We start from the raw sequence: 57,671 nt of genomic DNA on the forward strand, positions 1-57,671 counted from the left end.
GATTATGTTATAGGTTCACGGTATATAAATGAAAAAAAACCATGGAGTTTGCGCATGATTGGTAGTCGTTTAATAGGTTTTTCTATTCGAGTTAAAACAGGGCAAAAAATTAACGATCCTACAAGTGGAATGAGAGCATTAGGGAAAGAGGTTCTTAAAGAATTTGCCTATGAAATGAATTTTGTTAATGAGTCTGATGCATTAACACATGTTTTAAGGAAAAAATTAAAAGTTTGTGAGATACAAGTGCCTATGGAACAAAGGGAAAGCGGTGTTAGCTATTTTGATAGTATTGTTAAGTCAGGGAAATTTATGATAAATGTCATAATAAGTATAATTTTCATTCAGTGAAAGGGGAGTTTAAATGTCTCAATATTTGCAAATAGCGTTATTTATTGCTTCATTATTAACTTTTATTTTTGTTATATCCTGTTCAAAAAAACATAAAATGAATATAAGATATGCAATTGTCTGGACTTTATGGTCGCTGGGGATTATTTTTATAAGTTTATATCCTCAAATCGTAGATTATATTTCTAATATTTTAAATATAGCAGTTCCTGTTAATACACTCTTTTTGATAATGATATTTTTATTATATTTATTAAGCTTTTATTTATTTCTTAAAATATCTTTGTTGAATGAACAAATAAAAAATATAGCATATGAGATAGCTTTGATAAAAAAAGAATTAGGTGAAAAAAATGAATGAGAAAAGAATGCTTGTTATACCAGGCGGATTTGTACCATTTAATGATACAGTAACATTATTAAGTTATAAACAACTGCGTAATCTCAAATGTACGATGGATGTTATTGCTTTAAAAGGGAAGACAGACACTGGAATCGAAAAGGAATTAAACAAGGATCCTAATTGGAAGAAGTTTAATATTGAGTATGTGTGTGATTATGATCAGGCGGTAGCTTCAGCTGAAAAGAAAAATGTTTTAGAAGGAATTTTCAATATTGCTAAATATTGTATTAAATGCTATAGAAAAAGCATACAAAATCCCTATGAGCTCATGTATTCTTCTTCGTTACCTGCTTTTACTCACTTAGCAGCTTTTTTTATTAAAAAAAAGAAAAAAAATAATATTAAATGGATTGCTTCGTTTTCGGATCCGCTCTATAAATCACCATATAAGTATGATGTAGAAAGTTTTAGAGAGTATTCGTTTATAAATAAAATAGGATTTTTAGTATATATTTTTATTTATATGAATGGGATTTATGAGAAAATCGCAATAAAAAACGCAGATAAATTAATTTTTATATGTGAAGAACAGCGCGATTTCATGCTTTTTCATTACAAGAATAAAGAAGCGTTAGAAAAAAAATCTATTATAATACCATTGAATTATATAGGTGGTTGGAGTATCTATGATGATTTAGTTAATGCTTCAAAAAAAGATGAAAAAAATAATAATCATCAGTTGAAATTTGCCCATTTTGGTAGGATATATGGTTTGAGAAAAATCGACAAATTTTTAATAGCTTTAGGTGAATTAAACAGAGAAATTGCTAATTTAGAAGATAAATTGCAGATTTATTTCTATGGTGAATTAATCAATAGATATAAAAAGCAAATTTTAAATTTAAACTTGACTGCCATAATTAAAGCGTATGATAAAATTCCTTATGCTGAGGCAATGAAAGAAATGATATCTTCAGATGTCTTATTGTTGTTTGATACTATATTAGAAAATGATTCTATACAACCATATTTACCCTCTAAAAGTTTGGAATATATTCTTTTAAGAAAACCATTATTTATTTTAGCTGAAAGAAAGAGCCCAACCTATAGAATTTTTTCAAATTTAAATTATACTTGTACAACTTATGAAGTTTCCCAAATAAAAGACCATCTTGTATCATTACTAAATAAAGATTATAAGAAGATAGATTATGATATAACTGATTTTGAAAACGAAAAAATTGTAAGAGCATTTACTGAATCAATAGATTCTCTATATTAATTTATTTATCGCTTATCTAGCCAGAACACTACAGAATAATCAATGTTTAAGGAATCAAGAACACGTCCCTGTGTATCAATGATGACTATTTTTAGTCCAGGTTCATTATTTGTTTCTTGTTTATTGTTTACAGTAATGTAGTTGTTGCTAAAACTAATATGTGTAGAATTCTCTACGTATTCTTTGTTTAGCTCATTTCCTTCTTCATAATATAAGATTTGATCATTTTTGGTTACCATAATGAAGTCTTTATTTTTATCCTTGATAAAATCAAATTGGATTCCAGCATCATTCAACATCGTATTTTCATATTCGTTGATTGAAGAATATCCCTCAGTACCCTGATAACTGACTGCGAAAATGAAATTTGATTTTTGAATATAATCGAAATAGTTATATATATCATCGATGCTCTGTAATAACTTTTCCATTGTATCATTATAAAGTTGATCTAATGCAGAATCATAAGCGTCTATCTTTGTTATGTTCTTAGTATTAAGATGATAATCTTGTTTAAGTACATCAATGAGCTTATTCATAACTTTGGTTGATCCACGAATGTTGGTATGCCAGATATCGCCATCTTGATCAAAGTGAAAGTTCAAATCTTCATACAAATCATTGAAATCAATGAATTGGATATCTTTGCTTTGGACATATTCTTTGATATATTGCAGAATATTATATTCTTTTTGAGTTACATAAAAAGGAGTTTTTACCGTTAAAAGAGGTAAATTCTTTTTTTTGCAGAGATCTATAATTTTATCTAAGTATGTCAAGTTTGTTTCATCAGGTTTAACAATTTCAGTTTGTTGATAAGTATCTCGTTCAATCTTCTTGTTTGATTCAGGATAGCCCATTGTCCAGCCAAAATAAGGATTGAAATGCTTTTCAAATGGGAATTTAAAATCGTCTAAGGTTAGATCATTCCAACGCGAGTGATACAAGCGTAGATCTAATAAATAATCTAATTTTAAAGCTGGGTCATGAATCTCTTTTAGAGACTGGATTCGATAAATTTCATCTCTAAGACCTTCAGAATTCTTTTTATAGATCCCGTCTGTCTGACAAGCTTTTGAACTGTCTAGAAGTCCAAATACATCTAGCACTATGACTTGTGGGGACTGTGTTTTTAACGCCTGTTTGAGATAATAATAAGTCTGTGAAAATGGCTGGCATTCACCTGCGAAAACATAACTGTAAGCCTCTGTTTGTTTCCAGAGAATTGCCGGATTAAACGTATAGTAAGCATGGCTTGAGCCTAGAAAGAGTACATCTAAAGAATTTTTTTCCAAAGCGTAAAAACCTTCCGTCTTATTTGTAACATCATCAGGGGCTTCAAAATATTTAGGACGAAATACTTTTGAAAAATAAACGATAATGAGGCAACCTATAATGATTAAGAGAATGCCCTTTAAAAATAGTTGAATGCTTTTTTTCATATTAATTCACTTCCTTATTAAAACTGGATATAAATAAACTGATTGGCATCATAGCCAGATCCATATACGCCGAGAATTAGAAAAACAGAGAATAAAATCAAATAAAGGGAAAAACGGAAAATAATATTTCTATTTCTAAACCATCTTACCATGTCTTGTTTACTTCTCAATAAATCTAAAATCATGATGATAACAACAAAGCCAAGGGCAAATAGTAATTCGTTAGAGGAAATTTGTAGCTGATCTAAATTAAGCTTGAATGAAGGAAAAAATAGTGCTTTTCCCAAGATTGAAAAAGCTTGGCGAGCATCTGGAATTTTAAAGAATACCCAGGTGATTGTAACTAAGAGGAAATTCAACAGGATCTTGAAGCATCGAACGATCGGGTTTATTGCTTTTTTAGATAAGTGAAGAAGTTGTTCAATGACTTGCAGAATCCCATGCAAGAAACCCCATAGAACAAAGCTCCAGGAAGCCCCATGCCACAGACCGCTTACTAAAAACACAATCATCAAGTTTCCAAATTTTTTCGAAGTGCCTGCGCGATTTCCACCGAGTGGAATATAAACATAGTCGCGAAACCAAGAACTTAAGGAAATATGCCATCTTCTCCAGAATTCAGAAATACTTTCTGATAAATAAGGTGTGCGGAAATTTTCTTCTATTCTAAAACCAAAACAACGGGAAACACCGATCGCAATATTGGAATAAGCATCAAAATCTAAGTAAATTTGAAATGAATAAAGAATCATGGCGATCCACAATAAACCTCCTGAGGCCTCTTGCCATTGAAGGTAGATCGAATCAATTAGAATTAATAGGTTGTCTGCAATTACTATTTTTTCAAAACAACCAAGCGCTGCTCGGATCATGCCCAATTCGATACGCAGAGGTTTCCACGGACGACGTTTTTTTAATTGAGAAAAAAATGTTTGAGGACGATTAATGGGACCGGCAGTAAATACAGGAAAAAAGGAACAATAGAGCCAAATATTTAAATAGCTTGTTTCTGCAGCCATTTTATTCTTTGCGATTTCAACACAATAGCTGATAGCTTTAAATGTATAAAATGAAATGCCAATCGGAGCAAGCCAAGATAATTGAAGGAAAGGAAGGAATAAACGTGTATATTTGAAAATGGCTAAACCTAGTATAAGCAAGAAAATGGCTGTAAATAAAGCTGAGGACCTTCTCTTTTTTCTTTCTCTTTGAATTCTTAATCCAAAGAAGGTAATAAACAAAGTTAATAATATCAGATAAATTAAGCTCAGACTGCCGAAAGAGCTGACATAGACTAAGTTTACAATAGCTAGCCAATATCGCTGCCACCGTCCAGGCATACAGTAATAGATTAAAAGACTGATCAGAAAGAAAGCGATAAAGCTTAGGGATGTAGGCTGCATAAGTTTCTCCTTTCATTAATGGAAGAGGGCATAGAGTTGAGTATAAAGGTGAGGATTAGTTAACATTATATTATCGGCATCTGGAAGAAAGTAGAGTGATAAGTTATAGAGGATACCTAATACAAGGAAGAAGATCATCAAATGTATTAATACGATGCGAAGTTCTTGACTATAAATATCAGTGATTAAGCTAAAAGTAATGAGGAGGGCACTTATGAACAGGAAGAAGGCAAAATCAGAAAAATAGCGTTGTAATAATCCTGCTCCTTGAATATCAATGAACATGATTGCTAAGCCAATCAATAATGCAAGCAAAGCAAACATCAACATCTTACTTTTGTGTTTTTTAATTAATAGAGGTGTTAGCAGAGTAAACATTAGGATTGGATTGCAAACAAGTAATCCACCTGCAGTATATTCACGTGTAATTTCTCCAATGTAATCAGTTTCAAATGAGACATAACGAATAAACGGAAAGCCCGGCTGCAGATTAGGAAGTTGGAATAAGTAAGTATGTATCCCTGAGAAGAACCGATCAATAACAAAACCACGACGTGTCATATCATTGGTAGTGAGGTTATAGCTGGAGCCAAAATCGAATGGAGAACCAAAGCGAATTTGATTATAAAACATAAGACCTGCAGCTACTATGATAAATGGAACAAGAGCAAGCATCAGATACTTTTGATTCTTTTTTTGAGATAAATTTTTTAATTCAGGTAGAAAGAAGAAAAAAGCTAAAAAAGAGCCAAGAATTAACTGGGGACGACAGGCTGCAACTAAAGCCATGCAGCATGAGCCGGAAATCAAACAAGATCGCTTTAAAGATTGATCAGCTTGTCTTGAATGCAGCCATAAATACCAACCCCATACGGTTAAGGCTAATCCCATTACTATTGGAACTGAGTAAATATCTGGACGTCTCGCAATAAAAAATGCGCCGCTGCCAAAAATGATTGCTGAGCTGAATAAGAGGCTAATTCCCAAAGGTATTTTCAATCGATAATATCGTTGAACTATTTCTTCAATAAACAGGAAAACACCAAGAATGAAGAAAAGCTCACAGATTAAGATTGGGACGGGATTTGGAAGGTGAGATCCTGTAATTAAATAGTAGGGAAGGTAGAAAGCCAAGGCTGGGGCAATTCCAAAATAGACATAATATTTTTCGTTATAATAAGCAAAATCCCAGAAATAATACACATTCTCACGATAACGCAGCGAGTTGTCATAGGGATTTGTTAACTGCTTTAATTCCTCTGAAGGCTCGACTAATAAAGAAACCTGACCTTGAGCTAAAGCTTCAGCTAAGTAATGATATTCTTGGGGATGTGGATAAGCTGTTTTCTGCCAAAAAAATGGATTGGAAAACAATACGGAGACAAACAATAAAATGTGCAGCAATGCAGCTGAGAGCACAATTCTTTTTCGTTTTGTGTAACTGCCAGAATAAACAGAAGTAAAGAAATCGCGATGATGATAAACAGTATAAACGATCACACTAAAGATAAACAGAATGAATAAGCGCAGAGGCTGAAATATAAGCGGCCGAATAGCGTTCATCTCTGTGCTGAGAAGAGTATAGCGGGCATCCTCAGGATTTGTGAAGGTTATATGTAAGTCTTTCACGTCGCCATAAGCATGAATTCGTATGTACTGAGTTTGTTTTAGGTTCTGAATATAAGTATGCTCTCCTTTATAACTCATTTGTGAGTGTCCGTCATCACTAAAACTAATTTGTAATGGAAGTGAAGCGGCGCATCCGTTTCCTTCGCAAAGAAGCTCGATTTTAATATTTTGAAGATTTTGATTTAAATTCTTAAATCGGATAATCTGCACTTCCTGATCAGGAAACTCGGGATTATCAGGCATGAGATTTCCAGCAATAGAAACTTGATAGCCGGGTTTGACATGAGGAAAAGAGAGCGATTCCCAAAATCGCCAATTGCAGAAGAAAACTTCAATTCCAATTGCAATCAATAAGAAAATGAAATAAGGATAATATTTCTTCTTCATTTTTCTCTCCCCTATTTAGATATTCCCCAAAGTAATACTAAAAAAATAATACACAATTTAACTGGAAAATTCTATAGTTCACACGCACTTGTAAAAAAAATGTAACTTTGTAGTGAGTAGAAAGCAAACTCTGAATCTGATATACTATAAACTAAAAGGAGTCTTTGTTATGTTTAAAGATATAAGTTTAACTCTTTTTAATAATCAAGAATTGATCAGCTTACTTGTCTTGGAGTCTGGTGTTTTGCTATTTTCCTATATGCTCTATCAATATCTAAAGAAGAAAGGAAAATTTCAGACATCAGCAGATCAGCAAACCGTCCATAAAAATCGATGGACGTTGATGGATACCTTGATCAGTGCGACGATCACAATTATGTTTCTTGTCATTGCCCTATGGAAGCTTGGAGCAGCAGCGATGCCGCAAACGCGCTGGCAGCCAACTCAAGCAAATGAATCGTTTATCTTGGAAATTGAAGATGGCAGCAGTGCCTTTGATCGTCTTTATCTGCTTTCTGGAGAAGGGGATAATAATGCTTTGGACAGTGGATATCAATTGGGGCTGAAGAATATCGTCATTGAGGGCTCCAATGATCTTTCCAAATGGGAACAGATTACCCATATTGGAGACAGCAGCTATTTGCAATGGGAAGTGATTGATGGACAATGGAATTATCGTTATCTTCGAATTACGGCAGGTGAACTTCGCAATGTTATCAATGAAATCGGCATCAAGCGCGCAGGTTTTGATGAATTTCTGCCGCTAAGAGTTTATTCTAAGGATCCAACAGGAAAGTATGATCCACAATTGGTGATTGATGAGCAAGCAAAACTGACAATTGATCCGCTGTATTTGAATGAAACCTATTTTGATGAAATTTATCATGTTCGCAATGCTCAGGAAATTGCGGAAGGTCAAGTTATGTATGCTTTTGTCCATCCTTTGTTAGGGACGCAAATCATCGCCGCGTTTATCAATCTATTAGGCAATAATCCTTTCGCGTGGCGGATTGGGGGTGTTCTATTCAGTGCGGCGATGATACCGCTGCTTTATGATCTGAGCAAGAGGTTATTTAAAAAAACTTTCTATGCTTCATTAGGAGCCATTTTCTTAGCATGCGATTTCATGCATTTAACGACGGCTAGAATTGCTACACTAGAACCCTTTTCCGTTTTCTTTATTATCCTAATGACTTATTTTATGATTCGTTATCTACAGATGAATTTCTATAAGGATGATTTTAAAAAGACGTTAGGACTATTGGCTCTTTCCGGAATCAGCATGGGGATTGGCGTATCTGTCAAATGGACAGGAGCTTATGCTGGTATAGGATTGGCGGTTTTATTTTTTGCAAGTTTATTTGCTCGATATTCTGAATATCGAAGAGCTAAAAAACAAACTGATCCTTCTTTTGAAGAGAAGCATATCGTGGAGGTTTTTCCAAAGTATTGTTTTATAACGTTGCTTTGGTGCTGTTTATGGTTTGTTCTTATTCCTCTAACAATTTATGCTCTTTCGTATTTACCTTGTATTATTAATCGAAATGAAGGGTGGAGTTTAAGCGGAGTTATAAAACAGACGATTGGGATGTACAATTATCATGCAAATTTGGAAGCTACGCATCCTTTTCAATCCGTATGGTGGCAATGGATTGTGGATGCTCGTCCGATCTGGTATTATCATCACGTTAGCGATTCGGTCGTTTATACGATATCTGCTTTTGGAAATCCATTGATATGGTGGTCAGGCCTGCTTGCTGTTTTGTTTTGTATTGTTGATTTTGTCAAAAATAAAGCCAAAACAGCCGGGATTATTGTAGTAAGTTATTTTGCACAACTGATTCCATGGATGCTGGTTACGCGATGTGTGTTCATTTATCACTATTATCCAGCTGTACCATTTTTGATTTTAGCATTGGTTTATGCTTTGAAGCGATTGATTGAAAAAGATCCGCGATACCAGAAGCGAGTCATTGTATTTATGGTTCTTTGTGTCATCTTGTTTGTCTTATTTTTGCCGGCAACAGCGGGATTTGGTACGACGAAAAGTTATATCGATGGTTTCATGAGGTGGTTTCCAAGCTGGTATTTTGGTTAAGTAGGGGGGAAGAATATGCAAAAAAAACAGAAGTATTTGTTTTTTGTGTTCTGTCTAATTATTGCTGTTTTTTCCTTGGCTCCGTATTTGACAGGTGGAGTAAATTTAGAACATGATACTTGTTTTCATCTGAGTCGGATCGAGGGCTTGGCTCGAAGCTTTAAGGATGGAATTTATATGCCAAGAATTTATCCTTATAAGAATAATAACTTTGGTTATGCGAGCCCTTTGTTTTACAGTGACTTCTTCTTAGTTGTTCCTGCTTTGCTTTATAATGCAGGGGTGAGTTTAGCTCGTAGCTATCAATTACTGCTGCTGGGCTGCAGTTTCTTTTCTGCATGGTTTATGGGCAAATTAACGATGCGTTTGAATCAAAAACCTCAAGCTGCTTACTTAGCCTCATTTCTCTATGTCTTTTCATTATATCGATTGACCGATGTATATGTACGAGGGGCTTTGGGGGAAGTTCTGGCTTTTGTGTTTATGCCAGTTGCTTTAATTGGCATTTATGAAGTATTCTGGGGCAATGAAAATCAATGGCCATGGCTCATGGCGGGGTATGCAGGTTTAGTTCTATCTCACAATATTACTTTTTATCTCATGGTTATTATTTTAATTGTATTTCTTGTCCTTCGTTTTAAAAAATGGAGTGTAGAAAAGACTCGGTTTTATGTAATCATAAAAGCGGCATTATGGGCAGCAGGACTATGCTTTTTTTACCTTGGTCCGATGCTGGAACAATTACTTTCTCAGGAATTTTATTTGCATTATTACGCAGCCAGCTCTGATTTGGCCTCAACGGCATTAAATGCATGGCAGTATACTGAAATGTCTATGAATTTCGCCGTTTCTAATGTTGCCTATGAACCGGGTCAGGCAATGACAACAAATCTCGGACTCTTGATTCCTGTATTACCTTTGTTAGGAATTTTTCTTTTCCATAATAATAAAACATCACAGAGTGATTTTCTATTTTGGTTATCTTTACTTGGCTTTTCAGCCTATTTTCTCTGCAGTCGATTATTTCCCTGGGAATATTTAGCTTGGATGAGAATTATTCAATTTCCTTGGCGGTTAATGAGTGTAGCCAGTTTGTTCCTGTGCCCTGTGGCCGCTATTACAACGGTTCAATTTTTTGATAAATACAGCACTCGTGCAGTTTTCATCTTGGTAATTGGAGGATTAATTGTTGGACTGATACGAATTATGCCTGTTCAAGATCGGCCAATTATGCTGGATGTGGATATGTCATATGAATCCTTAATCGATGGCACACTTTTAGACCCTTATTATGGTAATTCTTTCTATGTTCGCCCTGAAGTCGCAGGGGCTGATTATCTGCCTGTATCACAAACCGATTACAGGATGGTCTCTCAGTGTGTAGTGAACGAAAACAATCAGGATATTTCCTGCGATATTGAAAAGAAAGGATATAAAACAAGCTTTAAAGTAGAGAATGCAAAGAGTAATACTTGGTTACAAATTCCGATTACTTATTACAAAGGATATACTGCATTTGCATTGGATACGAATAATAATAAGATTGCTTTGAATCTTCGTAAGAATAAGGAAAGTGGGTTGATTGAGATCAATAACAAAGATGTAACATCAGGGCTCTTTGTTATTAATTACTCGGGTACTGGAATACAAAAGGGATCTACAATTGTTTCTGTAATTACAATTTGTTTGTGGCTGTTTCGCAGAAGAATAGATTTGCGCCAAAAAGGGTAATACTATTCATAGAGGTGATTAAGAATGAATACTATGGATAACGAAATTGTAAAAGATCTTAACGAGTTACTAAGAGGATGTCATATGGGAGCGGCAACCTTTAAAGAGTATTTAGTTGAAGCACAGTCAGAAAAATTAAGAGAGACTTTAAAACATTCACTTGATGTATTCCAGAAACATGAAATTGAACTGACAAGCAGAATTAATTCCTATGGAGAAAACGCTGCGGATTCAACGGGAATTATGGCCGTCCTTTCAGAAATGGCTGAGAAAATTAAAACGATTATGGCGGATAGTGATGAAGAGATATTAAATCAATCGATTAAAGCTATGGATATGGGGTTAAAAGCATGTCATGATTTTACGGATCGACATAAACAAGTTCCTGAAGAATTGTTATTTGTGATACATGATTTAGAAGCTGACTACAAAAAGGTTTATCGTGACCTGACTGAATTGAAATTGAATAATTATTAAACTTGTCTGCTAATGCATTCAAGTTTTTATTTGACTACATTTAATAAAAAGAAGATTTCTGAATTGAAATGTGGTAAACTAATGAAGGTAATAAATAGGGAGTTAAGTATGATCAATAAAATAAAAGAAAAGTTTTTGAGCAAGAGTTTTTTATCCTTTGCATTCATTGGGGCATTCAATACGATTTTGTCGCAGATATTATATATGATTTTTGTTAGCTTTAGTATTGCTGTATCAACATCGAGCTTATTAGGTGATGTTATTCCCATGTTTTTTTCTTATTTTTTGAATATGCATTTTACTTACCATGAAAAGCCGAATTGGAAAAGCTTTATCTCGTTTCCGATTAGTTATCTTCCAGGAATCATTATAAACATGGCAATGACGGTGATTTTTGTTAATTGGTTAGGTGTGAATAAGCTCTTTGCGAAAGCTTTCGCCCTGCCTTTAACAATTCCAATTAATTATTTAACAATGTCTTTGATTGTTAAGCTAACATCGAATAAAGAAAGGGCATGATTAAAACTATGAGCCGGTACCAGTGTTTTCTGGGCCGGCTTTTATAGAAAGAAGATTTAATCTATGATATGATTTATAAGGTGATTAATTATGATTAAAATACTTTTAGCGGTGGGGATAGTCATATTCTGCAGCGCAGGCTATGGATTGTTGGCAGAAAAAACATTGAAATTAAAGCCTTCATGTTTTACTGCTCCCTTAGGTTTTGTCCTTTTGTTATGCACATTGCAGCTCTGTTACTATCCAGTTCAGTTTTTTAATGGATCTGTATATTGGATTTATGCAAGTAGTTATTTGATCTTAGGTGTACTGTTAATTTATTCATTGCTGCATATAAAGGAAATATTCAGGCGTTATTGGCAGTGGAATAGTCTTTGGATTCTACTTTCTTTTCTTGTTTTTCTTATTGTGTTTTATCAAGTGTTTATCGATATTGGTTTTTCTGATTCGCCGATGTACCTCAACTACATTGCGCAGAATATTGATAATCAACACATCAATCTTTTTAACTTATATTCAGGGAAAATTGGTGCCGAATGGGATGCATTGTATTTATTTCAAGGGTATTATCACTTTGGAACATTCTTATGTCATGCGATTAACATACCTTCAACTTTATTTGGTATAGGTGGAAAAATTGATAATATTGTAATTTCTACTTGGGGATTGGGAATGATTTACTCACTCATCTCATCTATGTTAATTGTTAATTTTGCAGAAGGCTTAAAAATTAAGCAAAAGAGTATAAAATCTGTTCTAATTGCATTTACGCTGTTTTTCAGCAACTTTTACTACTGGCGGGTTGCATTTGCTTTCTATGGAAATACCTACAGGACCTTACTTGCGGCTTATTTAATCTATACGGCTTATTGTTGGTTGCGGGACAAAGAAGATCAGCTTAAATATGTAATGATGTTCATTGTGGGTGCAGGGTTAGCTTGCTCCTCATCCTATCTTTTCATCTCTTTTGCGATTTTGTTTAGTTTAGCAGCTTATCTTTTCATTAGTCACAAGGACAATGCATTTGTAGATATGTCGATTATTGTATTGCCTTTGGCAATCTATGCCGTCATGATGTTTAGCAGAAATAGGGATATTCCTTGGGTAGCACCAACTTTAGCGGTTATATTTATTGGCTATTATAGTTTGCGATTTACGGGATGTATGAAAAAAATAATTAGCTGCATTGAGAATTTCTTTTTCAAGTATGGCAAAGTGATCTTCTTTATTATTATCCCTATTGCAATGATGTTATTTTCAGCTTACGTAAATTTCTTTAAGCCAGACTATCTATATGATTACGCCTACTATTTTAATAATCATCAAGATTATGATATGGTGAAAGATTATTATTTTATCTACTCTCATGTTTTTGATAATATTCTAAATTTCATTCGATGGGTAGGAGTGATTCTCATCCTTTGGAAAGCTCGTTCTGAAGAACAGAATTTTATTAAGTTTCTATTTATAATGATGTTGATTCTGTTTCTAAATCCATTAGCTACAACAGCAGTTGCTTATTTAATCGCTTCTAATGTTTTCTATCGAACTGTAGAAGTATTGTTTAATCCATTTACAGAAATGTTGATTATCTTAGTTATTTTTGAATGGATCGCTCAATGTGTTTGGATCAAACGTGGCTTAATGATAATCTTGTGTTGTGAAATTATTATTGGGCATGTTGCTTCTTATTTCAACTCGGAATGGGGATTATATACATTTCATATCAATGGAGGAAGAACTGTTAATCCTATATATAAAATCAGTAACGAAGAAATCGAAACTATCCATGTCTTAGAGAGCCTGATTCAAAGGGATAAAGATCGCTATGTCGGTGAACATCAACCTACGATTATTTCTCATGCCGAGGGAGTAAGAACATTCCTGCCTAACGTATATCAGATCTTCACAGCAAGAGATTATTATTATATCTGGAATCGTGTTGATTGGATTTTTTATGATCTCGCCCGGAGACATTATGATTGGGAAGCTCCGGCTACTGAAGATTATGGTAGAACATGTGGATATCTTGATTATTATAATGTGGATTATTTAATTGTCCAATATTGGGAGAATAGTGAGTTTGATAAAGCGACAGATGCTTGCTCGATAACAGAAGTGACAACATCTAAATATAAGGTTAAAAGCTTTACTAATTAAATGCAAATGGATACTGCAATAGAACTTCAACTGTTAGTGTGCTATTTTATTTGCTATGCATTTAAATTGTGAGGTATAATGAATAAGAAATAAAAGATTAGAGAGGAAAAAATATGAGTAAATTAGCTGTGCTTATTCCTTGTTATAATGAAGAATTAACGGTAGGTAAAGTTGTTAATGATTTTAAACGAGAACTACCCGAAGCAGATATTTATGTCTATGATAATAATTCTAAAGATAAAACAGTTGAATTAGCAAAGGCAGCAGGTGCTGACGTACGCAAGGAAACAAAACAGGGAAAAGGCAATGTTGTGCGCACAATGTTTAAAGAAATTGATGCCGATGTTTATATTCTTGTAGATGGAGATGATACCTATCCTGCAGAAGAAGTTGGGAAGTTGATAAAGCCAGTGTTAGATGGAGAAGCTGATATGGTTATTGGAGACAGACTATCCAACGGAACTTATTTTGCGGAGAATAAAAGAGGATTTCATGGATTTGGGAATAATTTAGTAAGAAACTTAATTAATTGGTTATTTAAGAGTAACATAAAAGACATTATGACTGGATATCGGGTATATAGCAGACGTTTTGTTAAAAATATGCCAATTATGAGTGCAGGATTTCAGATAGAAACAGAGATGACCATTTTTTCTTTAGTTTATAGAATGAAGATTGTTGAAATACCTATTACGTATCGTGATCGCCCTGAGGGAAGTGAATCAAAGTTAAATACTTTTTCAGATGGGTTTAAAGTTCTTATGACATTATTTGATCTATTTAAGAACTATAGACCAATGCTTTTTTTCAGTGGCATATGTTTCCTATTTTTATTGCTAGGAATTATCGTTGGTACCCCTGTGATTGTTGAGTTTATAAAAACTGCATACATAACCAAGGTGCCCAGTGCAGTGCTTGCGGCGGCTTTATTTATTATAGCCTTCTTATTGTTTTTTGTTGGTGTTATATTAGATGCGATAAAAAACCAGTCTTGTATTTTATTTGAAAATCAACTTAATCAATTTGAATATCATGAAGTTGAGAAGAATCGAGGGATTAAGAAGTGAAAAAATTATTTGTGGTATTTGTTATTGTGTTAGCTATTTGTGCGTTAGGTGGTTTTGGAATTCTTATCTATCAAAGAATTTTAAGCGCTCCAGCTGATGAGGTGAGTAAAGTTGATATTCCATTAAAAACGCCAGTACCATTAATCATTACTTCTACACCTGGAGAACTTATTGAAGATTGGAATCATACTTATAGAGTTATGGCTCATGCTCTCGGTGGAATTGAAAACTATGATTATACGAATTCATTAGAAGCATTTTATCAGAATTATAATGCTGGAACTAGGCTATTTGAGATAGACTTGGATACAACCTCTGATGGAGATATCTGTTTAATTCATACTTGGGAGGATTTCCGCAATAAATTAACAGATATAGGTGGAGATTGGCCAATGTCGACAGAAGAATTTAAACAAGCAAAAATTCATGGGAAATATACAACTGTGATGTTTAAGGATCTTCTTAAACTAATGGAAGAGATACCCGATTTTCATATTATTATCGATTCAAAAACATTTGATATTGAAGGGTCTGAAGTTATGTACAACCGAATGATGGAAGAGGTCAATGCAGTAAATCCCGAATTAGTTAAACGCATTGTGCCACAGGCATATACTCCAGAAATGTATGATTTTCTTAATGAAAATTATGACTTTGATAAAATCATATTTACACTTTATCACTACTATGTAGACTCGGATGGACAAAAAATATATGAATTTGTAAAAGATCGTAAGGTTCCGGTAGTAGTTATGCATATGGATAATGAATGGGCTACTAAAGTAATTACGGATATCTACGCTTATGCAGAAATGCAAGGCTATGAAGATGAGTTTACGATCTATATTCACACTGTAAATAAAATTGATGATGCACTGAATATTATTAATATAAATCATTTTTTTGGGGTTTATTCTGATTTCATTACTGAAGATAAAATCGGAAATATAATAAATAGGTAAATGAGGAGGTGAGCGGTAAATGTTAATTATTATTTTAATTTCTGTCTTAATTCTCTTTGTGTCTTACATTCTTGGTATTTTAATTAATGAAAGTTTTATTCCAGCTAATTTAAGATTTAAGTACTCAATGCCGATAGGAGTTATTGCAAACATTGGAATTTTACAATGTCTGTATTATCCTTTGCAGTTCATGGACTTACCTATTAAATGGTTTTCATTAGTTACAATACTATTTTTCGCTATTGTAATATTTTTAGGAGTATTTAAAATTGAAATAATTAAAAGAGATCTAAAGAAAATACGTGATAACAAACTTGAATTGTTATTTGCTTTATTAATTTTTATCATGTTTGTTATAATATATTATTATGTAGACTTCCCACGAAGAACAGATGATTTATATTTTTATATTCCATATGTAATAAATAAAGTGACAACTCCATCTAGAGCAATTGGAAGAATATTTTATGATTTTCAGGGGTTTTATGATTTGCTAGCGGTAATTGTTAATTTTAGTGATAAAATCATAGACGCAGGCAGCATGCAGGCTATATTACCCATAGCTATAATGACTTGGGTTCCTTCCATAATAATATATATGATAATTCCGTTGACATTATTTAACATATATCATAGATTGAAGCAACACTATAATAAAATTAATATAATTTATTCTGTTGTATTAGTAGTAGTATATATTTTGTCTATGTATTGGTTTTTCCAAACACCTTACATAGGAAATACTTTCCGTAGAATTACAATCTCTATTATTTTTGAATTGATATATATATATATATCTGTAAGGAATAAGAGAACTGCGGTTGTTTTATCACTTTCTATTATTTCAATTATTTCTCAGACAAGTACGGGATTTATTTTTTCTGCTATAATAATATATATATTATTATGCTTTTTAGGGCTTACACATTCGAAAGAATACATAACAGATTTATTAATAATTTCCATCGGCCCTGCAATTTATATGTGTATTCTGTATCATTTTCTTCTTTTATTTGTTATTGGCTGTTATGTTCTTTGTTTAACTTTTGTATTAACAAAAAAAGGGTACATATTAGAAAACTTATGGAATAAATTGAGTTTATCTGTTATGTTGTTATTACCTATTATTTTTTCAGTTACAATCCATCTCCCTTTTTATGATTATTCAGGTGATTTTGATATGAGTTATTTTGTAATTGAGAATTTTTCCTTTTTTGATCCACATCAATTCGAAGGTATTGTTAATCTGCTAGATTTTCATTTTACTAATATAGTTGAGATAGTAAAATCTGTGTTTTGTGTTATATTTTGGTATATTATTGGATATGAAACTTATTATTGTTTAAAAAGAGATAAAATCAAATTTTTTGGAATAGCTAATCTCATAATTTTCACTACATTTTTTAACCCATTTGTAATGGGGTTTGTAATGGACAACATAACTGATGTTGTTTATTTTAGACTTTATGATCTGTTTTTTAATTTTGCTACAATCATATTTGGCATTACTGTAGCGATTACTTATTTTGAACAAAAAAATATTAGAATCGCATTAATGTTTATTTTATTTATCTGTGTAATATTTGAAATACCAAAAAATCAGACTTGGTATAGCATGAACTATTCAAATGATTTCGCATCACATCTAAATCATGCGGATTCTTTAGATGTGTCTGTGATAAATGAATTAATGGACTATGCTAAAGAGGAGAATAATACTACTCCTATTATAGCGTCTCAAATATATTCTAGTGGCGCGCTAACTGATAGGGTTTTGATTAATGTTAAGGATAATATATATAAATATGACTTATCTGACGATAGTGATGAGGCGATTTTGCAAAGAGTATTATATAGAAATGAGCCAGGTCTTCCAGAAATTAAAGAAGACTATCTAAAAGCGTGTTCACTGTTAAGGGATAAAAAAGTACAATATACAGTAATTGATGCTCAGTACAATTGGGAATTAGAATCAGGCATTGGATATTGTGGAGAAAAAATATTCGAGAAAGAAAACTACAGAGTCTTTAAAATGCATTATGACTGGTTGCAATGGTCAATGCCGGAGGAATATGTAAATGAAGAATAATTTGATTAAATATAAAATTCCTCTTCTTTTGATTTTGATTTCATTCTGTTTTATTCTCGTTGCTTTTTATCCATATATCACTAATAATCGTCCGTTTTTGTTTAGCGCGGATCAGCAACTGCAATATAATTATTTTTATCAAGAGTGGGATAGAATGATTGAATTACTTTTAGAAAATCACATACCTCCATTTTATTCTTTTAATACTTTCCTTGGTAATAATTTCTTTGCGAGTAAAGCTTATTATGTTACAGGAGATATCTTTTTTGGCTTGATTCGTTTGTTTGATTCTATAGAGTTTGGCTTAATGATTGAAACCTTTCTGTTAATAATAATTTCATCTCTGACTTTTTCCTATTTTTTAAAATGCTTCGGCATTAAAAAGAGAAATATAATCATTTGGGCTTCAATATTATATGCGTTTAGTGGAATAGCCGAATTGTACGTTGGGCAATATATGTTTCATAGATTCTATTGTTTTTTGCCTTTATTGTTAGCGGGAGTGGAAAAATTCAGAACTAAAAAAAGTTTATCGTTATTTTGTGTTTCTACCTTTATTCTGTTTTTATCAAATTATTATTTTATGTTTTCAACAAGCCTATATCTTGTTATTTATTATTTTTTTACAACGATATATCATTCAGATAGTGAGATTAAAATTATATATATAATAAGAAGTGCCATTCCGCTGATTGTTAGTTATTTTGTAGGCTTTATGATGAGCTGCATACTTATTTTTCCAGCTATCCTTTATGTGTTAGGAAATGATAGAATTGGTAACAGTGATACAATCCAGCTTATATTTGATCTGAAGGTTTATATTGGTCTATTTTTTAGCTATCTAGCTTATCCTTTTAACGTTTACACAGATATCCCAAATATGTTTGTTTCAGGACAAAACGGTCATCTAACATGGTATTCGCTTACTACGTCCATAGCTCTAATTCCCCCTTTATTTTCTATCTTTGTTTCAAAAGATAAAAAGGCTAGGATACTTCGTTGTTTTTACATTTTATTATTATTTTTCTTATTGATTCCGGGCTTAAATTCCATTATGCATGGATTTAGTGAACCTTCGTTTCGGTGGATATTTCTTATCGTTGTTACTAATCTGTTGATATTCTCAATAGTGATGGATAATGATTTATTAAAAATAAAAATAGTCCAAGGTGGTTTTGTTTACTTATTTGTGTTTTCTGTTTTCCTGATTTTTGGGTTTTTAGTTAAAGTAATTGACATTAAAACTTATATTACATATTTAATTTCCATAGTTATATTTTTGTTGCTTTTGTTTTTCTATAATTATTTGTATAAGAAAAATAAGATTACGAGAGTAATGATAATTTCGTGTGTCGAAATTTTATCTTTATATACAATATCTTTACAGATACTAAATAAAAACTACTATGAGTTTGTTCCTTCTTTGAATAAAGACTATATACACTATAACGATAGCTTGGATATTGATAAATTTTATAGAATGTATGTTAATCCTGAAAATCTATTACCGACTTCTGATCTGAATTTAAATCAAAGTATAAATATGGGATATAAATCAACATCTACTTATGATTCTATGATTGAACCAAATTTGAAGTTATTTCTCAAGCTTAATAATTTTGATTGGCATATAGTTTCGCTTGAAAATCCTGAAGTCTTACGAATGTTAGGTGTAAAATATTATTATGTAGTTGATGAATCAGAACTACCCGAAGGATATAAATTTAAATACACAACGAACGTTAATCATTTTAAAGTATATGAGATGATGGATTATAGACCTATCGGTTTTACATATGATAAGTTTGTAAGGGAAAATGAATGTTTAGAAGGAAACTGCAAGATTAACTGGAATGAACAATTAATAGTTGATGATGATTTAATGGAAAAAATTGAAAGTAATGATCTGCAAGAAGGTACAAACTTTGATTTGATAGAGTATTTTAATGAAAATAGTTTATATGGAAACATAAATTTAACTAAACCTGCTGTAGTATTTTTTAGTATTCCATATAATAAGGGATGGCAGATATATGATAATAATGAATATATTCAATATTATAACGTCCAAGGAGGATTTATAGGTGTTTATTTAGAACCAGGAGATCATTATATAAACTTAATATATAAGCCACCTGGATTGAAAATGGGGATTGTTTTAAGTGCGAGTGGTGTAATTTTATTCATTTGCTTAATAATCAATGATATACGAATTAGAAAAAGAGATAAAAAAATATGAGAGGATCTTTTACATGGAGGCATTAGTTATGGATAAATTGAAGAAACACTTATTAAGTAATCTGGATATATTATGTTTTTTCTTCGGTATAATTTTTTTAGATTGTTACTTCAGATATCAATTGAATTTCAACTTGAATAATTTGAGAGTAATAATTGTTGATATTTTTATCAGTTTGTTCTTCTGCTCGTTTTTATTTCTCTTTGGAAAAAAAGCTAGACTATTTTCAGGAGTATTAATTTTGAGTTTTTTATCAATTTTGTGCTTCTGTCAAAATTTACATTATAATTACTTTTCTACGTTTTTTTCATTCTCGAAGGCAAGTATACTTCAAGAATTTTTCCAGGTGAAAAATGAAGCAGCGGGTAAAATTACAATTGATTTATTCGTTTATTTCGTTCCATTGCTTATTTTTATTCTGTGTAATTTAATAAAAGGAAAACAAATTAAGTCTTTATATACTATTCGCTTTATAATATTTATAACTTTGTCTATTTTTACTTCATGTTGTCTGTTTTTAACTTTTACAAATTATTCAGATAGTAGCAAAAAGAGTGAAAGTGACAATTATTTATATGAATCTCTTTATAATAAAACTAGGGCTGTAGAAAGACTTGGATTATATTCATATACACTAAGAGATGCTCAATTAACGTTGATAAATAAAGCCGATAATATTGATGAAGACAAAGCGATGATTGACATATATATTGAAGAACACGGCTATACAAGTTCAAATAATGAGTTTACTGGGTTATTTAAAGGAAAAAATTTAATACTAGTATTATGTGAATCTTTGTCATCTATTGTAATTGATGAAGAACTTACCCCTACGTTGTATAAGATGAAAACACAAGGGATTAATTTTAACAATCATTATGCACCTGTTTATCAATCAGCAACTGCGGATAGTGAATTTATGAGTCTCACATCTCAAATACCATCAATAGAAAAAGGGCCACTAGCTTATGATTTTTATGAAAATGTTTTTCCTAAAGCTTTGCCTATAATGTTTAAAGATGAGGGATATTCTGCTAATTCATTTCATTCTTTTAAAAAAGATTTTTATAATCGCGAGACTCTTCATTATACGTATGGTTTTACATATTTGTATGACTGGGTAGACCTTAACTTAGAAAAACGCCCTGAATTTGTAGAAGCATATAACTGGATACATGATAGAGAGTTATTTAAAAAAGTTGTAGAGATTACTAATCAGGATATTAGTGAACCGTTTTTTGATTTTGTTATTAGTGTGTCAGGTCACATTCCATATGTCAGAGAAAGATATGAACTTGAATATGATTTATGGCAGACCATATTACTTCACGGTGAAGCTGGCGAAAAATATTCTACAGAAGCACTTTGTTATTTGGCTGCTCAGAAAACATTAGATACAGGTCTTGAAACTTTGATTGAGGAATTAGATAAAACAGGTCAGCTTGAAAATACTGTAATTGCAATTTACGGTGATCATTATCCGTACGGATTAACAAAATCGGCAATGAAAGAGTTATTTCCAGATTTGCCAAATGATTATGAAATTAATAAAGTTCCTTTCATTATTTGGACACCGAATTTCGAGAATCCAATTACTATAGACGAAGTTACATCAACTTATGATATTATGCCTACATTATGTAATCTGTTTAATTTGAGTTTAGAGGGAAGATTTATAGTAGGGCGCGATGCTTTGTCCCAAACTGAAGGGATCGTTATATTTGAGGATCGCTCATGGCTGACAGATCGAGCTTATTATGATGCTACAAAAGGAAATGTAATTAAACTAGATCCAACAATTACGGATCAGGAAATAGAAGAAACTAGCGATCAGATTTTTGAAGAAATCTTGATAAGTCAAAAAATATTATCATTAGACTATTATGCAGGAAAATATGCGGAGGATCAGTAAGGTTATAGGAAAGACATAAGTAAGTCGTTGTATTATTCGTAGAAATTATTTTGGATGTAGGATATTTTATACTAACGTTATGATCCATAAATGCTTACATAATGTATTAAATTCTTAATGTTTGGATATTGTAAAGTGAATGAATAATATGTAGAATACTAATGTTATAAATGGAAAAACTATGAAAGGTATGGACTATGAAAAAAAAAATAAGATATCTTATAATAAACGGCTTGTTAATACTAGTTGCTTTGATCTGCTTTTTTAGTGTCTTCGGTTTAAATGATGGATATTCAGTTTCACTAAACGATGAAGAGTTGATAGCGAATGGAAATTGCAAAATTGAAGAAGGAAAAATAACATTGGATAATGATCAATGTACGTTTTTGTCTACAGTTTTAGATAATGGTAAATATAATGTTAACATGTTTTATAAAAGTAAGGGTAATGTTAGCGTTAATTTATTTAGCTCAAAATATGTTGATGAAAAGAATGTAGCTGGAAAGAGTTTTGCTTATTCAAATCTTGTAGATTCAGTTATGTATCAAGAGTTCGAAGTATCACTTGATAAACGTATTAGTGATTTTGATTTTTATTTATCTGGTTCCGGTGTAATTGAAATTAATGATATTTCTATAAGTTATATTGGAAAATATTATAATGACAATTTCATTTGTATTCTTTTGTTAGTTGTTTTCTTAATTTTATTAGCTGTTATAAATGTTAACGGAAAATTTCGAGAAATGCTCTACAATAAGAGTAACTTTTATGTTTTCGTGTTGTTGATATCAATTTTTATTATAGTAAGCTTACCTGTGTTGGGAGGGGACAGTCTTCATAATCCGGCTTTTCAAGACTTAGAATATCATTTAAATCGTATCCAAGGCTTGACTGATGCGATTAGAACTGAAAATTTTCCTATTCGTATACATTCTAGTGAGTTTGGATATTATGGCCAGGCTGAATCTGTATTCTATCCTGAATTGTTTATAATGATTCCAGCGATGTTACGCTTAGGCTGTATGTCGCTAATGAATTCATACAGAATATTTGAATTGATAATTAATGCTGTTACGATTTTAGTTGCTTATATTTCTTTTAAAAAAATTTTTAAAAGCAGAAAAGTAGGGTTAGTAGGTACTACTTTATACACATTTTCAATATATCGACTAACCGCACTTTATGTGCGATCCGCAGTAGGTGAGTTTTGTGCTATGATTTTTTTCCCATTACTTGTTTGGGGAATTTATGAAATGTTTTTTGGAGATGAAAAAAAGTGGTGGCTATCTACAGTTGCAATGACTGGTATTCTGCAGTCTCATCTTATTTCTACGGAACTTAGTGCAATTGTGTGTGTATTTTTCGGGATAATCCACTTACCCATGCTGCTAAAAAATAAAATCCGATTTATTTCAATTATTAAGGCAATTACCTTCTTTATTTTACTTAATTTATGGTGGCTAATTCCATTTTTAGATTTTTCGAATGCTGGTATAGGCATCTCAGATTTAAGAGTAGGTATTCAAGAACCAATAGTTAAGGAAATATGGAAGCTATTTGCAATATTTTATCCTTTAGACGCAGGGAATCAAATGCCATTTAGTATTGGCTTGTTATTATTTGTTGGTGGCTGTAGTTATTTAATATTACAGTTTAAGACCTCTTTTAGGAATAAGTCGTTTAACAAACAAGGATTATTATTGCTTGGTTTCGTGGCTGTTTTGCTATGGGGATCAACGGCCTATTTTCCATGGAATAACTCGTTTAGTATTTTAAAATCTATAGGTAGTACTTTACAGTTTTCTTGGAGAATGCTGTCAATAGCTACTGTCCTTTTGACTTTGATATGTTTAATACAGATTAACTATTTTAAGAATAACAAAAAAAGTGATTTTGTTATAATTGTTTTGTTCATTTCTTCTGTTCTATTGGCTAGTCCTATAATATGTAGGTATCAGAAAGTGATTCCTATAGTTGCAACAAAGACATATCAAGCTAATGTCGATGATGATAGATATACGCTAGGAGGATGGTATTTTCCTAAAAACACAGAAATATACTATTTGTTTTATGAGCCGGGTACTGTTAAAAGTAAACTAGAGCTAGAGATTACTGATTTTAAACGTCAAGGAAGTTATTTGCATTTTGAATTTAAAAGTGATGCTAATAATAATATCGTAGAGTTACCGGTTCTATTTTACCCTGGATATGAAGTGAAAGTAAATGAAAAGCAAGTGCCAATAAGAATGAGTAAAAATAATCTTATAGAATTTGATTTAAATAGTTATGAAGGGAAAGTTACTCTAGATTATGTTGGAAAATTATCATATACTATATGCAATTGGGTTTCATTGATATCTTTGATTTTACTTATATATAGTGTAGCAAAGGAAAATAAGTTATGAAATGGTTAAAATTAACGAGAGTTCATCACTATATAAAGAATATACTTATATTCTTTCCGATGTTTTTTAATGGTTCGATTTTTGATTTTGAGTTATTGAAAGTTAGTTTTTTGGGCTTCTTGGCGTTTGGATTTACTTCTTCCATTATTTATATCATTAATGATTTGCATGATTTAGAAAAAGATAAGAAGCATCCAACTAAATGTAAACGCCCATTAGCCGCAGGTCAAATCAAAAAAAATCAAGCAGTATATATGATTTTAGGACTGATAACAGTAACTTTATTTATCCATATTTATTATATAGAATTGATTCCATCAGCAAGTTGGCTTCTTTTATATTTTGTATTAAATCTGTTGTATAGTCTGAAATTAAAAAATGTACCAATAATTGACATTGCAATTTTGGTCTCTGGTTTCTTGATAAGAGTCCTCTATGGTGCAGCAATTACTGGAGTTGTTCTTTCTAATTGGCTTATTTTAACTGTTATGTCCGTTTCTTTTTATTTAGCGTTGGGTAAAAGACGAAATGAATATCAGGATCATGGTGAAGAAACTAGAGAAGTCTTAAAGTACTACAATTACGAATTTCTGGATAAAAATATGACGGTTTCACTAGCTCTATCTGATATTTTTTATTCCCTGTGGAGTGTTAATATGATTGATAAAGGGAAGTATTCTTCATTTCTAATTTGGACAATACCTCTTATACTTTTAATACAAATGAAGTATAGTTTAAACATTGAAGGAAATTCTGATGGAGATCCAGTGGAAGTATTATTTCGGGATAAGGTTTTAATTAGCATGGTTATTGTTTTTTTCTTATTTATGTTTGTGGTTTTGTATGGATGACTTAAATGGAAAGATGAAAGGTAAAGGTTATGATAAATTTTTAGTAATGATTCTTTTATTTCTTCACTTTTGATTTGATTACTGAACATAGCTAAAATATCTTGTAACAAATGAAGAGGGATGCAGTAATAAGTTTGAAATCAATTATTAGTTATGCAGTATAGACATAAATTGTGTAGAATGCAAAAAGATGCTGAGCAGAAGATGAGTTTATCAATTTCATTGTACTTGAGGATGATTTGAAATTTTGAAGATTTGTTATACCCTAAGAATGGGAGCAGTGTTTAAAGAACTGATTAGTGACCACTGAAAATAAGAAAGGAATTATTATCTATAAGATGAAAAATTTTTGGAATATAGATGGAAGAAAAAAAATATTACCGTACATATGTTTAGTTGGTTTAGTTGCTATTGTTTGTTTTTTCATGTTCCTACCTAACTTGATAGCACAGAGGCCTGTAGCGTATGGAACTGATTTAAAACCAGAACAGTTGTTTTTTAATATGGAATTCACTAATTTAATAACTAACTTTTTTAAAACAGGTACGTTCCCTTTTTATTCGTGGTCGTTGTTTTTAGGAACTAATTTTTATTCATCACAAACTTTCTATGTAATGACAGATATATTTGGTTGGTTAGGATTATTGCTTAATAGTGTTAATTTTTTTGATAGAGCATTGTTACTTGAAATATTAAAGTTTATCTTGTCCGCTCTCACTATGTATGCTTTATTAAATGAAATAATATCAAATAAAAAGATTCAGTGGATCGGATCAATTTCTTATGCATTTAGTAGTTGGGCAATATTCTATAGTGGACAACTTATGTTTCATTCTTTTTATGTTTTTGTTCCACTTTATTTTTTGGGGATAGAGAGATACTTAAAATATAATAAAAAATTATTGTTTATTATGAGCGTATCTATACTTGCCTTTTCAAATTGGTATTTTTTCTACACTTTGTCTTTTTTTACTCCAATTTACTATATCTATAGATTTTATATAATTAACAATGGTTTTGAGAAGATTTTCCCTAAAACGGCTAAGATTATAGGCCTATATTTCATTGGCGTCCTAATATCAGCAATTACCTTGATTCCAACTTTATTCTATATTAGAGAGAATAATCGATTAGGTTTGACCACTGACCTATTATTTGCTGATAAGCAAATTTATTTACATATACTTAGCGCAATGTTTGCACCTAATTATTTATACATATATCAAAGCAATGTCTTCGAAACTAACTGGCACGTTACTCGTGAACTTTGTATTTGGGCAGGATCTTTTACAGCATTAGGCGTACTTGCTTTACTTTCTTTTAAAGAGAAAAAGTTTAGAAATGCTTCTCTGTTAGTTTATTTAGTTATTCTTATTTTACTAATATGTCCTATTGGAAATGCAGCAATGCATGGCTTCAGTGAGCCATCATTCAGATGGACTTTTATAATATCAACTTTTAATATCTTAGTCGCTTGTCATTGTATGGTAGATGAAGATAATATTGATAAAGGAAAATTTAAAAAGTATATTTTTATTAGCGTATTTTTGTGTTTTATTATTGTTCCATTAACTTCGCTTATTAGAAATGACTATTCTGAATTCTTAATACTATATAAGGATCAATGGATGTTGTTTATCCTTTGTGGCGGGATAATGTTAATTTATTCATTGCTGATTTTAAAAGATTCGAAGAATAAAATATTTTGGTTTTTAGTCTTAACTTTAGTTGAAACATCTTTTTTTGGTTATAGTTTATATAATAAGGTATTGGATAGATCTGATAGAGGTACTTATGAATTTGTTGATAAAGTTACACATGTTCTGCAAGATAATGATAACGAACTAAATAATTATCTAAATTATTTGAATGACCAAAATTATGCTGAATATTACAGAGTTTATGTTCCACACGACTCTTTATATTGGTTTTATAGTCATAATATGTCAGTTGCGTATCAATTGAATGGGTTTATGGTATATGATTCAACATATTCGCCAAGTATTAATAAATTGAAAGATCTAGCTCCTCAAATAGTGGAATATAACTCGGGTATGATATTTAATATAAAAGATCCAGATATATTACAATTTTTAAATGTGAAATATGCTCTTGTTTTAAATGAAGATGAGTTACCTGAAAAAATAAACTGGAAATTAGTAGAGAGAGAATATAGAGGGAGTATACAAGTTTATGAAAATCAAAATTACAGGCCGTTAGGAACAACCTATGGTAAAATTATAACCTACGAGAATTATCTTGAGAGTAGTACTAATCTTGACGTTTTAAATGATACAATTGTATGTGAAGAAAAAGATTTTCTTAATATAAAATCGTATTTGAAAGCAGAAGAGAAAACTGAGTTAACCAATATTGAATATAGTGGAAATCACTTGTCTGGATCTTGCTATAGTAAAAACGATAGTTTTATGATTATTACGTTGCCATTTGATAAAGGATGGAAGATTCTTAATAATGGCAAACCAATGCCAGTTTATAATATAAATGGAGGATTTATAGGTATTCCCGTTGATGCAGGAGAAAATCACATTGAAATGTATTTCGTTCCTGAGGGGTTTAAATTGGGTGTTTTGTTTAGTGGTATAGGTATAATTGCGTTTTTAGCTGTTATCTTTGGTGAAGTTAGAAGAAAATCAAAAAAAGTAATTTAAAGTTGTAATAAGCTCTGAATTTACAGAGCTTTTTTGATATAATGATGGATATGAATGAAACGAGGTTGTTTTATGAGAAAGAAAGTTTCTATAGTAGTCCCCTGTTATTTTAATGAATTGAATATTCCAGAAACTTATTCAGTTATCAAAAAGGATGTTTTTGAAAAAGTTAAAGATATCGATTTTGAAATAGTATTTGTAGATGATGGCTCTAAAGATAAAACATTTGATGAATTAAAAAAGGTTCATAATATAGATTCTAGAGTCAAAATAGTGAAGTTATCAAGAAATTTTGGAGAATTCCGGGCAATTATTGCTGGCTTGAGCCAAGCTACAGGGAATGCCATGGTTGTTATGAGCGCAGATTTACAAGATCCTCCATACTTGATTGTGGAAATGATTCAACATTGGCAAGCTGGTGAAAAAGTAGTTATTGCAGCAAGAAGTAAACGTAATGAGCCTTGGATAAAAAATTTTTTTGCGAATACATATTATAAAATTGTAAGAAAGTTAGTCATTAAGGACTATCCAGAGCAAGGATTTGATTTTTTTCTGATCGATAGAAGTGTCTCTAATATCTTAGTAAATATGCAGGAAAAAAATTCTTCTATCTATGTTCAGTTAATTTGGACAGGATTTAATCCTAAGGTTATTGAATATACTAGACAAGCACGTGAAAAAGGAAAATCAATGTGGTCCTATCGAAAAAGGATTAATCTTTTTATTGATACGTTCATTGTATTCTCATATACTCCAATCAGATGGATCAGTGGATTTGGATTCATAATGAGTATCAGTGGCTTTATCTCGGCTTTAGTTCTTATTTATGATAAATTAATGCATGGCACTAACGTTGCCGGATGGACTTCCTTAATGGTTGTTGTCTTAGTGTTGGCGGGTGTTCAAATGATTATGCTAGGAGTTATTGGTGAATATATGTGGAGAAATTTAGATGAATCGAGAAAACGACCTTTATACATTATTGATCAAATAATTGAAGGTGAAGAGAATGAATAACGTATACTTACAAGCATTTAAAGCACATGGAAGTGATAACGATGGTTATCTTAGTGCTATTGAAAGAAATACAGGATTACCATTTGATATTAAAAGAGTGTATACGGTTATTGATACGAAGGAAGGGAATATTAGAGGTTATCATGCCCATAAAACTCTTAATCAGATCTTTTTTGCTTTAAAGGGAAAAATAGTGGCTTATTGTGAAAATCCAGAGGGAGAAAAAGAAAAATTTGAATTAGATGATCCTCATGTTGGCCTTATTTGCGGACCGCATATCTGGCATACATTAACATATTATGATGATGCAATATTAATGGTTTTAGCGAGCGAAGGATATGACGAAGCGGATTACATTAGAGATTATAATGAATTCAAAAAATTGAAAGAAGGATAAAATTATGAAAGTAGAAAATAATCAATTGCGTCTTCAATATTTGATGTATAAAAAAGAATATTTAAAAAAAGTCGAAGAAGTTCTTGATAGCGGATGGTATGTATTAGGAAATGAAGTAAAATGTTTTGAAAATGAATTCGCAAAGTACAATGATGCTAAATATTGTGTGGGAGTAGCAAGCGGGTTAGATGCTTTAATATTAGCTTTTGAGGCGCTACATTTAAATCCTGGAGATGAAGTTATAGCTCCTGCTAATACGTATATAGCGTCAATTATGGGATTTACTAGAAATGGTTTAATTCCAAAGTTTGTTGAACCAGATGAGTTTTACAATATTGATCCCTTAAAAATAGAAGAAGCAATAGGGCCAAGAACTAAGGCAATCTGTGTAGTACATTTATATGGTCAAATAGCTAATATGCCAAAAATAATGGAAATTGCGCAGAAATATAATTTAAAAGTTATTGAGGACTGCGCACAGTCGCATGGAGCTTCAATCAATAATAAGAAATGTGGTACATGGGGGGATGTTGGATGTTTCAGCTTTTATCCAACAAAGAATTTAGGTGGATTTGGTGATGGTGGAGCAATTATTACCAATAATCAAGATATACAAGAAGAAATAAGGATGTTGAGAAATTATGGCTCAAGAAAAACGTATTATTTTGAGAAAGTTGGGCATAATTCACGGTTAGATGAACTTCAAGCAGGAATGCTTCGAGTTAAATTAAAACATCTTGATGAATTGACTACGTTGAGAAGAAATGATGCATTAAGATACATTAAAGAAATTAAAAATCCAAGCATCATACTTCCAAAAATGCAATTTGGAGAAACGGGTCATGTATTTCATTTATTTGTTGTTCAAGTAGAGAATCGTGATAACTTTATGAATTATTGTGCTAATAATGAAATCGGATTAAATATACATTATCCTCAGCCTCCTCATTTAAGTGACGCATATAAACATTTAGGATATGGTACTGGAGATTTCCCAATTACCGAAAGTATTGCTAACAAAGTTGTATCAATTCCATTATATAGTGGGATTCCAAGCGAGCAATTAGATTATGTAATTGATACGTTAAATAACTATACTGATTAATTTTTTTAGAGTATTCAAGAGGTGATAAGATGAATGATAATAAATACAATAAAATATTCTCAGTATTTGTAGTTAGTATTTTAACGATTGTAGGCATTTTAATTTTTGTTTTGCCAAATGAAGAAATATCTGCTATAGAAAATCGAAAATTATCTATGGTTGCTTCATTAGGAAAGAAAAGTTATATAGAAGGCGAATTTCAAAGTCAACTTGAAAATGTACTCTCAGATCAATTTTTGGGAAGATATAATTTTGTCAAAATGAAGAAGAAATTAGATTATGAATTTTTGAATCTTGCTTATTTTAATTCTGATTTAGATTTAGTGTTGCGTCCACTAGGAGAAAGTGGAGTTAGTCAGATCGGAAATTCAAAATACATGATGGATAATTTACTTATATATGATGATATTTCTAACCAAAGAATTATTGACAAAGCAAATCAAATAAATAGGTTCCAGAAAAGAAATTCAAATGTTGAAGTATATGTATACTTGCCTGTAAATCTACATGAAACAGGATTATTTGACGAAGCTAATGGCATTGATTCCGCTGGAAAATATTACACAAAAACTTTAGAAGATTTTATAGAAGTTCCGTATAAAAACTTAGTTGTTCAATCAGAAAATGATATTTATGAATATTTTCAATCTAGTGATCATCACTTAAATAATAAAGGTTTAGATAAAATGTATCATGATATAATGGAATTAATTGGAGAAGAAGCAAAAGAACCCATTAGTGAAGATTGTCATGTTGGAATGAATTTTTATGGAACATATTCATCACGGACGGGCTATATTTTGGAACCAGATCAATTTTGTAAATATAGCTATGATATTGAACCATATAGTGTAATTTATAACAATGAAATAATTAGTAAGTCTGGTAAGAATGATTTTGAAAAATTTAATGTTAATGATATTAAAGAAGAATATCCTTATTTTTATAATTATGCGTATGATAGTTATGAACCTCTAGCGATGTATGATTTTAATCAAGAAAACAAGAAGAACGTTCTGTTAGTTGGTGATTCATTAAGCAGAGGATTTATTGAAACTTTTGCATCTTCTTTTAATAAGACATTCCGGCTAGTTCCATATGATTATACGATGCAAAATAATGAGTATTTTGACTATGATAAATTTGTTGAAGAAAATGATATTGACATAGTAATTTTTTGTTACGGACTAGTAAATTACTATTATCAAGACGAATGGGGAGATCGCTGGTTACAAACAACAATAGAAGAAAGTCCAATTAAGTGAGGTAATTTCTAATGCTATTCAGTAGTTTAACATTTTTGTTTGTTTATTTTCCAATAGTATTAATTTTATATTATTTGGTAAAGAGTAGAACTAAGAAAAATTTAGTATTATTGATCTTCTCTCTACTTTTTTATTCTTGGGGAGAACCTAAACTAGTTTGTTTGATGCTGTTTGAAGTTTTTGTGACTTTTATTTTAGTGCTGAAAATGAGCGATACTCACGATCAGAAGAAAAAAAGGAAGTATTTAATTTTAGAAATCATATTTATTATTACATTCTTATTTTTATTTAAATATTACAATTTTTTTATTGTCAGAATACTGAAATTAAATAGTCTTGCTCTTTCAATCAGCTTGCCAATCGGAATTAGTTTTTATTCCTTTCAAATCATTTCTTATGCTGTTGATGTTTATAGGGGCCAAGTTGAAGTCCAAAAAAATGTATTTGATTTAACTCTATATGTGTCTTTTTTCCCTCAATTGATCGCTGGTCCCATTGTTAGATATAGTACTATCGTTAAAGAATTAAAAGAAAGAAAAGAAAATGTCAATGATTTCGCATACGGCTTGAGACGTTTTATAATAGGATTAAGTAAGAAGGTTATAATTTCTAATCAAATGGCAATTGTTTCGGATAAGGTTTTTTTATCAGCAAACATAGTTTCTTTTTCAAGTGGAATGTATTGGTTGGCTGCATTAAGTTTTATGTTTCAAATTTATTTTGATTTTAGCGGATACAGTGATATGGCAATAGGTTTAGGAAGGATGTTTGGTTTCCACTTTTTAGAAAACTTTAACTATCCGTATACTTCGACATCAATCACCGATTTTTGGAGAAGATGGCATATGTCTCTATCATCTTGGTTTAGAGATTATGTTTATATTCCTTTAGGTGGGAATCGCGTAACGAAATTTCGATGGCTCATGAATATTTTGATTGTTTGGTGTTTAACAGGTTTATGGCATGGAGCCTCTTTTAATTTTGTATTATGGGGGTTGTACTATGGTATTCTTTTAATAGTAGAGAAATTATTTTTAGGAAAAGTCTTGAAAAAATTACCTGGTTTAAATTGGATCATTGTCATGTTATTTGTATTATTTGGTTGGGTTCTTTTTAATGCTCCAAGTGGGGAAACCGCATTATTCATGATTAAGAAAATGTTATCAGGTTTTGAAGGTATAAATCGTTCTACGTTAAATAATCTTAATATTCTATATTTGTGGGAATATTATGTTATTGCTATAATAGGATGCTTTCCAATTTGTAAAAAAATTGGCTTAAAAATATTTAATACAAGATATGGAAAATTAATTTGTGATCTTTATTTATTAATTATTCTCTTTCTATGTGTGATGTTATTAGTGAATAATTCATATAATCCTTTTATTTACTTTAAATTTTGATTAATAGTTTTCTATAAAATAGGAGGTAAGCTAATGAAATACTTGGTTGGCGGGTTATATCCTGTGTTGCTGTTTATTATTGCTGCGACTTTATGGAACAATAAAAGCATTAAAAGAACGATACAAGAAAATAAAAAGTCAATTTTAGTTTTTTTAATTTTTAATTTCTTAGTCATTAATATTTTGCTGTTTTTTCATTTGCGACAAGAACAATTTATTGCTTATTGGGATTTTGGGGGATTTTGGCGTAAATCTGTAGAGTTTAACCAGATGATGAATCGCAGTGTTAAAGAGGCTATGGATAATCTTTGGTTTTCTTTGAATTATTCAGAGTATTCGTTTTTGCCTGAGTGGTTTTTATATTTTCCAACACAATTATTGGGAAATACTTATCCGCGATTTATACTCGCAATGTTTAATAGTTTTATACTTCCAGCTAATCTTATTTTATATATTTTTAGTTTAATGATTATTGAAAAGAATAAATTGACCGTGAAGAAGGTTTTTTTAGGAATGTTAATTGCAACGTTTGCAGGTAATCTTTATTCGATGGTTTTTGGTTACATAGGAAGTGCAGGCTTACCTTTTATTACAAGTGTATTATTATTAGTCTATGCGGATGGTTTAGAAAAGTTTAGCTGGAGAAATAATATATTTATCGGATTATCCATGATCATCTTACTCTTAGTAAGGCGGTGGTTTGCTTATTGGATTGTAGGTTTCTATGTGGCTTATACCTTAGCTTATTTAATTCGTGAAGGAATTGATCATGCTTTGACCAAAGAAAAAATCAAAGTACAGTTTTTGAATATGCTTGTTTGCGGATTAATTCCTTTAACTATTCTGTTAACTTTATTTTTCCCACTCTTTAGGACAATTACAACCTATAATTATGCGGAAGCCTATTCTGTAGCCAAAGTTGGAGGTGCAGCCTATATCATTGGTTGGTTCATTCAATTTTATGGCTGGCTTTTAATTCTTTTGTTGATTCCAGGCGTGGTCTATGGTATAAAGTCGAAAAAACATCGGCTTATTACTATTTTATGTATTATTCAGACTTTGGTGGCAATCATTTTATTTAATCGTGTTCAGAGCTTTGGATCCCATCATTATTACATTATTAATGGTCCGGTCATAATCCTCATGCTGATAGGATTACAAAAAATTGTTGACAGGTTCTCCGCTAAAACTAGCATGGTGCTCTTAGTGTCTTCTGCATGCCTGCTGACTGTGAATTTTTCAAAAACAGTTTTGTTTGGGAAGAATCAAAAAGCAGATCAGATTTTAGATAAGCTCAATGTGTTAATATCGGCGCCTTTTCCCGATTTACGAATTCGCAACGATTTAGATCAAATTCGTAATATGGCTGATTTTTTAGATAAAACTCCAGGTGAGTATGAATATGTTTATGTGTTGTCTAATTCTGTATTGTTTAATGATGACATGCTAAGAAATGCATTTTTTCCGGAAAAGAATGAAGGGGTAGCTAATTTATTAGTGGCTGATGCTTATGATTATCGAGACGGAATTCCGGAGGATTTCTTCCAATATTACTATATTGTTGTTGCTGATCCAATTCAGCTTCAATTCGGTGAGGAAAATCAAAAATGTGTTAGTATTTTGGCTGAATTTATGCTGAATTCTGAGGAGTCTGGTCCATACTATCGCATCGTTAGAGAATACGAATTGGATAATGATGTTCATGTTAATATCTATCAGAGAATAGAACAGGTTCCTAATTCAGTGCGTAGGGTTGTTAGTGAACGGTATCGTAAATTTTATCCACAGAATCCGGAGCTTTACGAGTTTTCTTTATTACCAGAATAAGATTATTTGTACATATTGTTAAGTTCTAAATTCTATTTTTTGATTTTAGGTTATACTTGGTTTTTATCAAATATATTATGAAGCAAAGGAAAGTCAAAGAGGAAATTAGAAAACTTAATCTCTGAATCTTTGTGCTTTTATATATAACTTCAACTTCTTTGCCAGATTGTTCATTGCTAAGAACGAAAGTGACAAAACCATTTTCCGAATCAGGGTATGGGTATAATGTTAAATCATTTATTTTTACTTCATAACCTTTGTAATAAGTTAATGGAATGATATAAGTAGTTTCTTCAGTAGTTGAAATTGATGTGAAAGTCAACTTATTGTACGATTCAGAAAAACCAATTTAACTCTTTGGCAAAGGGTTTGTATTTATTTTTCGCGTGTTGAATCGATAGTTGAATTCTTTATTAGGTAAGTATTCGGCATGCGCTAATTCACTCGAGTTAAAATTTACACTATCTCCAAATGTTGTTACTAATTTATCTATGTTTAATTGAGAATCTTCGGTAACCGATAATATAGGTAATGCTATTTGACAATTTAGCCAATAAATAACGCAAACTAGTTCTAATAATATAAGTATGCCTTTAAAACTTATCTTATAATGATCAAAAGTGTTTAAAAAAGCAGGGATCAAAAGAATACATGATAATATAAGTAATCGCCAAGGAAATTGAATTACAGCAAAAGCTTGTATTTTCCATAGGGTGGGAATCATTGCAAGAACAATTGTGATAATACCTAAGAAATAGGTGTGTTTGAAAAAGGAGTTTTTACTAAGGTTCTTGAAATGAAATAATGGTATAAGAATTAAAATTAAACTTGGTGTAAATATGTATGTTTTGTTGGCTATACCCAGGATATCTGAAAAATTCAAAACTAAGGTATTTAGAGGGGTATTATTTGTTATCGTTAGCAAATTAATTTGTTCTAACATTGGAAATAGAAAAAATGCAGATAATCCAATAGAAATGCTTATTGCTATAAAGGTATAGATGAAAATGGATTTATCATTAATAATTTTTCTTAAGTTTATGATTAAAAATACTAAGAACATAAAACAACTTAATAAGAAAGTTATATTATGAGATAAGAGTAAGCCTGTGTATCCAATTGTTAAGAGCCACCACTTTGTTTTATTAGCATAGAATAGATTATAAATCCCATACAAAGCTAAGGGTAGAAATATAAATGCAAAAATTTCTCCTAAAGCCCCTCTTGTATAGCAATCAGTTATTCTATAACCTGAAAAAATATAAAAAAACATTCCGACTGAAATAGAAAATATATTTCCTGTGAATTCGGATAGAAAAAAAGAAATTGAAAGACAAGTAAGAAATGTACACAATAACATTAAAATTTTGTAAGACTGAATAATTGTTAACCGAAAACAGTTCAATATTGCAGTTGGGTATAAGAGGATATTTGAATAAAAAATAGGTGACGCATAGCCATAATTAAAATTTTGTGTTTGAAATAAATAAGGATAAAAATCTCCATTGTTAATTGAGTTAGCAAGAGCTCGAATCCGATTCAAATGAAAGACTAAATCATCACTTCTTATTATTGAAGTAGAACTAAATAATAATCCACAAAATAAAAAAGATATAAGTACGGAAATAATTAAAATTTTCTTTTTCTTGGAAATCTGTAAGATGATGTTCATAATTTAACTCCTTTTGATTGTTATGAAATTGGAATTCTTGAAGATTCTGGTTTATAATAGTCCATGATAGAAATGGTGGAGGAAGCTATGCAGATGAAATTTAAAAAATTGCTCTTACCTGTCATGGTTATTATAATAGTTTTTCTTATATTTCTAAATGTTTTTTTTAATAACCGAGGTATTTATATATTGCCGGGCGATTCTGTAGAACAAATGTATCAGTTTTACCTTGGTGGATGGGAAAGATTTCATTCAGGTACATTGTCGCAATTTGAATGGTCATTAGGGGTTGGCGGTAATGTAATGGCATATGTTTATTATTTTTTAACAAGTCCATTTTTTTATGTTACTTTATTATTTCCAAGAGAACTGATCAAATATTTGTTTTTGAATTTAAATATGCTTAAGATAATCTTGCTATTTTTAACAACTTATTATTGGACTGGCAAAATTACGAAAAATATTAGATCTCGATTAATCGCGAGCTTCTCAATAGCTTTTTCAGGATGGATGTTTTTTTACTTCGCGTATAATATGTTTTTAGATGCTTTTCTATTTTATCCTTTAATTCTGGGATTTGTTGAAGTATATTTAAAGAAAAGCAAAATAACACCTTTAGTTCTAGGGATAGGAGCATTAGGAATTATCAATTACTATTTTTTATATATGTTTGTTCCTTTTTTATGCTTGTATGCTTTAATTCGATATATTGCAATCAACAGAAATAATTTACTATGGAAGAGCATGATTATAGAAGCGCTTAAATTTCTTGGTTATGTTTTGTTAGGTATAGGAATAAGCGCAGTTATATTAGTTCCTTGTGCATATTTAATCATGAATAGCAGCAGATTTACAGGAAGTAATATTAAAATGTTTGATACAATAGGAATTCATGAATTGATTTATTTTATAAGCACAATCTTCATCCCTGTTTTTGATCGATTTAACGCTAGCTATTATATACCAGAATTTACTCATGATTTTATTGGATGGGGGGGAGGCTGCAGCCTTTTTGCATTAATCATTACGCCATTGCTTTTACCAATGCTTTTTTGTGTAAAGGATAAATTGAAGCGAAACAGCTACTTTGTTTGTTATTTACTTCTAGGTTTTGTATTAATTTTTCAATATTTATGGTATTTATTACAGCGATCCGTCGATACAAGATGGACTTATATGTTTTTATTTTTAGGTGCTTTGTCAATGATTGAAATTAATGATGAACTGGAAGCAGGGTTAATTGAAAAGCGGAAGCTATTGTATTCAGGATTATTCTCTATTCTGTGTATTCTGGGCTTTGTGATAAATATGTACCTTCATCACTATTGGCCGAGAAAGCAAATGATAGAAGTTGGATTCGTTTCTTTGTTAGAAATTATTTTTCTTGTGCTTTATCTGTTTTATTTTCATTCGAAAAATCGTAAATCATGTGTGTTGATCCTGATCTTGGCTTTGGAAGCTCTTGCTTCGGGAAGAATATTTGTTGCTTACAATTATGCAATTGATCATAGTTATTTTGAACAGCCTGAGCAAACTACTGATGCAATCGATTATATTCACTCCATTGATAAAGGGTATTATCGCGTTTTGTATGCTTCAGAATCATATCAAATTCCAGGAGCTCCTGGAGCCTTTGTAATAACAACACCGAATGAGCCTTTCTCTAAAAATTATCCAGGTTTTTCATTTTATAATACAGTTTATAATGTGGAGACAGATGATTTCTATGATCGCTCAAGATCGAATTGGTTTGTATCAGAGGCGATGGGAAGGAATAAAGTTTACAATTTAATGTCAGCGAAGTATTGGATAACATATGATTTTGAGACACAGATTCCTGATCACTACCAGTATTTATACCATGATGAAGCTGGCTTTACGATTTATAAAAATCCCTATTTTATTGAACTAGGAAAGACTTACGAAAATACAATTAATAAAGATTATTATAAAACACTGCCAGTGTTTATACAAGATCAAATAATGCAAGATTATCTAGTGACTGAACAAAGTAATAATATAGAGTATGTACTTAATGATAACTTTAGCCATATTGGTCAATTACCTGATGAAGATCACAGAGAATTAAAATTAGATGCGCCGCTGTCAAATGGAAATTTATATATTGTAAATTATGGAGTTTCTGAAATTACATTATCTTTATATAATGATAATGAATTAATAAAATCCCAAGCTTATAGTCAATACAATTATGTAGATATTTATATAGAAGAGTCTCAGGAAATAGACAGAATAGTTGTTGAAGGGGTAAACAACTCTGGTGTAGTAGCCTTTATGGATGTTTATTTTGAGCCTGATGAGGGAAGTTACGATCAATGGTATCACCAAATACAAAAAGAAAAATTTGAAAATGTCACATTTAACAGCGATTATATATCTGCAGACATTAGTCTTTCCGATGGGCGATATTTATTCACATCTATTCCGTATGATAAAGGCTGGAAAGTTTTTGTTAATGGCAAGGAGGTTTCTTACGAAAAAGTGAATTTGGGATTTATAGGTTTCGAATTAACTCGTGGTGACTATCATATAGAATTTAAATATGAGATACCTTATCTAAAAGTGGGATTTGGGATTTCGTTAGGAGCATTGGTAATTTTAATTCTGATATCAGTGAAAAAGAATATGTTTAGAAAATCTTAATTTGACTTAGGACCATAGACTTCCTATAATGGCAGTCATGGATAAAATTAAAATGATAAGGAACTTAGTCTTGATATTATTAATAGCGATAGCTGGAGGATTAGCTCTGAATACTATCGCTTTTTCACTTCCTGTAGAGCCGATAAAAGAAAACTTAAAGGAAAATTTTGAAGTCTTTGCAAGTGAAATGGAGTTTGATTACTATCGCGTGATAGAAAATGATGATGCAACGATGTTGGATTTATATACTGACGCTTTGATGATGAATACCTTGATCTACGAAAGTGATCAGAGTCATTTTTATAATGCGGTGGCTGCACATCATTCTTTTAATGAAGATCAAACAATGCAACAAACTTTCCTGGATCTTGTTGAAGGAAAGACGGAAGGAAAACAAACTTATGCCTACGCACGATATTGGCATGGCTATTTGCTGCCCTTGAAAATAGCTCTGTCAGCGATGACTTATTTAGATTTCAGAATTTTGAATTTATTTCTGCAAATCTTCCTGCTTGGGATTGCGGTTAAGGTCATGAGTGAACACGGTGGGAAAAGACTGGTTATTCCTTTAGTGGTCGCTTTTGTTTTCTTGATGCCCGTTGCGACAGCGTATTGCCTGCAGTATTCATTTATTGTTTATATTACGCTTCTTTCGATAATTCTATTGTTCCGATTTCGAGAACGTTTAAATAAAAATGAAAATGCAATCTACTTCTTCTTTTTAATTGGTATCATCACCAATTATTTTGACTTGCTGACTTATCCACTGGTCACCTCTGGCATTCCAGCGGTATTACTGATATTCACGATGGAACAAAGATCACTGTTATCTTCCATCGGATTGTTGTTCATGATTGGATGCGCATGGCTGAGCGGATATGCGGCTATGTGGATTGGCAAGTGGACGGTGGCTACGCTTGTTTTACATCAAAATATTTATTTGGATGCATTCCAACAGATTATTTTACGAACCAATGATGAAGTCAAAAACTTAGATCTAACATATAGTCTGGTTCTTAATAAAAACTTGGAATTACTCCAGCGGTTACCGTATGCGTTGTTGTTTTATATTCCATTAGCTGCGAAAATTCCCGCATTAATTTCACATTTGATTCAGGATTGGAAAGCGTTTGTGCAGAAACTTTTATTTACTCTTTGTTTTGTTCTATTTCCTTTGATGTGGATATTAATCTTGCGTAATCATTCGTTTATGCATTATTTCTATACTTATCGTATATTAATTATCGCTTCCTTTGCGATTCAATGTGCGGCATTTTCTATGCCCAATATACTGAAAAGGACGAAGTGTTAACTCTGAAATACAGATTTCTTCTTCTAAAATTTCACAACCCGAATTAAATTCTGGTATACTATAAAAGGTGATGAAAATTGAAACATCTAGTCAGCGTCATTGTTCCTGTTTATAACGTACAAATGTATTTGGATCGTTGTGTTCAATCGATCGTAGATCAGACCTATTCAAATCTGGAAATTTTATTAGTGGATGATGGGTCAACGGATGAATCTTATTTTTTGATGCAGAAGTGGGCAGAAAAAGATTCCCGCGTTCATTTGCTGCAGAAAACAAATGGTGGATTGAGCGATGCGCGTAACTATGGAATTCAAAGAGCTCAGGGAGAATACTTTGCATTCATTGACAGTGATGATTTTATTCGGCCTGCGATGATTGAAAAGCTGTTAGAAGCTATGCTGGAAAATCAAGCTCAAATTGGAGTTTGTGACATGGAATACCTCTATGATGACGGCAGGGTTGAATTGGCCAGTGGCGGGGACTTTGAGGTAGCGGATATAAAAACACATCCAGAACTGATTCGAATGAACAATAGTGCCTGTAATAAATTGTTTGCTCGATCCTTATTTTTGGATATCGAGTTTCCCATTGGAAAATGGTATGAAGACTTAGCTACAATTCCGATGATTTGTTTCAATGCGGAACGAATTGTTAAAGTCAATGAACCTTTTTATGTTTATTATCAGCGGACGGGTTCGATTGCCCACAGTGCCAATCCTAAAATCTTTCATATTTACGAAGCAATCCAGCGCGTGATTGATTACATTGAAGCGCATTGTTCCGATGTGCAAATGAAAAATCAATTTATTCAGGAAATGAAGCACGGCTATATTATTCATGGTTTGGATTTGACAACGCTGCGAATAAAGGATTTTGAACGATCTGAAAACAGGGAATATTATCTTGAAGAAAATATGAAGTATTTGAAACAATTTTATCCGGATTGGGAAAATGATTCGATGGTAAAATCGGTGGGATTGAAGAAAAAAATGATTATTGCGTTGTTAAAGCGAAAACAATGGAAGGCGGTGCTCGGCATTTATGACCGATCAAAATAAACATAAAAAACGAAAAATTTTGTTTGTTAATGATGAAATGGAAATGGGCGGAGTCGCTCGGGTTTTGAATACATTAATGAAGAACTTGGATCAACAGGTTTATCAAATTGATTTGCTGGTGTTACATAAAACCGGAACGCTGCTTCAGGATGTTCCAGAAGGTGTTAATATTATTGAAGGTACACCGTTTTTTAATGCAGTGGACAGTCCATTAAAGGAATTAGTGAAGAAAGGTGATCTTTCCCATCTTTTCAGTAAGCTGCGATTATTGCTTTATATGAAAACCGGGCTGATCCGAAAAAAAATTCTGAAAGAAAGAAAGAAAATGCTGAGTGAGACTTATGATGTGGAAATGGCGGCAAAAGAAGGTTTTTGTACGATCTTCACCGCTTATGGCAACAGTCAGCGTAAAGTAAACTGGGTACTTACCGATTACAGCGTATGCAATTATTCCGCGAATCATATGCGTTTGGTAAAGTCAGCCCTGCAGCGAATCAATTTAAATATTGCAGATTCCGCAGAAGCGACTGAAGCTTATAAGAAAGTATTTGGAATCAAGAATGTGATTACAATACATAATTTGATGAATACTGAAAAAGTCGAAAAGGGCATGGAGATGACCAATGATTTAGCGGATATAGATCCGACGAAAATCAATATTATTTCAGTCATTCGTTTCCACCCTCAGAAAGCGGCAGATCGCTTATTATTAGCTCATCAATATGTGATCAATCAGGGAATTGATCATGAGCTTTACTTAATTGGTGGTGGCGAACAGGAAGAAATGTTATTGAAGATGCAGAAAGAACTGAAGCTGACGCATGTTCATTTTCTTGGCTTTAAAACAAATCCGTATGCTGATATCCGAGCTTGTGACTTGTTTGTTTTGCCTTCGTTATATGAAGGCTTTGCAACGGTGATCAATGAATCCTTTATCGCAGGAACCCCGGTTTTATCCACAGAAGTGGCAGGGGTACACGAACAAATTACAGCGCCGCATTACGGCTGGATTGTAGAGAACAGCCAAGAAGGATTAAATCAAGGCTTGTTAAAAGCTTTGAGTTCAAAAGAAGAGCTGCAGAAAATGAAGCAGCAGCTGCAGGGATATCATTATCCGAATGATGAAATCATCCGAAAGTTTACAGAAGTTTTATAACGGAGGCGGATGTATGGAAAGATTAAGAAAAGGAAAATCCTGGTGCTGGCTGGTTGGAGCCTTATTTATTTTTGTTTTATTTTACTATATCACGGTCAGGACACCGCTGGCAGGTGATGATTGGGGTTATGCCGTCAATGGAATGAGCGGAAATCCGTTCGGCAAGGCATGGGAGTTTTATTTCACCTGGTCCGGGCGTTATTTTGCAGAACTATGGGGATTTATTGTAGCCCCACATAAAGGTTTGTGGAATTTATTAAATCCGGCCTTGTTTGCAGGCATCTATGTTTTGTTATATCAAATTGTCAATCCAAAGCGCAATTCTTTCTCGGTTGCGATTCTGATCGCAGCGATGATGTTGACAGTTGCGGATCGGCTGCGAATGGAAACTTATACGTGGATTATGGGGACAACCTATGTTGTACCGCTGTTTTTAATTTTGCTTGTTATTTGGATGATGAAGAACCTTTTATTCACCAACAAAAAAATTAGATCAGGCCATTATTTAGTTTTGATCATTCTGAATTTCTATATTGGTCTGGCTATGGAAAACATTTCGGCAGCCAGTATTTTGCTTAATCTTTTGATGCTTATATATGCTTATTTCAGACGGAAAGATGCTTTAAAACTGACGGGTGTGGGATTAGCAGTCAGTATTCTTGGGTTTGCTCTGATTCGGATGTCGCCGGGTGCGGCGTTTCGCTTGGCTCGGGATAATCAGGCATGGATTGAACTGGGGCTGATGGGTCAAATTCAGCAAAACTGGACGCATTTCTTAAATTACACGTTTGTTGCCAATAAGTATATGATGCTAATTTTGAGTTTGATCACATTTCTTGCTCTGATCCATCATTGGGTTGATCGAATTTGGATGAACAAAAAAGATAAATTGGCGGCAGTTGTTCAGGGGCTCATTTTAACGATCGCCATTGTGGCATGCTGTTCGCCGACCTTCGTCGAGAAGCTGAATTTAGAATTTTTCAGTGTTTTCTGTGATTTGGAAACGACCGGAGGACTGATCTTCTGTTCTCTGTTTTATCTTCTTTATATTGCTAATCTATTCTGGATTCTCTTCACTTTATATGAGGATGAAGAACGGGTCGAAAAGCTTATGATGGTCATGATGGCAGGAACCTGTAATTTAGCGATGCTGCTTTCGCCAATTTATGGTCCACGAAGCTCACTGTATACAGTTTATTTTATTATTCTATTGACAGCTTCGATCGCTTCCAAAATTAAAACCAGTAATGCAGAAGCTGCGATTATCCTCGTTATTTGTGGAGGATTGTGTTTGCAGCGAAGTCTATCATGGAAGCGAATTTATACGCAGGTCGCTCAAGTTCAAGCTGAACGGGAATCCATTCTGCAGTACTATCGCGAACATCCTGAAGATGATGAAGCGTGGATTCCGCGAATGCCGGAAGAAAGCATTCATTCGGCAGATATCGAAGAAGGAGATACCTATCATCAGAATAGTTTTAAAGAATATTACGGCCTGCCTGAAACAACAAAATTAATTTTCTATAAAAAGCAATAACGATGAAAGTAAATAAAAGTTAGACATTCGAGATGAAAACCGATACAATATCACAGAAATGTACAAAGGAGGCTGACCCATGCAAAAGATCAAAGATTTTTTGCACCCTTGGTTAAAACAAGGAACTGCAATAGGAATATTACTTTTAATTCTGGCGTTTCAGCCGATCATTGATTTAGATTATTTAATTTATCCATTTCTAAATCAGTTTGGACTTCCGCGTCCATCCACGTTAATTCGGTTTTTGTTGATTCCATCTTTAATCGTGTGGTGCTTTTACGCCTATGGCAAGAACCGTAAAAAAACGATGATCTTGGGCGTACTCTATATTACCGTGTTTGCCGTTTATTTTCTGGTTCACATTCAAGTTGTACGCAACGCAGCATCCTTTTTACGTCTGACATCCAATTTTCAGTTTTCTTTCTTTGGTGAACTGACCTATTGTTTAACTTTAATCATTCCTTTCGGTTTGATTGCGGCTTTTACCACAGTCCGTATTCATACAAAAATGTTAAAGCAGATCACGGCGATTTTATCGTCTACGATATCGTTTCCAATCTTAATCAGTGATTTGCTGGTTTTTGGTCAGTCTACATATCTTGGCAATACCGCCGCTCCTTTTTTTAGCTGGTTTACTGGCATTTATGAAACTGTGGAGCCACGGCGTTTAGCATGTAAATTCTTTTTTGATGAAGGAAACACGATTGGTATTCTGTTATTCATGCTGCTTCCGTTAATGTATTATTTCTTTTCCAAAAGTGAGCAGCGAAAAGAAAAAATTTCCTGGGCAATCCTGATTCTCGTTCAAAGTCTGTCAATGTTGATTTTATCAACTCGAGTAGCTTCACTGGGGGCTTTTTTGATCCCCATCGCTTTCCTTGCACTGTACCTCTTTGACAGCTTGCTGTTAAAGCATCAGAAGGTGAAAGCATTGGTATTGCTGTTCAGTGCAATGGTATCCCTGGTTAGTATATTGATTTTGCCGTATACGCCAGCAATTCAAAACCAAAAGCGTGATGCTATCAGTGATGACGCAGTCCGGGGTGACGATGATTTGCTGCAAAAAGGAATTTTGGCCTATAAGGGGCGTTTAAAATTAACGCCGGGAACTCAGGAATACGAAGATTTTTGTTTAAAGGCTTTTGAAAAATCAGGCATTGAGGATAATCTTATTTCCAGTATACCGAAGATGTACTATATGGATTGGTATAGTTATAAGAAAGATCCTGTATTTTGGAGCGATTTGTTGTTTACTGTCCCTTTGGAACAGCGCCTAACAGGACGTCAATTCCAAACTTATTTCATGAATGTGAAATGGGGAATGGCAGATGCAAAAATGAAGCTGTTGGGAATGGGATATACGCCGTTTATGAATGGCTCCATTTTATTAGAACAAGATTTTATTCAGCAGAAATACACGTTAGGATATCTTGGCGATGTTCTGCTGGCGGGACCTTGGCTAATGTTGACAGCAGTCGGAGCTGTGTTTGTTTTACTTAGATGGAAAAAGTGTCTTAATTTAGAAGTTATGGTTTTGGCTACGTCCCTGTGCTGTGGCTTAGGTGCTGCTTATCTTAGCGGACATACCTTGGATCAGTTTGTCACGACGATGTTCATGGCCTTTGTCACGGCTATTTTATTAAATCGAGTCTTCGGTATTGCTGGAAAAACAGAAAGGGAGGAGTAAAAAATGACAAGAATAAAAACGTTCTTTCAATCCCAAAAAGCAATGAAATATTTTGTTCTTCTTCTGTTTGTTATGCAGCCGGTATTTGATTTGGATTATCTGATCTATCCCTTTCTGAATCAATTCGGTATCCCAAGACCGTCAACCATGATTCGATTCTTAATCATACCGTTAGCTATTTGCTGGGTCTTTTTTCTTGCTGATAAAAATAAAAAGAAGACGTTGCTGTTAGGTGGGCTGTATGGCGTTGCCCTAGCTGTTTATTTTGTCCTGCACATTCGTCAAGGGGCAGAAATCTATAAAAATTTATATCTGACGCCTAACTTTTTCTTTCAATTATCTAAGGAAATAACCTATCTGCTGACCCTCGTCATTCCTTATGGAATGGTATACTGTGTCTATCACCTTCGTCTGACAGAGAGAATAATTAAACAAGTTACCGTTTGTTTATCCTGTTTAACTGCAGTTCCAATTTTTCTCGGGGATCTGTTTGTTTTTGGAGAGTCTACCTATTCAGGAATGACAGCGGCTCCCTTTCTCAGCTGGTTTTTAGGCATTTATGCGGATCCAACCAAAATTCATCCGCGACAGCTGGCTTCAAAATTTTTCTTTGAAGAAGGAAATACCGTAGGTATTTTAATGTTTATGCTGCTGCCGCTGTTATATCTCTTCTTCCAACGCAGTTCTTCAAAAAAGGAAAGAATAGCATTGGGAACTTTGATTGGAGTTCATAGTTTAGCGATGATCATTCTTTCTACTCGAGTTGCGACATTCGGCACTGTATTGATTCCATTCGGTTTTTTGGTACTTTATATTTTTACATCTTTCATGATGAAGGAGAATCGGATTGAGAAAACCGTACTCTTATTCTGCGCGGGAACAGCGCTAGTCAGCGCCTGTATTTTGCCACATTCCCCAGCAGTCGTGAACCAGAGTATCGATTCAGCCAATACTGCGATCCTACTGCAGGATGATTATCTGCGTAAAGAATTAGGCAGTTCATTAGAGAATACGACAGAACTGAAAACCAGCGATTATTATCGCTTCATGTTTGAAGCTTATGGAATTAGGGCGAATCTGATGGCCAGTGTGCCAACTCAATATTATATGGAATGGTACTATTACACGGCCGATCCTAAATTTTGGGTTGATGTTCTGGAATTGCCGTTAGAGCAGCGTGTGAATGGCCGGCAGATTGAGAAAATCTTTATGGACTATAAATGGAGTGAGCTTTCCGGGAAGGAAAAGTTTTTAGGAATGGCATATTCGACGTTTAATAATGGTTCGATTTTATTAGAACGCGATTTTGCGCAGCAGATTTATACAATGGGCTATGCAGGGGCAGCTTTAACCGTGCTTCCATGGCTGTTAGTCACTTGTTTCGGCGCTGTCTTAGTACTGCTTCGTTGGAAGCGAATGCTGCGTCTGGATGTTTTAGTCTATGCGATGGCTCTGGCCTGCGGCTTAGTTTCATCCTATATCAGCGGTCATACGATTGATCAGTTCTTAACATCCTCCTTTATGGCGCTGCTCGTCGGGATTTTGCTGAATCTTGTTCTGAATCAAAAACAGAACGAAAATTGATTGCCATGGGAAACCATGGCTTTTGTTTCAAAGAAAGATTTATCGTGGGTCTATTGTTGTAAACCAAGATCGATGATATAATAGGTTCGAATAAAAGGAAAATCTAAAGCGATTAAGACTTGAAAGGCAGGCGTTAAGAGATGAAACCAATTCTTAGTGTAATCGTTCCCGTCTACAATGTTGAAAAATACCTTCCACGATGTTTGGATTCTCTGGTGAATCAAACTCTGGAGAATATCGAAATCATTGTGATCAACGATGGAACAAAGGATAACAGTCAGCAGATTATTGACGACTATGCGGCACGGTATCCGCAAATTCGGCCATTTAAGAAAACGAACGGCGGCATTGCGGATACCCGTAATTTTGGATTAGCTCAGGTTCAGGGAGAATACTTTGGCTTTCTGGACAGCGATGACTATACTGAACTGGATATGTTTGAGAAAATGGTCGCTGCAGCGAAAAAGGAAAATGCCGATGTAGTGGTCTCTAATTTCAATTGGGTATATGACGAAGAAAAACGATTGGAAAAAGAAGGCCCTTATGCTCCTGGCAAAGACATGATGATTCATTTATTCGCAACACTGTGGAATAAAATCTATCGCACTGAATTTGTCAGAAAGACAGGATTACAGTTTCCACGAGGATATCGGTATGAAGATGCTTGCTTTCTTTACTGCTTGACCCCACATATCACAAAATTGGCGTTTGTGGACGAAGCTTTTGTCAGTTATGTCCAATTAGGCAATTCGATTACCCATACGAACAACCATGAAGTGAAAGATATGATTCATGTTTTTGAAATCATTACTGACTATTTTAAAGCTCAAGGTTGGGAGAAGGAATATCATGATGAATTGGAATATTTGCATATTAAGTTCTTTTTAGGGAACTCTTTCTTAAGAAGCACGAAGATATCGGATAAACTAGATCGTCGGGCAACGATTCAAATGGGCTGGGATCGCTTAAATGAGTGCTTCCCAAAATGGAAGAAAAATCCCTATTTAAAAGCGCTGGGAGGCATGAAGAATCGCTATTTCAAAACGGTCAGTAATTGGAATATTATGCTTTATTCCGAACTATTTCATCGATTTAAAAAATAAGATCACTGATTTTAAAATATTAAGGAATCATGACAATTCAGGAAATTGTTTGTACTTCTTGAATTTCTCCTTTATAATTAAATGGTGAATTTGCGGAGGTTAGATATGGACAAGCTATCAATCGTAGTTCCTTGTTATAACGAACAGGAAACGGTGAACATCTTTTACCGCGAAACAACGAAAGTCGTAGACGCCATGAAAATGGATTATGAGATTATCTTTGTCAACGATGGTTCCCGCGACAAGACCTTAGAAGAATTAACGAAACTCCACGATGCTCATCCTGAGCATGTCATCGTCATTGATTTCAGCCGAAACTTCGGCAAAGAAGGTGCACTGCTTGCAGGTCTGGAAAGTGCTACGGGAAATTATGTTACGGTAATGGACGCTGATTTGCAGGATCCGCCTGAGTACTTACCCAAAATGTTTGCAGTGATGAATGAGCAGAATGTCGACATTGTGGGTACACGGCGTGTAACACGTAAGGGAGAACCGAAAATCCGTTCTTTCTTTGCCAGACAATTCTATAAGATGATCAACAAGTTTACAGAAGTTGAAATTGTAGATGGAGCCCGGGATTTCCGGCTGATGACACGGCCAGTCGTTGACAGCGTGTTATCCTTGCAGGAATATCATCGTTTTTCAAAGGGCATCTTTGCTTGGGTTGGATACAAGACGATTTATTTGGAATATGAAAATGTTGAACGCGTTGCTGGTGAAACGAGTTGGTCGTTCTGGAAATTGTTCGCCTACGCCATCGAGGGAATTGTTGCCTTTACGGTTGCACCCTTGCGCATGGCAACAATATTTGGAATTCTGGTTTCCATAATTGCCTTTCTCTATATGTTGTTTGTCTTTGGGAAAGCATTGATTATTGGCGATCCGGTAGCAGGGTATCCATCGATGGTTGTCATCATCTTGTTTTTGGGAGGTATTCAGTTATTAAGTTTAGGTGTTATTGGCGAATACTTATCTAAAACCTACATGGAAGCTAAAAAACGTCCGAAGTACATCATCCGTAAAAAATATGAACAATAAAAGGAGGAATGTTAGTGAGCAAGCAAGATAAGGCGAAAGCGAAACGAACAAAAAAGAATAAGCAAATTATTTATATGATGCTGGCAGCATCGTTAGTTGTCGTTGCCGTTATGGGATTCAATATCATCCGTATTTCAACGAAAAAATCAGCCGGTAGTGGGGAAGTTGTTGAGAAAACAAATACTTCATCAATGAAAAATGATCAATATGTTATTGGCAACAATCCAACCCAGTTTCAGCAGGATGAGTTCAAAAAATTGACTGAAGCTTTAAAGTCTGGAGAGCAGTTAGCGATCAGCGAAGCTGTTGTTCGTTGCTTCATTGCTGATTATTTTACTTGGACCAATAAAGATGGAAACTATGAAGTTGGTGGCCTGCAGTATATCTATGGACCGATGTTCACCAGTTTCCAAGAACAATCACGCTGGGAATTTTATAAAGACTTAGATCTTTATATCAGTCAGTATGGCAGAGAAAATTTATTAGAGGTCACTGATATAACAACAAAAGCCGAGTATGCAGCTGAATTTGAACATTATTCAGGGGACACTTATAAAGCTTATTACATTGAGGCAACTTGGAATTATAAATCCAGTTCCAAAATAGATGTGAATGGTTTCCAAAAGACGGGTTACTTCACTGTAGTGGATAACGATGGACGCTATGAGATTGCACAGTTCTTCGATCATTATGATTAAGGAGGTTAGCTATGACGAAACAAAATAAAATGAGTAAACGTAAACTTTCCAATATTAACTTCGTTCTGGCTGCCATTGCCATTCTGACCGATATCTTAATGGTCTTAGGCATTCTGAACATTACGCGTTACAGTAATTTCAGCAAGTCAATCTTTGTTGTTATTAATGTTGTTATCTTAGTGATTCTTCTGGTGTTAAACGGATTAATTGCTTACAATGCCTACGCGATGAAAAAGAATATCCTGTATGTCACCATCGGCGTATTAGTGATTGCCTTTTTATCCGGCGGCGCCTTAACCTATGTAACAACGCGTGTGAATAAAAACATTGATAAGATTATCAACACAGGCACTACAAATGAAAAAGTTGAAGTTTCCTTTGTTGTTTATAGTGAAAGTGGTAATTTTACAATCAATGATATTAACGATCTGGAAGGAAAAACCTTTGGTATTTTATCCAATACCGAGGAACAGGTCGGATATATCCTTCCGAAAAAGGAATTAGAAGCAAAAAACATCAATGTCACCTATCACGAATACGATGACTACAACAGTATGTTGATGGCATTGTTCAGTGGTGAAATTGATGCGGCAGCTTTACCAAGCAACTATGTTGCCATGTTTGAAGTCAATGACGGTTACAGTGAGTTTTTGGACAATACTAAAGCTATCTTAACCTTTGATAAGAATATCACTGTGACAACGGAATCGGGTTCAGATAAAGATATCACGAAAGAACCGTTTACAGTTTTAATTATCGGTACTGATGAACAACGTTCCGATGCCTTAATGTTGGCTTCTTTCAATCCGATCAGCATGCAGGTGACTTTAACATCGATTGCTCGTGACAGCTATGTACCAATTGCTTGTTATGCAGGAAAATCTGAAGATAAGATTACCCATGCTCGTGTTCGCAGCCGTCAGTGTACCATTGATACTGTGGAAGATCTGATGGATGTAGATGTTGATTTCTACTTTGAAAGTAATTTTGCGGGTGTCGTTGAAATGGTAGATGCCTTAGGCGGCATTATCATAACCAATCCTTATGAGTTCGTGGGTCAAAAATCTGATGCTCGCGGAAAGATGACTGTTTGGGTTCCTGCTGGAACAAATCGATTGAATGGCGAACAGGCGTTAGCTTATGCTCGTGAACGTCATCTGTATGCCAATGGTGATTTCCAGCGTCAAGCGAATCAGCAGCAGGTTATCCAGGCTATTCTGACGGAAGCTATGAAATTAACAGATGTGAATAAAGCACTGAAGGTTTTAGATGCCGCTGGTGAGAATGTATCGACAAACTTCACGGTGGATCAGCTGATCAGCTTGTTTAACTATTCAATTAAGAAGATGAATCGCAGCTATGTTAAGAATGCCAATGTTATTAATATGGTAGGTTCCCGCGTTACAGGCTATGGTTCTTCTAAATGGAATGAAAGCATGCAGCTGAATCTTTATATTTACCGTGTTTACCAAGGTTCAGTTACTGATAACCGGAATGCAATTTTAAGAAATATTAACTTAGATTCTAAAATTGATGCACCCAAAGCCATTTCATTCAGTGCCAACTGGGTATTTACAGCTCCGACGTTAACCAATGAAACCTATTCCGAACCAATTATCCATGATGAATCGCCAGATACAGTTCTTAACTTCAGCGGTAAACAGTTATCCGAAGTTCAATCTTGGGCTTCTTCCAGAGGAATTACGGTGAATGTAGTCAAAGTTCATCAAGGCGATGAAGGATATGTGGATTCCTATCCAGAAAACATGGTTATCGCTCAAAGTGTCCGGGCTGGAATTAAAACAGAGAATGTAACTGAAATTACAGTCAGTGTAATATCACATGAAGGTTCAACAAAATGTCCTGCCAACGCAACGAAGGGCGATGATGGCAAATGTTATTGTGACAATGGATATGAAATGAATAGCAATGGCTATTGTGAAGTTGTTACAAAGCACAAATTAACGATTAACTATGTCATCAGTGATGGAACTGGAACGGCACCATCTACTTATACAGGTGAATTCAAGAAGGGTGAATCTTATTCTATTTCCAGCCCATCTGTCAGTGGTTATACTCCAGACAAAGCGACGATTAGCGGAACTATGGGGGATGCTGATGTGAGCATTACTGTCACTTATTCAAAATCCTCGACACATACTCATGTTTGGGGAGAATGGAAAGTTGTAAAACCAGCAACCTGCACAGAAGAAGGTGAAGAACAACGTGTCTGCACTGAAGACTCCACGCATACTGAAAAGAGAGTTATTCAAAAGCTGACTGAAGGATGTTCCGGAGAGCATGAGCATAAATGGGGTGAATGGAAGGTTGTAAAGCCAGCAACGTGCACAGAGGAAGGTGAAGAACAACGTGTTTGCATTGAAGATGCCACACATACAGAAACCCGTGTAATACCGAAGTTGACAGAAGGATGCTCGCATGATCATGTATATAATTCTACAACGACTCCGGCAACTTGTGATGCTCCTGGTTTAATTCAGTATACTTGCAGTTGTGGAGACACATATACGGAAACAATTCCTCAACTGACGGATGGGTGTCCTGGTACTGAACCGCCATCAACTGAAAATGGCAATACAGAATCAAGCGAACCACCTGCCGCCTTTATCTTCCCTAATAAATTTTTCAACCTGTTTGGTAAAATCTTTAAGTAATTCAATGTAAAGAAGGCTGATTTACTCGGTCTTCTTTTCTTTGTGAAAAGAGAGACGATTAAACTCCTTTTACAATTCGATGAATGCATGGCATTCAATGCCTAACTATGTTAAAATAATGAGGAATTAATGAGTTTGGGAGGAAATCCATGAAAGGAATTATTCTTGCTGGAGGCAGCGGCACACGGTTATATCCGTTGACCAAAGTGACGTCAAAACAATTGCTGCCTGTCTATGATAAACCAATGATCTATTATCCCCTGTCAACACTGATGCTGGCAGGAATCCGGGATATTCTAATTATCTCAACACCACAGGATCTGCCTAATTTTCAGCGCTTGCTGGGTGATGGAAATCAGTTCGGCATTCAATTATCTTATAAAGTTCAGCCTTCACCGGATGGGTTGGCTCAGGCCTTCGTTTTAGGTGAAGAATTTATCGGCGATGAGGATGTTTGCTTAATCTTGGGAGATAATATATTCCATGGCAATCACTTCAGTGAAATGCTGGAAAAAGCCAAAAACAATAAGGGCAGGGCGACGATCTTTGGTCAATACGTTCCTGACCCGGAACGCTTTGGTGTCGTAGAATTCGACAAGACAGGCAAAGTTCTTTCTCTGGAAGAAAAGCCGGAGAATCCGAAATCGAACTATGCCGTTGTTGGCCTGTATTTCTATGACAATCGTGTCGTCGAATACGCGAAAAATCTGAAGCCATCCGCTCGAGGTGAATATGAAATCACCGATTTGAACAAAGTATATCTGGAAAAAGGCGAAATTGACTGTGTTGTTTTCGGTCGCGGATTTGCCTGGTTAGATACCGGCACGATCAGCTCTTTGGCTCAGGCCAGCAATTTCGTAAAAACGATTGAAGAAGTACAAGGCATCAAGATTTCAGTTCCAGAAGAAATTGCATTCTACAATCACTGGATTGATACCCAACAACTACTGGAGTCTGCCGATTCTTATGGAAAATCACCGTATGGCGAGCATCTGAGAACGGTGGCTTCCGGGAATTTTGTCACCAGTTACAACAAATAAAGGAGTCGCGATGAAAATCATACTATTAGGCTGCGGCTATTTAGGCTATAATCTTGCTTCACTGCTCAGTGCAGAAGCGGATACGCAAGTCATCGGCTTGCCCAGTCCCTATACGCCGTTGTGCAGCCATTTCAAAGAAATCAATGCTTTTTCAGCTGAGGATCTCGATCAAGTCGATTTTCAAGACGCGGTTGTCATTGATACCATTTCCCTGCTTGCCAACAATGCCCGCAGTGAAGATGAAGAGAAAACGCTGCTTGGCGTGGAAGAAAAATATGCATTTTTACTGGATCAGTTAAAACAACGCGGAGCGAAGCTGTTTATCTTTATGTCCTCTGGAGGTACGGTATACGGCAACGCTTCTGAGCCGATTTGTGAAGAAGCCCCATTGCATCCGATTACACTCTATGCTCGAAGCAAGACTCGCTGTGAACAAGTCATTCGCAATTCAGGTCTGCCTTATCTGATCCTGCGCTTAGCGAATCCCTATGGCGGACATCAGACAACGGATAAGAAGCAAGGTGTTATCCCAATTCTGATTGAAAAGGCACTGAATCATGAAGCTTTTGAAATGTGGGCTTCCCCGCACAGCAGTCGAGACTACATTTATATCGAAGACTTCGCTCAGGCAATCCAACTGCTTTTGGAACATGAAGTTGCCAACGAAGTGGTGAATGTGGCTTCACAAACCGCGACCAGTCTGACTGAAATTCTGGATGAAGTCCAGGAAAAGACCGGGCAGGCGATCGAGGTTCATCACGTCAACAGCGAAGTGCCGGTTGTGGATCAGATTGTGCTCAATATTGAAAAACTGAAACGACTGACTGGCTTTACAATTCAGACGTCGCTGCAGGATGGAATTCAAAAAGAAATTGAACGAATAAAAAACGAACAAGGGAGAACTCATTCATGAAATTCTTAGTTACAGGCGGAGCCGGATTCATCGGCGGCAATTTCGCTCATTACATGATTAATACTTACCCAGAAGATCAGATTGTCGTCTTGGATCTTTTGACTTATGCCGGAAATTTGGAAACATTGGAACCGATTATGAATAAGCCGAATTTCAAATTTGTGAAAGGCGATATCCGGGATCGGGAATTCATTGATCAGCTGTTTGCCGAAGAAAAGTTCGATATGGTCGTCAACTTTGCGGCAGAAACGCATGTTGACCGCTCCGTGGAAGATCCGGAAGTCTTTATCACAACCAATATCATCGGAACCCAGGTTTTGATGGATGCCTGCCGTAAGTATGGAATTCAGCGCTATCATCAGGTATCGACGGATGAAGTATATGGAGATCTGCCATTAGATCGTCCAGACCTGTTCTTTACTGAAGAAACGCCCATTCATACATCCAGCCCTTACAGCGCTGCCAAAGCTGGTGCCGATCTGTTAGTCCAAGCGTATCACCGCACGTTCAAGCTGCCGGTGACGATTTCCCGCTGTTCCAATAATTATGGACCTTACCATTTCCCAGAAAAACTGATTCCGCTGATGATCAGCCGGGCGCTGGCCGATGAAAGTCTGCCGGTGTATGGCGATGGAATGAACGTCCGCGATTGGCTGCATGTTTACGATCACTGTACGGCCATTGATCTGATTCTGCGCAAGGGACGCGATGGTGAAGTGTATAACATCGGCGGTCACAATGAAAAAACGAATCTGGAAGTGGTCAAGACCATTCTTGCCGCACTGAATAAACCTGAATCTCTGATTCACTTTGTTAAGGATCGTCCAGGACATGATCTGCGCTATGCGATGGATCCGACAAAGATTGAGACAGAACTGGGCTGGAAACCAAAGTATACCTTTGAAACCGGGATTCCCCAGACAATCGACTGGTATCTGACCCATCGTGAATGGTGGGAACATATCCTTCAGGGTGAGTACCAGAACTACTATCAAATGATGTATAAGGACAGACCGTAAAAGGAGAACGGAATGAAACCAGAAGTAATTGTTATCGGCGCAGGCTTTGCCGGCGCTGTCGCGGCGGAACGCTTTGCCAATGCCGCGGGCAAGCGCGTGCTCGTCTTGGAAAAACGGGCACATCTTGGCGGCAACATGTATGACTATATTGATGAAAACGGCGTTCGCCGCCATGAATATGGACCGCATATCTTCCATACCAACTCCAAAGAGGTGGTGGATTACCTGTCGCAGTTTACCGACTGGTATCCTTACCAGCATCGCGTCCTCGGACACATCAATGGCATCGTTGCCCCCATTCCCTTTAATCTGACGACGATTGAACGCTCTTTCCCAAAGGAAAAGGCGGATCGTTTAAAGACGCTGTTAATCAACGAATACGGGATGGAGAAGAAAGTACCGATCCTGCAGCTGCGGGCCAATGCCAATCCAGAAATCAATGAATTGGCTGAATACATCTATGAACATGTTTTTAAGTATTACACGATGAAGCAATGGGGACAGACCCCGGAGGAAATCGATCCGGCGGTGACCGGCCGTGTGCCCGTGCATATTTCGTATGATGATCGATATTTCCAGGATACCTACCAGATGATGCCGGCCCATGGATTTACCGGTATCTTTGAAAATATGCTGAAAAACGAGAAAATTGAAGTCCGTTTGAATACCGATGCCAAGTCCTGTCTGCAGGTTGATCTCGATAAAAAGCAGATTCTGTTTGAAGGCGAAGTGTTTGACGGACCGGTGATTTTCACCGGAGCGATTGACGATCTGCTTGATTATCCATTAGGTGAGCTGCCTTATCGTTCCCTGGAATTTGATCTTCAAAGCCACTCTCAGACCTATCAGGAGGCGGCAACTGTCAACTATCCAACTCCGGCAGAACAAAATGCGTTCACCCGGATTACGGAGTACAAGCTGTTGATGCCGGCTGACCAACAACCGGAAGCGACAACGATTGCGGTTGAATACCCACTGACCTATCACCACGATGCGGAAAAAGGGAATATTCCGTACTATCCAATTGCGCAGGAAGAATGCCGGAAACAGTACCAAGCCTATTGCGACTTGATCCGCGGTATCGACAATCTGCATCTGTTGGGCCGTTTGGCTGAGTATCAGTACTACAACATGGATGCCATTGTCGCCAAAGCGCTGCAAATGTTTAATTCAGGGAAACTGCGATAACAATTCGCAGTTTTCTTCTATTCATGGTATACTAAATAAAGGTGATTTTATGGATAAAAAGATATTACAAAACTATTTCTATAATATTTTATATCAGCTCCTAGTCGTCTTGGCGCCGATGATTACCGTACCGTATGTGACCCGAACGCTGGGGGCGACGATGCTGGGAATCAGCGATTGGACGGGAAGCAATGTACAGTGGTTCGTGCTGTTTGGCATCATGGGCGTTTCCATTTATGGCAACCGTGAAATCGCGCGTGTGCGGGACGATCAGATCAAGATGTCAAAGACTTT

42 protein-coding genes (2 of these 42 running past the window's edge) are annotated in these 57,671 nt (G+C 34.2%); 38 read left to right on the top strand and 4 right to left on the bottom strand.

Annotated elements, in window-relative coordinates; all coding sequences use genetic code 11:
- The 3 genes in view from MCG46_RS05960 to MCG46_RS05970 are tightly spaced (at most 13 nt apart) and all read left to right on the top strand, a layout consistent with a single transcriptional unit that may run on beyond the window.
- On the top strand, positions 1–351 hold the 3' portion of the coding sequence (locus MCG46_RS05960) for a glycosyltransferase family 2 protein (protein WP_240278544.1). 315 nt of this gene lie to the left of the window's left edge; only the last 351 of its 666 coding nucleotides appear in the window; its start codon lies beyond the left edge, outside the window; the stop codon is at positions 349–351.
- A gap of 13 nt (positions 352–364) precedes the next feature.
- Positions 365–712 carry a DUF2304 domain-containing protein gene (locus MCG46_RS05965; protein ID WP_240278546.1) on the top strand — a complete coding sequence of 116 codons (348 nt, stop codon included), beginning with the start codon at positions 365–367 and terminating at the stop codon, positions 710–712.
- On the top strand, positions 705–1,976 hold the full coding sequence (locus MCG46_RS05970) for a hypothetical protein (protein WP_240278548.1): 1,272 nt from the start codon (positions 705–707) through the stop codon (positions 1,974–1,976). The genes MCG46_RS05965 and MCG46_RS05970 overlap by 8 nt, the downstream gene beginning before the upstream one ends.
- A 5-nt stretch (positions 1,977–1,981) precedes the next feature.
- Here the strand turns inward: MCG46_RS05970 and MCG46_RS05975 are convergent, their stop codons facing one another.
- Genes MCG46_RS05975 through MCG46_RS05985 form a run of 3 tightly spaced genes read right to left on the bottom strand, consistent with a single transcriptional unit; the run spans position 1,982 to position 6,837 of the window.
- Entirely contained in the window at positions 1,982–3,418 is a 1,437-nt protein-coding gene (locus tag MCG46_RS05975; RefSeq protein WP_240278550.1) for a hypothetical protein, read from the bottom strand.
- A gap of 17 nt (positions 3,419–3,435) precedes the next feature.
- Positions 3,436–4,821 (bottom strand): MBOAT family O-acyltransferase, encoded by a 1,386-nt coding sequence (locus MCG46_RS05980; RefSeq protein WP_240278552.1) that lies wholly within the window; start codon positions 4,819–4,821, stop codon positions 3,436–3,438.
- Between the two features lie 15 nt (positions 4,822–4,836).
- Positions 4,837–6,837 carry a hypothetical protein gene (locus MCG46_RS05985; protein WP_240278553.1) on the bottom strand — a complete coding sequence of 667 codons (2,001 nt, stop codon included), beginning with the start codon at positions 6,835–6,837 and terminating at the stop codon, positions 4,837–4,839.
- Between the two features lie 169 nt (positions 6,838–7,006).
- Between MCG46_RS05985 and MCG46_RS05990 the strand changes: the two genes are divergently transcribed.
- The 19 genes from MCG46_RS05990 (at position 7,007) to MCG46_RS06080 (ending at position 35,033) form a co-directional block, all read left to right on the top strand.
- Positions 7,007–8,935, top strand: coding sequence for a phospholipid carrier-dependent glycosyltransferase (locus MCG46_RS05990; protein WP_240278555.1), 1,929 nt, complete (start codon positions 7,007–7,009; stop codon positions 8,933–8,935).
- Positions 8,936–8,950: 15 nt separating this feature from the next.
- Entirely contained in the window at positions 8,951–10,666 is a 1,716-nt protein-coding gene (locus tag MCG46_RS05995; RefSeq protein WP_240278557.1) for a hypothetical protein, read from the top strand.
- A 24-nt stretch (positions 10,667–10,690) separates the two neighbouring features.
- On the top strand, positions 10,691–11,143 hold the full coding sequence (locus MCG46_RS06000; protein ID WP_240278560.1) for a DUF2383 domain-containing protein: 453 nt from the start codon (positions 10,691–10,693) through the stop codon (positions 11,141–11,143).
- A 108-nt stretch (positions 11,144–11,251) separates the two neighbouring features.
- Positions 11,252–11,662, top strand: coding sequence for a GtrA family protein (locus MCG46_RS06005; RefSeq protein WP_240278562.1), 411 nt, complete (start codon positions 11,252–11,254; stop codon positions 11,660–11,662).
- 90 nt (positions 11,663–11,752) lie between these two features.
- On the top strand, positions 11,753–13,822 hold the full coding sequence (locus MCG46_RS06010) for a hypothetical protein (protein ID WP_240278564.1): 2,070 nt from the start codon (positions 11,753–11,755) through the stop codon (positions 13,820–13,822).
- A gap of 113 nt (positions 13,823–13,935) precedes the next feature.
- Entirely contained in the window at positions 13,936–14,889 is a 954-nt protein-coding gene (locus MCG46_RS06015) for a glycosyltransferase (protein ID WP_240278566.1), read from the top strand.
- Positions 14,886–15,851, top strand: coding sequence for a glycerophosphodiester phosphodiesterase family protein (locus MCG46_RS06020; RefSeq protein ID WP_240278567.1), 966 nt, complete (start codon positions 14,886–14,888; stop codon positions 15,849–15,851). Before MCG46_RS06015 ends, MCG46_RS06020 begins: the two co-directional genes overlap by 4 nt.
- Before the next feature lie 19 nt (positions 15,852–15,870).
- Positions 15,871–17,940 (top strand): hypothetical protein, encoded by a 2,070-nt coding sequence (locus tag MCG46_RS06025; RefSeq protein ID WP_240278569.1) that lies wholly within the window; start codon positions 15,871–15,873, stop codon positions 17,938–17,940.
- A complete protein-coding gene (locus tag MCG46_RS06030) occupies positions 17,930–20,179 on the top strand; it encodes a YfhO family protein (protein ID WP_240278571.1) in 2,250 nt (749 codons plus the stop codon). Before MCG46_RS06025 ends, MCG46_RS06030 begins: the two co-directional genes overlap by 11 nt.
- A gap of 28 nt (positions 20,180–20,207) precedes the next feature.
- Positions 20,208–22,091: an LTA synthase family protein gene (locus tag MCG46_RS06035; protein WP_240278581.1), complete on the top strand. Its 1,884-nt coding sequence runs from the start codon at positions 20,208–20,210 to the stop codon at positions 22,089–22,091.
- Positions 22,092–22,288: 197 nt separating this feature from the next.
- Positions 22,289–24,496, top strand: coding sequence for a YfhO family protein (locus tag MCG46_RS06040; protein WP_240278583.1), 2,208 nt, complete (start codon positions 22,289–22,291; stop codon positions 24,494–24,496).
- Positions 24,493–25,347, top strand: a complete 855-nt coding sequence (locus tag MCG46_RS06045; protein ID WP_240278585.1) for a UbiA prenyltransferase family protein — start codon at positions 24,493–24,495, stop codon at positions 25,345–25,347. The genes MCG46_RS06040 and MCG46_RS06045 overlap by 4 nt, the downstream gene beginning before the upstream one ends.
- 338 nt (positions 25,348–25,685) lie before the next feature.
- The gene (locus tag MCG46_RS06050; protein WP_240278587.1) at positions 25,686–28,019 is read left to right on the top strand and encodes a YfhO family protein; all 2,334 of its coding nucleotides are present in this window, start codon (positions 25,686–25,688) and stop codon (positions 28,017–28,019) included.
- A 72-nt stretch (positions 28,020–28,091) separates the two neighbouring features.
- Positions 28,092–29,036, top strand: a complete 945-nt coding sequence (locus tag MCG46_RS06055; RefSeq protein ID WP_240278589.1) for a glycosyltransferase family 2 protein — start codon at positions 28,092–28,094, stop codon at positions 29,034–29,036.
- Entirely contained in the window at positions 29,029–29,433 is a 405-nt protein-coding gene (locus MCG46_RS06060; protein WP_240278591.1) for a sugar 3,4-ketoisomerase, read from the top strand. Before MCG46_RS06055 ends, MCG46_RS06060 begins: the two co-directional genes overlap by 8 nt.
- A 4-nt stretch (positions 29,434–29,437) precedes the next feature.
- A complete protein-coding gene (locus MCG46_RS06065; protein ID WP_240278593.1) occupies positions 29,438–30,538 on the top strand; it encodes a DegT/DnrJ/EryC1/StrS family aminotransferase in 1,101 nt (366 codons plus the stop codon).
- Between the two features lie 29 nt (positions 30,539–30,567).
- Positions 30,568–31,803, top strand: a complete 1,236-nt coding sequence (locus MCG46_RS06070) for a hypothetical protein (RefSeq protein WP_240278595.1) — start codon at positions 30,568–30,570, stop codon at positions 31,801–31,803.
- An 11-nt stretch (positions 31,804–31,814) separates the two neighbouring features.
- A complete protein-coding gene (locus MCG46_RS06075) occupies positions 31,815–33,206 on the top strand; it encodes an MBOAT family O-acyltransferase (RefSeq protein WP_240278597.1) in 1,392 nt (463 codons plus the stop codon).
- 33 nt (positions 33,207–33,239) lie between these two features.
- Positions 33,240–35,033, top strand: a complete 1,794-nt coding sequence (locus MCG46_RS06080) for a hypothetical protein (RefSeq protein ID WP_240278599.1) — start codon at positions 33,240–33,242, stop codon at positions 35,031–35,033.
- A 349-nt stretch (positions 35,034–35,382) separates the two neighbouring features.
- Here the strand turns inward: MCG46_RS06080 and MCG46_RS06085 are convergent, their stop codons facing one another.
- A complete protein-coding gene (locus tag MCG46_RS06085) occupies positions 35,383–36,705 on the bottom strand; it encodes a YfhO family protein (RefSeq protein ID WP_240278600.1) in 1,323 nt (440 codons plus the stop codon).
- Positions 36,706–36,798: 93 nt separating this feature from the next.
- Between MCG46_RS06085 and MCG46_RS06090 the strand changes: the two genes are divergently transcribed.
- The 16 genes from MCG46_RS06090 to MCG46_RS06165 all read left to right on the top strand — a co-directional run.
- Complete coding sequence (locus tag MCG46_RS06090) at positions 36,799–39,369, top strand: YfhO family protein (RefSeq protein WP_240278602.1); 2,571 nt, start codon at positions 36,799–36,801, stop codon at positions 39,367–39,369.
- A 37-nt stretch (positions 39,370–39,406) separates the two neighbouring features.
- Entirely contained in the window at positions 39,407–40,681 is a 1,275-nt protein-coding gene (locus MCG46_RS06095; protein WP_240278604.1) for a hypothetical protein, read from the top strand.
- 77 nt (positions 40,682–40,758) lie between these two features.
- Positions 40,759–41,739, top strand: coding sequence for a glycosyltransferase (locus tag MCG46_RS06100; protein WP_240278606.1), 981 nt, complete (start codon positions 40,759–40,761; stop codon positions 41,737–41,739).
- Entirely contained in the window at positions 41,723–42,895 is a 1,173-nt protein-coding gene (locus MCG46_RS06105; RefSeq protein WP_240278608.1) for a glycosyltransferase, read from the top strand. Before MCG46_RS06100 ends, MCG46_RS06105 begins: the two co-directional genes overlap by 17 nt.
- Before the next feature lie 13 nt (positions 42,896–42,908).
- Positions 42,909–44,432 carry a DUF6056 family protein gene (locus MCG46_RS06110; protein WP_240278610.1) on the top strand — a complete coding sequence of 508 codons (1,524 nt, stop codon included), beginning with the start codon at positions 42,909–42,911 and terminating at the stop codon, positions 44,430–44,432.
- Positions 44,433–44,511: 79 nt separating this feature from the next.
- Positions 44,512–46,119: an O-antigen ligase family protein gene (locus MCG46_RS06115; RefSeq protein WP_240278619.1), complete on the top strand. Its 1,608-nt coding sequence runs from the start codon at positions 44,512–44,514 to the stop codon at positions 46,117–46,119.
- A 3-nt stretch (positions 46,120–46,122) separates the two neighbouring features.
- Complete coding sequence (locus MCG46_RS06120) at positions 46,123–47,703, top strand: O-antigen ligase family protein (RefSeq protein WP_240278621.1); 1,581 nt, start codon at positions 46,123–46,125, stop codon at positions 47,701–47,703.
- Between the two features lie 140 nt (positions 47,704–47,843).
- Entirely contained in the window at positions 47,844–48,806 is a 963-nt protein-coding gene (locus MCG46_RS06125; RefSeq protein ID WP_240278623.1) for a glycosyltransferase, read from the top strand.
- Between the two features lie 105 nt (positions 48,807–48,911).
- A complete protein-coding gene (locus MCG46_RS06130) occupies positions 48,912–49,844 on the top strand; it encodes a glycosyltransferase family 2 protein (protein WP_240278625.1) in 933 nt (310 codons plus the stop codon).
- Between the two features lie 14 nt (positions 49,845–49,858).
- Entirely contained in the window at positions 49,859–50,542 is a 684-nt protein-coding gene (locus MCG46_RS06135; RefSeq protein ID WP_240278627.1) for a hypothetical protein, read from the top strand.
- Positions 50,543–50,553: 11 nt separating this feature from the next.
- Complete coding sequence (locus tag MCG46_RS06140) at positions 50,554–53,217, top strand: LCP family protein (RefSeq protein ID WP_240278628.1); 2,664 nt, start codon at positions 50,554–50,556, stop codon at positions 53,215–53,217.
- A gap of 149 nt (positions 53,218–53,366) precedes the next feature.
- Entirely contained in the window at positions 53,367–54,257 is an 891-nt protein-coding gene (rfbA, locus tag MCG46_RS06145; RefSeq protein ID WP_240278630.1) for a glucose-1-phosphate thymidylyltransferase RfbA, read from the top strand.
- A gap of 10 nt (positions 54,258–54,267) precedes the next feature.
- Positions 54,268–55,170: an NAD-dependent epimerase/dehydratase family protein gene (locus tag MCG46_RS06150; protein ID WP_240278632.1), complete on the top strand. Its 903-nt coding sequence runs from the start codon at positions 54,268–54,270 to the stop codon at positions 55,168–55,170.
- Positions 55,167–56,189, top strand: coding sequence for a dTDP-glucose 4,6-dehydratase (rfbB, locus tag MCG46_RS06155; RefSeq protein ID WP_240278634.1), 1,023 nt, complete (start codon positions 55,167–55,169; stop codon positions 56,187–56,189). Before MCG46_RS06150 ends, rfbB begins: the two co-directional genes overlap by 4 nt.
- A 12-nt stretch (positions 56,190–56,201) precedes the next feature.
- Positions 56,202–57,377, top strand: coding sequence for a UDP-galactopyranose mutase (glf, locus tag MCG46_RS06160; protein WP_240278635.1), 1,176 nt, complete (start codon positions 56,202–56,204; stop codon positions 57,375–57,377).
- 49 nt (positions 57,378–57,426) lie between these two features.
- Positions 57,427–57,671, top strand: partial view of a polysaccharide biosynthesis C-terminal domain-containing protein gene (locus MCG46_RS06165; protein ID WP_240278637.1) — the start only. 1,210 nt of this gene lie beyond the right edge of the window; 245 of the gene's 1,455 nt are visible here — the first part of the coding sequence; its start codon is at positions 57,427–57,429; its stop codon lies off the right edge, out of view.

It is taken from the genome of Holdemania massiliensis, from assembly GCF_022440805.1.
GTDB classification, from domain to species: Bacteria; Bacillota_I; Bacilli_A; order Erysipelotrichales; family Erysipelotrichaceae; genus Holdemania; species Holdemania massiliensis_A.

Excerpts from the sequence above, each read along its gene's own strand:
- MCG46_RS05970 (WP_240278548.1), top strand. The coding sequence starts at position 705 with ATGAATGAGAAAAGAATGCTTGTTATACCAGGCGGATTTGTACCATTT.
- MCG46_RS06105 (WP_240278608.1), top strand. The coding sequence starts at position 41,723 with ATGACCGATCAAAATAAACATAAAAAACGAAAAATTTTGTTTGTTAAT.
- MCG46_RS06080 (WP_240278599.1), top strand. The coding sequence starts at position 33,240 with ATGAAATACTTGGTTGGCGGGTTATATCCTGTGTTGCTGTTTATTATT.
- MCG46_RS06065 (WP_240278593.1), top strand. The coding sequence starts at position 29,438 with ATGAAAGTAGAAAATAATCAATTGCGTCTTCAATATTTGATGTATAAA.
- MCG46_RS06010 (WP_240278564.1), top strand. The coding sequence starts at position 11,753 with ATGATTAAAATACTTTTAGCGGTGGGGATAGTCATATTCTGCAGCGCA.
- rfbB (WP_240278634.1), top strand. The coding sequence starts at position 55,167 with ATGAAATTCTTAGTTACAGGCGGAGCCGGATTCATCGGCGGCAATTTC.
- MCG46_RS06075 (WP_240278597.1), top strand. The coding sequence starts at position 31,815 with ATGCTATTCAGTAGTTTAACATTTTTGTTTGTTTATTTTCCAATAGTA.
- MCG46_RS06120 (WP_240278621.1), top strand. The coding sequence starts at position 46,123 with ATGACAAGAATAAAAACGTTCTTTCAATCCCAAAAAGCAATGAAATAT.
- rfbA (WP_240278630.1), top strand. The coding sequence starts at position 53,367 with ATGAAAGGAATTATTCTTGCTGGAGGCAGCGGCACACGGTTATATCCG.
- MCG46_RS06110 (WP_240278610.1), top strand. The coding sequence starts at position 42,909 with ATGGAAAGATTAAGAAAAGGAAAATCCTGGTGCTGGCTGGTTGGAGCC.
- glf (WP_240278635.1), top strand. The coding sequence starts at position 56,202 with ATGAAACCAGAAGTAATTGTTATCGGCGCAGGCTTTGCCGGCGCTGTC.
- MCG46_RS06040 (WP_240278583.1), top strand. The coding sequence starts at position 22,289 with ATGAAAAAAAAAATAAGATATCTTATAATAAACGGCTTGTTAATACTA.
- MCG46_RS06045 (WP_240278585.1), top strand. The coding sequence starts at position 24,493 with ATGAAATGGTTAAAATTAACGAGAGTTCATCACTATATAAAGAATATA.
- MCG46_RS05995 (WP_240278557.1), top strand. The coding sequence starts at position 8,951 with ATGCAAAAAAAACAGAAGTATTTGTTTTTTGTGTTCTGTCTAATTATT.
- MCG46_RS06015 (WP_240278566.1), top strand. The coding sequence starts at position 13,936 with ATGAGTAAATTAGCTGTGCTTATTCCTTGTTATAATGAAGAATTAACG.
- MCG46_RS06050 (WP_240278587.1), top strand. The coding sequence starts at position 25,686 with ATGAAAAATTTTTGGAATATAGATGGAAGAAAAAAAATATTACCGTAC.
- MCG46_RS06000 (WP_240278560.1), top strand. The coding sequence starts at position 10,691 with ATGAATACTATGGATAACGAAATTGTAAAAGATCTTAACGAGTTACTA.
- MCG46_RS06060 (WP_240278591.1), top strand. The coding sequence starts at position 29,029 with ATGAATAACGTATACTTACAAGCATTTAAAGCACATGGAAGTGATAAC.
- MCG46_RS06140 (WP_240278628.1), top strand. The coding sequence starts at position 50,554 with ATGACGAAACAAAATAAAATGAGTAAACGTAAACTTTCCAATATTAAC.
- MCG46_RS06095 (WP_240278604.1), top strand. The coding sequence starts at position 39,407 with ATGGATAAAATTAAAATGATAAGGAACTTAGTCTTGATATTATTAATA.
- MCG46_RS05985 (WP_240278553.1), bottom strand. The coding sequence starts at position 6,837 with ATGAAGAAGAAATATTATCCTTATTTCATTTTCTTATTGATTGCAATT.
- MCG46_RS06005 (WP_240278562.1), top strand. The coding sequence starts at position 11,252 with ATGATCAATAAAATAAAAGAAAAGTTTTTGAGCAAGAGTTTTTTATCC.
- MCG46_RS06125 (WP_240278623.1), top strand. The coding sequence starts at position 47,844 with ATGAAACCAATTCTTAGTGTAATCGTTCCCGTCTACAATGTTGAAAAA.
- MCG46_RS05975 (WP_240278550.1), bottom strand. The coding sequence starts at position 3,418 with ATGAAAAAAAGCATTCAACTATTTTTAAAGGGCATTCTCTTAATCATT.
- MCG46_RS06030 (WP_240278571.1), top strand. The coding sequence starts at position 17,930 with ATGAAGAATAATTTGATTAAATATAAAATTCCTCTTCTTTTGATTTTG.
- MCG46_RS06085 (WP_240278600.1), bottom strand. The coding sequence starts at position 36,705 with ATGAACATCATCTTACAGATTTCCAAGAAAAAGAAAATTTTAATTATT.
- MCG46_RS05965 (WP_240278546.1), top strand. The coding sequence starts at position 365 with ATGTCTCAATATTTGCAAATAGCGTTATTTATTGCTTCATTATTAACT.
- MCG46_RS06090 (WP_240278602.1), top strand. The coding sequence starts at position 36,799 with ATGAAATTTAAAAAATTGCTCTTACCTGTCATGGTTATTATAATAGTT.
- MCG46_RS05990 (WP_240278555.1), top strand. The coding sequence starts at position 7,007 with ATGTTTAAAGATATAAGTTTAACTCTTTTTAATAATCAAGAATTGATC.
- MCG46_RS06035 (WP_240278581.1), top strand. The coding sequence starts at position 20,208 with ATGGATAAATTGAAGAAACACTTATTAAGTAATCTGGATATATTATGT.
- MCG46_RS06150 (WP_240278632.1), top strand. The coding sequence starts at position 54,268 with ATGAAAATCATACTATTAGGCTGCGGCTATTTAGGCTATAATCTTGCT.
- MCG46_RS06130 (WP_240278625.1), top strand. The coding sequence starts at position 48,912 with ATGGACAAGCTATCAATCGTAGTTCCTTGTTATAACGAACAGGAAACG.
- MCG46_RS06055 (WP_240278589.1), top strand. The coding sequence starts at position 28,092 with ATGAGAAAGAAAGTTTCTATAGTAGTCCCCTGTTATTTTAATGAATTG.
- MCG46_RS06070 (WP_240278595.1), top strand. The coding sequence starts at position 30,568 with ATGAATGATAATAAATACAATAAAATATTCTCAGTATTTGTAGTTAGT.
- MCG46_RS06025 (WP_240278569.1), top strand. The coding sequence starts at position 15,871 with ATGTTAATTATTATTTTAATTTCTGTCTTAATTCTCTTTGTGTCTTAC.
- MCG46_RS05980 (WP_240278552.1), bottom strand. The coding sequence starts at position 4,821 with ATGCAGCCTACATCCCTAAGCTTTATCGCTTTCTTTCTGATCAGTCTT.
- MCG46_RS06115 (WP_240278619.1), top strand. The coding sequence starts at position 44,512 with ATGCAAAAGATCAAAGATTTTTTGCACCCTTGGTTAAAACAAGGAACT.